52 protein-coding genes (2 of these 52 only partly in view) are annotated in these 56415 nt (G+C 70.7%); 17 read left to right on the forward strand and 35 right to left on the reverse strand.

Annotated features, from left to right (window positions below; all coding sequences use genetic code 11):
- The 3 genes in view from ada to glcF are tightly spaced (at most 56 nt apart) and all read right to left on the reverse strand, a layout consistent with a single transcriptional unit that may run on beyond the window.
- Positions 1-708 carry the 5' portion of a bifunctional DNA-binding transcriptional regulator/O6-methylguanine-DNA methyltransferase Ada gene (gene ada, locus GWK16_RS20925; RefSeq protein WP_170055917.1) on the reverse strand. 369 nt of this gene lie to the left of the window's left edge, so the window shows 708 of its 1077 coding nt (coding positions 1-708); it begins with the start codon at positions 706-708; its stop codon lies off the left edge, out of view.
- A 56-nt stretch (positions 709-764) separates the two neighbouring features.
- A complete protein-coding gene (locus GWK16_RS20930) occupies positions 765-1343 on the reverse strand; it encodes a tetratricopeptide repeat protein (protein ID WP_170055918.1) in 579 nt (192 codons plus the stop codon).
- 47 nt (positions 1344-1390) lie between these two features.
- Positions 1391-2707, reverse strand: coding sequence for a glycolate oxidase subunit GlcF (gene glcF, locus GWK16_RS20935; protein WP_170055919.1), 1317 nt, complete (start codon positions 2705-2707; stop codon positions 1391-1393).
- A gap of 108 nt (positions 2708-2815) precedes the next feature.
- Here glcF and GWK16_RS20940 point away from each other — a divergent pair, with 108 nt between their 5' ends.
- Both GWK16_RS20940 and GWK16_RS20945 read left to right on the forward strand, forming a co-directional pair.
- Positions 2816-3634, forward strand: a complete 819-nt coding sequence (locus GWK16_RS20940) for a bestrophin-like domain (protein ID WP_170055920.1) — start codon at positions 2816-2818, stop codon at positions 3632-3634.
- 46 nt (positions 3635-3680) lie between these two features.
- Complete coding sequence (locus GWK16_RS20945; protein WP_170055921.1) at positions 3681-5357, forward strand: ABC transporter permease; 1677 nt, start codon at positions 3681-3683, stop codon at positions 5355-5357.
- Between the two features lie 16 nt (positions 5358-5373).
- On the opposite strand, the gene bfr is transcribed toward GWK16_RS20945, so the two are convergent.
- The 7 genes from bfr to GWK16_RS20980 all read right to left on the reverse strand — a co-directional run bounded on the left by bfr (position 5374) and on the right by GWK16_RS20980 (position 11767).
- A complete protein-coding gene (gene bfr / locus GWK16_RS20950; RefSeq protein WP_170055922.1) occupies positions 5374-5862 on the reverse strand; it encodes a bacterioferritin in 489 nt (162 codons plus the stop codon).
- Positions 5863-5949: 87 nt separating this feature from the next.
- Positions 5950-6129, reverse strand: a complete 180-nt coding sequence (locus tag GWK16_RS20955) for a (2Fe-2S)-binding protein (protein ID WP_170055923.1) — start codon at positions 6127-6129, stop codon at positions 5950-5952.
- Positions 6130-6139: 10 nt separating this feature from the next.
- Positions 6140-7168, reverse strand: a complete 1029-nt coding sequence (locus GWK16_RS20960) for an extracellular solute-binding protein (protein WP_170055924.1) — start codon at positions 7166-7168, stop codon at positions 6140-6142.
- 118 nt (positions 7169-7286) lie between these two features.
- Positions 7287-8072, reverse strand: coding sequence for an HpcH/HpaI aldolase family protein (locus GWK16_RS20965; RefSeq protein WP_170055925.1), 786 nt, complete (start codon positions 8070-8072; stop codon positions 7287-7289).
- 56 nt (positions 8073-8128) lie between these two features.
- A complete protein-coding gene (locus tag GWK16_RS20970) occupies positions 8129-9037 on the reverse strand; it encodes a PHB depolymerase family esterase (protein WP_170055926.1) in 909 nt (302 codons plus the stop codon).
- 85 nt (positions 9038-9122) lie between these two features.
- Entirely contained in the window at positions 9123-10712 is a 1590-nt protein-coding gene (locus GWK16_RS20975) for a cisplatin damage response ATP-dependent DNA ligase (protein WP_170055927.1), read from the reverse strand.
- The gene (locus GWK16_RS20980; RefSeq protein WP_170055928.1) at positions 10709-11767 is read right to left on the reverse strand and encodes a ligase-associated DNA damage response exonuclease; all 1059 of its coding nucleotides are present in this window, start codon (positions 11765-11767) and stop codon (positions 10709-10711) included. Before GWK16_RS20980 ends, GWK16_RS20975 begins: the two co-directional genes overlap by 4 nt.
- A gap of 47 nt (positions 11768-11814) precedes the next feature.
- Here GWK16_RS20980 and GWK16_RS20985 point away from each other — a divergent pair, with 47 nt between their 5' ends.
- Genes GWK16_RS20985 through GWK16_RS20995 form a run of 3 tightly spaced genes read left to right on the forward strand, consistent with a single transcriptional unit; the run spans position 11815 to position 15480 of the window.
- Complete coding sequence (locus GWK16_RS20985; protein ID WP_170055929.1) at positions 11815-14361, forward strand: ligase-associated DNA damage response DEXH box helicase; 2547 nt, start codon at positions 11815-11817, stop codon at positions 14359-14361.
- Positions 14358-15113, forward strand: a complete 756-nt coding sequence (pdeM, locus tag GWK16_RS20990; RefSeq protein WP_170055930.1) for a ligase-associated DNA damage response endonuclease PdeM — start codon at positions 14358-14360, stop codon at positions 15111-15113. Before GWK16_RS20985 ends, pdeM begins: the two co-directional genes overlap by 4 nt.
- A 19-nt stretch (positions 15114-15132) precedes the next feature.
- A complete protein-coding gene (locus tag GWK16_RS20995) occupies positions 15133-15480 on the forward strand; it encodes a GFA family protein (RefSeq protein WP_170055931.1) in 348 nt (115 codons plus the stop codon).
- A gap of 31 nt (positions 15481-15511) precedes the next feature.
- On the opposite strand, the gene GWK16_RS21000 is transcribed toward GWK16_RS20995, so the two are convergent.
- From GWK16_RS21000 to GWK16_RS21015, 4 genes are all read right to left on the reverse strand, one after another.
- Positions 15512-16495 carry a Bug family tripartite tricarboxylate transporter substrate binding protein gene (locus tag GWK16_RS21000; protein WP_170055932.1) on the reverse strand — a complete coding sequence of 328 codons (984 nt, stop codon included), beginning with the start codon at positions 16493-16495 and terminating at the stop codon, positions 15512-15514.
- A 24-nt stretch (positions 16496-16519) separates the two neighbouring features.
- Positions 16520-17074, reverse strand: a complete 555-nt coding sequence (locus GWK16_RS21005) for a carboxymuconolactone decarboxylase family protein (protein WP_170055933.1) — start codon at positions 17072-17074, stop codon at positions 16520-16522.
- Entirely contained in the window at positions 17071-17883 is an 813-nt protein-coding gene (locus GWK16_RS21010) for an SDR family oxidoreductase (RefSeq protein WP_170055934.1), read from the reverse strand. Before GWK16_RS21010 ends, GWK16_RS21005 begins: the two co-directional genes overlap by 4 nt.
- Positions 17884-18018: 135 nt before the next feature.
- Entirely contained in the window at positions 18019-18213 is a 195-nt protein-coding gene (locus tag GWK16_RS21015) for a hypothetical protein (RefSeq protein WP_170055935.1), read from the reverse strand.
- Between the two features lie 631 nt (positions 18214-18844).
- Here GWK16_RS21015 and GWK16_RS21020 point away from each other — a divergent pair.
- Positions 18845-20440: an AMP-binding protein gene (locus GWK16_RS21020; RefSeq protein WP_170055936.1), complete on the forward strand. Its 1596-nt coding sequence runs from the start codon at positions 18845-18847 to the stop codon at positions 20438-20440.
- A 6-nt stretch (positions 20441-20446) separates the two neighbouring features.
- Here the strand turns inward: GWK16_RS21020 and GWK16_RS21025 are convergent, their stop codons facing one another.
- Positions 20447-21649 (reverse strand): Zn-dependent hydrolase, encoded by a 1203-nt coding sequence (locus GWK16_RS21025; protein ID WP_211187624.1) that lies wholly within the window; start codon positions 21647-21649, stop codon positions 20447-20449.
- A 139-nt stretch (positions 21650-21788) separates the two neighbouring features.
- Here GWK16_RS21025 and GWK16_RS21030 point away from each other — a divergent pair, with 139 nt between their 5' ends.
- On the forward strand, positions 21789-21998 hold the full coding sequence (locus GWK16_RS21030) for a hypothetical protein (protein ID WP_170055937.1): 210 nt from the start codon (positions 21789-21791) through the stop codon (positions 21996-21998).
- Here GWK16_RS21030 and GWK16_RS21035 read toward each other — a convergent pair whose 3' ends face one another.
- From GWK16_RS21035 to GWK16_RS21045, 3 genes are read right to left on the reverse strand one after another with little or no spacing between them, the layout of a single operon-like run.
- Positions 21999-22769, reverse strand: a complete 771-nt coding sequence (locus GWK16_RS21035; protein ID WP_170055938.1) for an SDR family NAD(P)-dependent oxidoreductase — start codon at positions 22767-22769, stop codon at positions 21999-22001.
- On the reverse strand, positions 22766-23728 hold the full coding sequence (locus GWK16_RS21040) for a 3-hydroxyacyl-CoA dehydrogenase family protein (protein ID WP_170055939.1): 963 nt from the start codon (positions 23726-23728) through the stop codon (positions 22766-22768). The genes GWK16_RS21035 and GWK16_RS21040 overlap by 4 nt, the downstream gene beginning before the upstream one ends.
- Positions 23729-23730: 2 nt before the next feature.
- Complete coding sequence (locus tag GWK16_RS21045; RefSeq protein WP_170055940.1) at positions 23731-25410, reverse strand: thiamine pyrophosphate-binding protein; 1680 nt, start codon at positions 25408-25410, stop codon at positions 23731-23733.
- Positions 25411-25487: 77 nt separating this feature from the next.
- Here GWK16_RS21045 and GWK16_RS21050 point away from each other — a divergent pair, with 77 nt between their 5' ends.
- Both GWK16_RS21050 and GWK16_RS21055 read left to right on the forward strand, forming a co-directional pair.
- Positions 25488-26420 carry a Bug family tripartite tricarboxylate transporter substrate binding protein gene (locus GWK16_RS21050; RefSeq protein ID WP_170055941.1) on the forward strand — a complete coding sequence of 311 codons (933 nt, stop codon included), beginning with the start codon at positions 25488-25490 and terminating at the stop codon, positions 26418-26420.
- A gap of 72 nt (positions 26421-26492) precedes the next feature.
- The gene (locus GWK16_RS21055) at positions 26493-27944 is read left to right on the forward strand and encodes an N-acyl-D-amino-acid deacylase family protein (protein ID WP_170055942.1); all 1452 of its coding nucleotides are present in this window, start codon (positions 26493-26495) and stop codon (positions 27942-27944) included.
- A 3-nt stretch (positions 27945-27947) separates the two neighbouring features.
- Here GWK16_RS21055 and GWK16_RS21060 read toward each other — a convergent pair whose 3' ends face one another.
- The 7 genes from GWK16_RS21060 to GWK16_RS21090 are packed head-to-tail and all read right to left on the reverse strand — an operon-like array spanning position 27948 to position 35792.
- Positions 27948-28481 carry a carboxymuconolactone decarboxylase family protein gene (locus tag GWK16_RS21060; protein WP_168042691.1) on the reverse strand — a complete coding sequence of 178 codons (534 nt, stop codon included), beginning with the start codon at positions 28479-28481 and terminating at the stop codon, positions 27948-27950.
- A 49-nt stretch (positions 28482-28530) separates the two neighbouring features.
- Positions 28531-29007, reverse strand: a complete 477-nt coding sequence (locus GWK16_RS21065) for a MaoC family dehydratase (RefSeq protein ID WP_338144528.1) — start codon at positions 29005-29007, stop codon at positions 28531-28533.
- Positions 29004-30632, reverse strand: a complete 1629-nt coding sequence (locus tag GWK16_RS21070; RefSeq protein ID WP_170055943.1) for a hydantoinase B/oxoprolinase family protein — start codon at positions 30630-30632, stop codon at positions 29004-29006. Before GWK16_RS21070 ends, GWK16_RS21065 begins: the two co-directional genes overlap by 4 nt.
- Positions 30629-32698 carry a hydantoinase/oxoprolinase family protein gene (locus GWK16_RS21075; RefSeq protein WP_170055944.1) on the reverse strand — a complete coding sequence of 690 codons (2070 nt, stop codon included), beginning with the start codon at positions 32696-32698 and terminating at the stop codon, positions 30629-30631. The genes GWK16_RS21070 and GWK16_RS21075 overlap by 4 nt, the downstream gene beginning before the upstream one ends.
- A gap of 21 nt (positions 32699-32719) precedes the next feature.
- The gene (locus GWK16_RS21080) at positions 32720-34084 is read right to left on the reverse strand and encodes a TRAP transporter large permease subunit (RefSeq protein WP_170055945.1); all 1365 of its coding nucleotides are present in this window, start codon (positions 34082-34084) and stop codon (positions 32720-32722) included.
- Complete coding sequence (locus tag GWK16_RS21085) at positions 34081-34725, reverse strand: TRAP transporter small permease subunit (protein WP_170055946.1); 645 nt, start codon at positions 34723-34725, stop codon at positions 34081-34083. The genes GWK16_RS21080 and GWK16_RS21085 overlap by 4 nt, the downstream gene beginning before the upstream one ends.
- A complete protein-coding gene (locus GWK16_RS21090) occupies positions 34722-35792 on the reverse strand; it encodes a TRAP transporter substrate-binding protein (protein ID WP_170055947.1) in 1071 nt (356 codons plus the stop codon). The genes GWK16_RS21085 and GWK16_RS21090 overlap by 4 nt, the downstream gene beginning before the upstream one ends.
- Before the next feature lie 232 nt (positions 35793-36024).
- On the opposite strand from GWK16_RS21090, the gene GWK16_RS21095 reads away from it, so the two are divergent.
- Genes GWK16_RS21095 through GWK16_RS21105 form a run of 3 tightly spaced genes read left to right on the forward strand, consistent with a single transcriptional unit; the run spans position 36025 to position 40656 of the window.
- On the forward strand, positions 36025-36984 hold the full coding sequence (locus GWK16_RS21095; protein ID WP_170055948.1) for a Bug family tripartite tricarboxylate transporter substrate binding protein: 960 nt from the start codon (positions 36025-36027) through the stop codon (positions 36982-36984).
- Entirely contained in the window at positions 36977-39049 is a 2073-nt protein-coding gene (locus GWK16_RS21100) for a hydantoinase/oxoprolinase family protein (protein ID WP_170055949.1), read from the forward strand. The genes GWK16_RS21095 and GWK16_RS21100 overlap by 8 nt, the downstream gene beginning before the upstream one ends.
- A complete protein-coding gene (locus GWK16_RS21105) occupies positions 39046-40656 on the forward strand; it encodes a hydantoinase B/oxoprolinase family protein (RefSeq protein ID WP_170055950.1) in 1611 nt (536 codons plus the stop codon). Before GWK16_RS21100 ends, GWK16_RS21105 begins: the two co-directional genes overlap by 4 nt.
- Before the next feature lie 13 nt (positions 40657-40669).
- Here the strand turns inward: GWK16_RS21105 and GWK16_RS25385 are convergent, their stop codons facing one another.
- Complete coding sequence (locus GWK16_RS25385) at positions 40670-41680, reverse strand: hypothetical protein (RefSeq protein WP_170055951.1); 1011 nt, start codon at positions 41678-41680, stop codon at positions 40670-40672.
- Positions 41681-41761: 81 nt separating this feature from the next.
- Between GWK16_RS25385 and queA the strand changes: the two genes are divergently transcribed.
- The 4 genes from queA to GWK16_RS21130 are packed head-to-tail and all read left to right on the forward strand — an operon-like array spanning position 41762 to position 44972.
- Complete coding sequence (gene queA, locus GWK16_RS25390; RefSeq protein WP_170055952.1) at positions 41762-42823, forward strand: tRNA preQ1(34) S-adenosylmethionine ribosyltransferase-isomerase QueA; 1062 nt, start codon at positions 41762-41764, stop codon at positions 42821-42823.
- Positions 42820-43947 (forward strand): tRNA guanosine(34) transglycosylase Tgt, encoded by a 1128-nt coding sequence (gene tgt / locus GWK16_RS21120; protein ID WP_170055953.1) that lies wholly within the window; start codon positions 42820-42822, stop codon positions 43945-43947. The genes queA and tgt overlap by 4 nt, the downstream gene beginning before the upstream one ends.
- Complete coding sequence (gene queF / locus GWK16_RS21125) at positions 43944-44417, forward strand: preQ(1) synthase (protein WP_170055954.1); 474 nt, start codon at positions 43944-43946, stop codon at positions 44415-44417. Before tgt ends, queF begins: the two co-directional genes overlap by 4 nt.
- Positions 44418-44468: 51 nt before the next feature.
- Positions 44469-44972, forward strand: a complete 504-nt coding sequence (locus tag GWK16_RS21130; protein ID WP_170055955.1) for an SH3 domain-containing protein — start codon at positions 44469-44471, stop codon at positions 44970-44972.
- A 21-nt stretch (positions 44973-44993) separates the two neighbouring features.
- Here GWK16_RS21130 and GWK16_RS21135 read toward each other — a convergent pair whose 3' ends face one another.
- Genes GWK16_RS21135 through GWK16_RS21155 form a run of 5 tightly spaced genes read right to left on the reverse strand, consistent with a single transcriptional unit; the run spans position 44994 to position 51123 of the window.
- Positions 44994-47024: an ABC transporter substrate-binding protein gene (locus GWK16_RS21135; RefSeq protein WP_170055956.1), complete on the reverse strand. Its 2031-nt coding sequence runs from the start codon at positions 47022-47024 to the stop codon at positions 44994-44996.
- A gap of 20 nt (positions 47025-47044) precedes the next feature.
- Complete coding sequence (locus GWK16_RS21140; protein ID WP_170055957.1) at positions 47045-48043, reverse strand: ABC transporter ATP-binding protein; 999 nt, start codon at positions 48041-48043, stop codon at positions 47045-47047.
- Positions 48040-49038 carry an ABC transporter ATP-binding protein gene (locus GWK16_RS21145; protein WP_170055958.1) on the reverse strand — a complete coding sequence of 333 codons (999 nt, stop codon included), beginning with the start codon at positions 49036-49038 and terminating at the stop codon, positions 48040-48042. Before GWK16_RS21145 ends, GWK16_RS21140 begins: the two co-directional genes overlap by 4 nt.
- A complete protein-coding gene (locus tag GWK16_RS21150) occupies positions 49031-50134 on the reverse strand; it encodes an ABC transporter permease (RefSeq protein ID WP_170055959.1) in 1104 nt (367 codons plus the stop codon). Before GWK16_RS21150 ends, GWK16_RS21145 begins: the two co-directional genes overlap by 8 nt.
- On the reverse strand, positions 50131-51123 hold the full coding sequence (locus tag GWK16_RS21155; RefSeq protein ID WP_170055960.1) for an ABC transporter permease: 993 nt from the start codon (positions 51121-51123) through the stop codon (positions 50131-50133). Before GWK16_RS21155 ends, GWK16_RS21150 begins: the two co-directional genes overlap by 4 nt.
- 203 nt (positions 51124-51326) lie before the next feature.
- Here GWK16_RS21155 and GWK16_RS21160 point away from each other — a divergent pair, with 203 nt between their 5' ends.
- On the forward strand, positions 51327-52607 hold the full coding sequence (locus GWK16_RS21160) for a solute carrier family 23 protein (protein WP_170055961.1): 1281 nt from the start codon (positions 51327-51329) through the stop codon (positions 52605-52607).
- A 21-nt stretch (positions 52608-52628) separates the two neighbouring features.
- On the opposite strand, the gene GWK16_RS21165 is transcribed toward GWK16_RS21160, so the two are convergent.
- The 4 genes in view from GWK16_RS21165 to GWK16_RS21180 are tightly spaced (at most 27 nt apart) and all read right to left on the reverse strand, a layout consistent with a single transcriptional unit that may run on beyond the window.
- Positions 52629-53024, reverse strand: a complete 396-nt coding sequence (locus GWK16_RS21165; protein ID WP_170055962.1) for a DUF4150 domain-containing protein — start codon at positions 53022-53024, stop codon at positions 52629-52631.
- A gap of 10 nt (positions 53025-53034) precedes the next feature.
- A complete protein-coding gene (locus tag GWK16_RS21170) occupies positions 53035-53622 on the reverse strand; it encodes a DUF3540 domain-containing protein (RefSeq protein ID WP_170055963.1) in 588 nt (195 codons plus the stop codon).
- Between the two features lie 27 nt (positions 53623-53649).
- Positions 53650-54684 carry a pentapeptide repeat-containing protein gene (locus GWK16_RS21175; protein ID WP_170055964.1) on the reverse strand — a complete coding sequence of 345 codons (1035 nt, stop codon included), beginning with the start codon at positions 54682-54684 and terminating at the stop codon, positions 53650-53652.
- A gap of 23 nt (positions 54685-54707) precedes the next feature.
- Positions 54708-56415, reverse strand: the 3' portion of a protein-coding gene (locus GWK16_RS21180; RefSeq protein ID WP_170055965.1) for a DUF2169 family type VI secretion system accessory protein. It continues 899 nt past the right edge of the window; the window shows 1708 of its 2607 coding nt (coding positions 900-2607); its start codon lies off the right edge, out of view; the stop codon is at positions 54708-54710.

Genomic DNA, 56415 nt, shown 5'->3' on the forward strand with positions numbered 1-56415 from the left:
CGCCTTGGGGAAGCGCTGCATGACGTCGCCGCGCAGGCCGGCCTCGTCCTCGCCGAAGCCGATGAAGCAGACGCCCTTGTCCGTCGCGCCCACCATCAGCGGACCGAGCGCGCTGTCGGTCAGCGCGACGCGGATCACCTCGCCGGCCCCACCGCGCCGCGCGGCACCCGGCGTCATGCCGAGGGTGCGCGCGGTGTCCTCATAGACCCGGCTCTCGCTGCCGAAGCCGGCCTCGGCGACCGCATCGGCGACCCGCGCGCCGGAAGCGAGCGCGGCCGACAGCCGCCGCGCGCGGACGCTCTCGGCATAGGACCGCGGCGTGACGCCGACAATCTCGCGGAACAGCCGCAGGAAATGGTGCCGCGCATACCCTGCACGGTCGGCGAGCGTCGCCAGCGAGGGGATCGTCTCGCTCTGCTCGATCAGGTCGCAGGCGGCGCGGATCGCCGCGGCATGGATGCCGGCGCGCTCGCCCTTGGGGTCGCAGCGCTTGCAGGCGCGGAAGCCCGCGCCCTCGGCGGCGCCGACATCGGCGAAGAAGCGGGTGTTCCGTCGCAGCGGCGGTCGGGAGGGACAGCCAGGCCGGCAGAACACCCCCTGCGTCGTGACCGCGTAGAGGAACGGCCCGCAGCCCGGCTTCGGGTCGCGGGCAAGGACGGCGGCCCAGCGGGCAGCGTCGGGATCGGCGGGGAGAAGGGCGTCGGGCATGGCTCCTCCTCCCATATGGGGCGCCGGGCAGCCATCCGCCCGTTGCGCCGGAGCACTCAGGTGGCGTCGCCCTCGGCCTTGCGGCGGAGTTCGCGCAAGCGCTGCTCACTGCCGGGCAGGCGGGGGTAGAGCGAAATCGCGGCTTCCAGGCTGCGCAGCGCCGCACGGGCGTCGCCGCGGTCCTCCTGCAGGATCGACAGGGTCATCAGCGCGCCGAAATGCCGGGGCTCGAGGCGCAGCGCCTCCTGCAAGTCGCGCGCGGCGGCCGTAGCGTCGCCGAGCGCCGCATAGGCCTGGGCGCGCTGGTGCCAGGCCTCGGCGGAGGTGGGGGAGAGGATGATGGCCGCGTCGAAATCCTCGAGCGCCTCATCATTCGTTCGCGCGGCCAGGTTGCGTGCGCCGCGGCGCAGCAGCAGCACCGCCGCCGGGGAGGCCTGCGCCACCCAGGCGGCGCGGATGCGCGATTCCACCATGGCGGCGGAGGCCTCGTCCGGAGCGGCCTTCAGCGCCTCGAACAGCGTGTCGAGGTCGGGGCGTGCGGCTTCCGCCCCGCGGCCGCCTGCCGGCCGCTGCTGCTGCGCCGGCGCGAGGCCGGGAGCGGTCAGCAGGACCAGGAGGACAAGGACGGCGCGCATGGCCCCATGGTCCCTCCGGCGGGGGCAGCGGGGCAAGTGCCGCGTGATCACGCCGCCGCGCGGGCGCGCGCCACGGCCGCCGGTTCCGGCCCGCCCGCCATCCAATCCAGCAGTTCGACGGTATGCACCGCCGGCAGCGCCCCGTCCCCGAGCTGCGTCAGGCAGCCGATATTGCCCGAGGCGATCAGCGCCGCGCCGGTGCGCGCGATGTTGTCCTGCTTGCGCGCCTTCAGCCGCCCGGCGATCTCGGGCTGCAGCAGGTTGTAGGTGCCGGCCGAACCGCAGCAGATGTGGCTTTCCGCCGGTTCCTTCACCGCGAAGCCGGCCGTCTTGAGCAGCGCCTTCGGCTCCGCGGTGATCTTCTGGCCATGCTGCAGCGAACAGGCGGCGTGATAGGCGACGGTCAGGCCCGGCGCCTCGCGCGTCGGCGCGTAGCCGAAGCGGGTCAGCACCTCGCTGATGTCGGCGGCGAGGGCGGCGACTTTCGCGGCCTGCGCCGCCTCGGGCTCGCCGCGGAACATGAAGCCGTAATCCTTCACCGTCGTCCCGCAGCCCGAGGCGTTGATGACGATGGCATCGAGCCCCTCGCCCTCGATCTCCCGCGTCCAGGCGGCGATGTTGGCGCGCGCGAGGCGCATCGCCGGATCGTGGTGACCCATGTGGTGGTCCAGCGCGCCGCAGCAGCCCTGGTCCTTCGTCACCACCACCTCGATGCCCATGCGGGTCAGCAGGCGGATCGTCGCCTCGTTGATCGAAGGGGCGAGCACTTGCTGCGCGCAGCCCGTCAGGATGCCGACGCGCCCGCGCCGCGGGCCGATCGCCGGATGCACGCGCGGCCGCTCCACATCCGACGGCGAGGGCACCGAGGCCGGCGCCATGCGCAGCATCGCCCGCAGCCGCTGGGCCGTCGGCGAGGCCCCCGGCACCAGCCCGGCAAAGGGCCGCGCGAACCAGGCGCCGAGCAGCGCCAGGCGGAACCGCGCCGGGTGCGGCAGCAGGAAGGAGAGCAGCCGGCGCAGCATCCGTTCGGCGCGCGGGCGTTCGTAGGTCCGGTCGATATAGGCCCGCGCATGGTCGACCAGGTGCATGTAGTTCACGCCCGAAGGGCAGGTCGTCATGCAGGACAGGCAGGACAGGCAGCGGTCGACATGGCGGACCACCTGCTCGGTCGCGGGCTTGCCGCCTTCGAGCATGTCCTTGATCAGGTAGATGCGCCCGCGCGGGGAATCGAGCTCGTCGCCCAGCAGCAGGAAGGTCGGGCAGGTCGCCGTGCACATGCCGCAATGGACGCAGGTGCGCAGGATGCGGTTGCTCTCGGCGGTATCCGGATCGGCAAGCTGCGCGGGCGAGAAATTCGTCTGCATGCGCCATTTCTAGGCGAGGCCGGCCCCCTTCGCCAGCAGCGCGGCCGGTGGACGCGACCGCGGGCCGGCGCCTATCGTCCGGCGCATCATCCCAGGGGACTCCGCTGCATGGTGTCGAACGCGGTCGTCGAACTCGCTGCCTACAGCGTCTTTGCCTTCGCGGGCATCCTCCTGCTCCTCCAAGGACTGGCGAAGGAGGTCGGCTACTACTTCGGCCACCGCATCGCCCTGCGGAAGGAAAACCCCGGCGAGGGCGTGGCGGTCGTGGTGGGCGGCATGCTCGGCCTGCTCGCCTTCGTGCTGGCGCTGACCCTGTCCTTCTCCAGCGCCCGGTTCCAGGAACGACGCGAAGGCACGCTGGCCGAGGCGAACGCGATCGGGACCGCCTGGCTGCAGGCCCAGGCGATCGGGCATCCGAGGGCGGCCGAGATCGCCCGGCTCCTCGAGCCCTACGCGTCGGCGCGGCGGGATTTCGTGGTGGCCGACCGGCTGTCCCCGCAGCTCGATGCGACGACACGGCGCAGCAACGCCCTGCAATCCGAGATCTGGGGCCACCTCTCGGCCCTCGTGCGCGAACGGCAGGACCCGCTCGTCTCCTCCCTGATGAACGCGCTGAACACGACCTTCGACCTGGCGACCGCGGAACGCTTCGCCTTCGCGTTGACCTTCCCCCCGCAGCTCTTCTGGCTGCTGATCGGCATGTCGATGGTGTCCATGTCGGCCCTCGGCTTCCAATTGGGGCTGCGACAGAGGCCCCTGCGCCTGCTGACCTTCCTGCTCCTGGGCATGTGGACGGCGACCATGACCGTCATCCTCGACATGGGATCGGCCCGGGTGGGGTCGATCCGCGTCGGGGGCCAGGCCTATGACTGGACGATCCAAGGGTTCCAGGGGGGCGTGACGGTGCCGCCGCTGCCGGCGCGCTGAGGCACCCTCCCGCCCGCCGGCGGGCCGTGCTATCGCGCCGCTGAGAATGGCTCGCAACATCACCCTGGACGCCGCCACCGTGGCGCCCCCCGCCCCGCAGCGCCGCCGGGCCCCGGCCTGGGCCTGGGGTTCGCTACTGATCGCGGCCGCCATCACGGCGCCGCTGGTCGCCGTGATCCTGACCGCGGCGACGGTGCCCGGCGCCAGCTTCGTCCATATCGCGACCAACACCCTGCCGGAGATGCTGCGCAACTCGGCGCTGCTCGCCCTGCTGGTCGCACTGATGGCGGGTTCGGCGGGGGCGATCTCGGCCTGGATCGTCTCGACCTGCGAGTTCCGCGGGCGCCGGATGCTCGAGGTCGCGCTGCTGCTGCCCATGGCCATGCCGGCCTATCTCTGCGGCTACGTCTACACGTGGCTCTTCGACGTGGCGGGGCCGGCGCAGGAGGCGTTCCGCAGCCTGACCGGGCTCCGCTACGGCCAGTACTGGCTGCCCGAGATCCGGTCCCTGCCCGGCGCGGCGCTGATGCTCGCGATGGTGCTCTACCCCTACGTCTACCTGCTCTGCCGGGCGGCCTTCCTGCAGCAGAGCGTCTGCCTCCTCGAAGCCTCCCGCACGCTCGGGCACGGGCTGCCGCGCACCTTCCTCCATGTCGCGCTGCCGCTGGCGCGTCCCGCGCTGGCGGCCGGCGTCGCGCTGGCGCTGATGGAGACCCTGGCCGATTTCGGCACCGTGCAGCATTTCGGCGTCCGCACCTTCACCACAGGCATCTACGAAGCCTGGTTCGGCATGGATGACCGCGGGGCGGCAGCGCAATTGTCGGTCGCCCTGCTCGGCTGCGTGTTCCTCCTGCTGGGGCTCGAGCGTCTCTCCCGCGGCGGGCGCCGCTTCCACCCCACCACGACCCGTCATCCGCCGCTGCGCCCGGTCCCGCTGCACGGTTGGAAGGAAGCCGCGGCCATCGTCGCCTGCGGCATGCCCGTGCTCCTCGGCTTCGGCGTGCCGGCCGGGGCGCTGGCCTGGCTCGCCGCGACCACCGGCGACCCGTTGGCCGCGGAGCGCTTCCTGCCCTTCGCCGTCAATTCCCTGCTCCTGTCCGGCGTGACGGCGGCGATCGCGGTGCTGCTCGCGGCCACCATGGCCTGGGCGGCGCGGATGCATCCCTCCCCGCTGCGGCGGGCCGCGAACCGGGTGGCGGCCCTGGGCTATGCCCTGCCCGGTTCGGTCATCGCGGTCGGGACGCTGGTGCCCTTCGGGCTGTTCGACAATGCGCTCGATGCCTGGATGCGCGCGCGGTTCGGAATCTCGACGGGGTTGCTGCTGTCGGGGACCATGGCGGCACTGGTCTTCGCCTATCTGGTCCGCTTCCTAGCCGTTGCGCTGTCGGCGGTGGAATCGGGGCTGGCGCGGCTCAAGCCGTCCTTCTTCGCGGCCGCCCGCGTCCTCGGCCGCACGCCGGGCCAGGCGGTGCGGGAAGTCGAGCTGCCGCTCGCGCGGGGCGCGCTCATCACCGCCGCGGTGCTGGTGTTCGTCGACACCATGAAGGAACTCCCGGCGACGCTGATCGTCCGGCCCTTCGACTTCGATACCCTCGCGGTGCGGATCTACAACCTGGCGTCGGACGAACGCCTGGCGGAGGCCTCCACGGCCTCCCTGCTGATCGTGCTCGTGGGCCTGCTGCCAGTGATCGCGCTGACCCGGGCGATGCGCGCGGCGGAGTGAGGGCCGTGCCGGCCGCTCAGTGCTCCTGCTCCGGCGCCGCCGCCGAGTTGAGCATCGTGTAGCGCTCGATCCCGATGCGCTGGATCAGGTCGAACTGGGTGTCGACGAAGTCGGCGTGCTTCTCCTCGTCGCGCAGGATCTCGGCGAAGAGGTCGCGGGAGACGAAGTCGCGCACGGACTCGCAATGGGCAATCGCCTCGCGCAGGTCGGCGATGGCCTTCTCCTCGAGCTTCTGGTCGCATTGCAGGACCTCGAGCACGGACTGGCCGATCAGCACCGGGTTCAGCCGCTGCACGTTCGGATGGCCGCCGAGGAACAGGATGCGCTCGATCAGCGCATCCGCATGCTTCATCTCCTCGATCGATTCCTCGTATTCATGCTTGCCGAGCTTCGTCACGCCCCAGTGGCGCAGCATCCGCGCGTGCAGGAAGTACTGGTTGATCGCCGTGAGCTCGTTGGTGAGCTGGGTGTTCAGGTGCTCGATGACCTTCGGGTCGCGCAGCATGGCGTCTCCTCCATCGGGTAGCCGGAACGCACGACGACGCCCCGCGCGCCACGGTGTCGGGGCGCACGGGGCGAAGTCAACAAACGATCAGGAGCGGGCGACGGTCCCGGGCGCGCTGCGCAGCAGCTCCACGATGGTCTTGCAGCAGCAGCCGCATTGGGCGCCGCAGCCGCAGCCTTCGTAGACCTCGGCCGGGCGGCTCGCCCCGGCCGCGATGGCCGCGGCGATCTGCGCGTCGGTCAGCCGGTTGCAGTGGCAGACGACCATGGGCGGGGCCTCAGCGCCAGCCGGACCGCTGCATGATCTGCAGCGCCTGGGCGGCGCGCGCCGGGTCGCGCAGCGGCTCGATGCCCTCGGCGCGGAACTCGCCCATGGACCGCAGCAGCGGGTGCATCGGCGCGCCCGGCACCGCCGGATATTCCATGTTGCCCTGGGCGAGGATCTCCTGCGCCTGGTCGGAGACCAGGAATTCCAGGAAGCGGCGCGCGGCCTCGGGGTGCGGGGAGGTCTTCACCAGCCCGGCGCCCGAGACGTTCACATGGGTGCCACGGTCGCCCGGCGCCTGGTTCGGGAAGATCACGCCGATCCGGGCGAACAGCGCTTGGTCCTCCGGCCGCTCGGACTTGCCGACATGGCCGAGGTAGTAGGTGTTCGAGATCGCGATGCGGCACTGGCCCGAGGGCAGCGCGCGGAACTGGTCGCGGTCCCCGCCCTGCGGCGGGCGGGCCAGGTTGGCCGCGACGCCACGCGCCCAGGCCTCGGTCGCCGCCTCGCCATCCGCGGCGAGCATGCTGGTCGCCAGCGCGATGTTGTAGGGGTGGTTCGAGGCGCGGACGCAGATCTGCCCGCGGAAGCGCGGATCGGCGAGGTCCTCGTACCGGTTCAGCCCTTCCGGGCGACCCGCCTGCTTGTCGTACATGATGACGCGGCCGCGCATGGCGATGGCGAACCATTCGCCGTTCGGGTCTCGCAGCCCGGCCGGCACGCGCTGGTCGATCACCTGGCTGTTGTAGCGCTGCAGGACGCCGGCCTGCTCGGCGCGGGCGAGGCGCGTTGCGTCCACGGTGATGAAGACGTCGGCGGGGCTGTTCGCGCCCTCGGCGCGGATACGGGCCACCAGTTGGTCGGCATCGGCCTGTATGGTGCGGACGCGGATGCCGGTCGCACGGGTGAAGGCCTCGTACAGGGCCGCGTCGGTGTCGTAGTGCCGCGCCGTGTAGACGTTGATTTCCGGCTGCTGCTGCTGCGCCTCGGCAAAGGCGGGCACGGCGACGGCAACGAGCGCGAGCAGGTGGCGACGGAACATCGGGAACCTCGTCCTGGTATGGGACGGGGCTTATGCCAGTTGCGATCCGCTCGCAAGTCCAAATGCGATTAATTCGCAAAATCTGATGAGAGGGGCGGCGGACCGCCCCTCCCCGCCGCTATTTCTGCAAGGCGCGCAGGAACTTCGCCCGCGCCCCGCCGCCGGCCATCAGGAAGGCGTGGTCCGAACCGCTCAGCAGGAAGCGCGCGCCGAGCGCGATGTAGTCGGGCGCCACCTTCTCGTCGTAGACACCGCCCATGCCCATGTGCTTGCCCGATGCCTTGCAGGCGGCGGCGACCTTGGCATAGGCGGCCCGCACGTCCGGATGGCCGATCTGCCCCGCGATTCCCATCGAGGCCGTGAGATCCGAGGTCCCGATCATCAGCGCATCGATCCCTGGCACCGCGGCGATGGCCGCGGCGTTCTCGACGGCCTGCGGTGTCTCGATCATCACCGTGATCAGGATCTCGTCGTTCAGTTCGCGCTGCGCTGCGGCGGTGTCGGCCACCACGAAGCCGTACTGCGCCGGCGGGCCGCCCCAGGAGCGTTCACCGACCGGCGGGTAGCGGAAGGCGCGCACGACGGCCTCGGCTTCCTCCTTGGTGTCGATATGCGGCACCACCACGCCCATGGCGCCATTGTCCAGGCAACGCGTGCCCTCGAACAGCGCGTCCTTGCAGCAGCGCACGATCGGCGTGACGCCCTGACTCAGCGCGGCCATGCACATGCGCGTGGCGTCGTCGACGCTCATCGCGCCGTGTTCCATGTCGATGAACAGCCAGTCGAAGCCCGAGGCCGCGGCGATCATGCCGACGGCGGGCGTGCGGAGGTGATGCACGCCGAAGCCGAGGGCGAGTTCCCCCTTCTCGAGGCGGCGGCGGGCAAGGTTGGGCGCGAGCGGCATGGGCGTTCCCCGGTGTTTCGTTGGCCGGCCGAGCGCACCACGCGCCGCCGGGCCGGTCAATTCGGGGCCAGGCCGAAAAAGGCGAGGATCTCCGTGCTCGCATGGATGGCCTGCGTCGGCGGGCCGACGATGCGCTCCGGCAGGCGGGAGGTGCTGCCAGGCCAGGCATGGCCACCGCCACGCACCTCGATGAAGGCGACGCGCGCGCCGGCGCGGCAGGGCGCGTAGTCGGTGCGCCAGGCGCTGGTGCCGTCGGCCGGGCCGGGATGCAGCAGCGGGCGCGGCGCGCCGGCCGCGGCGCAGCCTTCATGCGTGGCCCAGAAGCGGGCGGCTTCCGCGGCGCCCATGATGCGTCCGACCGCACGCGGCGCCGTGCCGTCGGCGCCGACCAGGCGATCCTCGGTGCCATGGATCAGCAGCACGGCGATCGGCCGTCCCGGACGGCATTGCGGCGCGAGCCCTTCCCCCGTCGTCGCACCGACGATGGCGATGCCGGCAACGAGGTCGGGCGCATCGCAGGCCAGCCGCGCAGCCATGAAGCCGCCATTCGACATGCCCGCGACGAAGACGCGCGCCGGATCCGCGCCGTGGCGCGAAGCCATCGTCGCCACCAGCGACCGCAGGAAGGCGACGTCGTCCACCCCGTCGCGATCCGCCGGCGTCATGCCCCGCCCCGAGGCCCAGGACCGCCGATGCCCGTCCGGCGCGGCGACGATGAATCCGCCTGGGTGGATGCCCGCTTCGCGCAGGATCTGCGCGCCCGTCCCGAACCGGCCATGCAGCAGGATCAGCAGGGGCAGCGGGCGGTCGGCGCGCGGCGCGAGGATCTCGACGTTGCGCACCTCGGCCCCGGCGCGGAGCGTGATGGTCTCGGCTCGCGCGGCGACGGCAGCCAGCAGCACCGACAGCACGGCGAGGAGGCGAAGGGGCACCATGCGATCGAGCGTAACGAGAGGGCGCGTCACGCGGCGTCTCGAAGGGTAACGGAAGACGGAGGGGCGCCGCCCCTCCGCACCACCCCGCCAAAGGCCGAAAGGCCTTTGGAAACCATCACCGGGGGCGGTTCTCGACCAGGGCGAGAACCGCTTCCAACCGGTCGGCCTCCTCCACCGGCTTGTCCCGGCGGATGCGCGCGATGCGCGGGAAGCGCAGCGCCACGCCGGATTTGTGCCGAGACGACAATTGCGCGGCATCGAAGGCGACCTCGAACACGACGCCGCGCTCCACCTCCCGCACCGGGCCGAAGCGGTTGACCGTGTTGTTGCGGACCCAGCGATCCAGCCAGGCCAACTCCTCGTCGGTGTAGCCGGAATAGGCCTTGCCGATCGGCACCAGCTCGCCGTCCTCCCGCCACACGCCGAAGGTGTAGTCGGAATAGAAGGAGGACCGCTTCCCATGCCCGCGCTGCGCATACATCAGCACGGCATCGACGGTGAGCGGATCGCGCTTCCACTTCCACCACAGCCCCTTCACGCGCCCCGCCACATAGGGCGCATCGCCGCGCTTGAGCATCAGCCCCTCGATCGACGCCGCCCGCGCGCCGTCCCGCAGCCGCGCCAGCGCATCGAGGCTGTCGAAGGCGACCAGCGGCGAGACATCCATCCGCGCCGGCGCCACCCGCCCGTGCCAGGCCTCGAGCCGCGCGCGCCGCGCATCGAAGGGCAACGGGCGCAGGTCCTCCTCCCCGTCGATCAGGATGTCGTAGAGCCGCACCGACGCCGGATGCTCCTTCAGCATCCGCGCCGTCACGCTCTTGCGGTTCAGCCGCTGCTGCAGGTCGGCGAAGGGCGCGACCTCCTCCCCGCGCATCACCAGCAACTCGCCGTCCAGCACGGCGTGGAACTCCATCGCCGCGAGGATCTCCGGAAAGGCCGCCGAGATGTCCTCCCCGCCGCGCGAGAAGAGTTTGCGCCCGCCCGGCCCGGCGGTGAGCTGCACGCGGATGCCGTCCCACTTCCACTCGGCGCGCCAATCCTCCGCGCGCAAGGCGGCGATGTCCGCCTCCTCGAGCGGATGGGCCAGCATCAGCGGGCGGAAGACCGGCGCCTCGCGCGGGTCGGGCCGGGGCGCCTGGCCCGACAGCCACTGGAACAGCGTCGTGTAGGGCGGTTCGACGCCGTGCCAGACCTCCTCGATCTCCTCCACCGCAACGTCCGACCATTCGGCCAGCGCGACGCGCGCGAGCCGCGCCGAAACGCCCACACGAAGGCCGCCCGTGACCAGCTTGATCAGCGCCAGCCGTGCCCCCGCATCGAGCGTGTCGAGCCAGCCGGCGAGCAGCGCGGGGATCTCGGCCTTCGGCGTGGTCTCGAGCGCCTCCACCACCTCCGACAGCAGGGGTGGTGGCGCGTTCACCCCGGCGCGCGGCTGCCAGATGAGCGCGACGGTCTCCGCCAGGTCGCCGACATAGTCGTAGGACATCCGCCACAGCTCGGGATCGGTGCGCGCGGCGACGATCTCGCGGATCATCGCCGGCTTGGCGGCTGAGAAGGTCAGCTCCTCGGTCAGCGCCGCGAGGCCGATGCCGCGTTCCGGGTCCGGCTGGTCCGCGAACCATTGCCGCAGCAGCGCCAGCTTCGCATTGCGCCCCGGCGTGAAGACCAGTCGTTCGAGGAGTTCGGCGAAGGCCGGAAGGCTCATGCCGCGGGGTCCTCGGTGACGACCTCGACCTCGTCCTCCTCCTCACCCAGCCCGACGAGGTGCAGCGCCCGGCCCTTGATGCCGCGCAGGCCAAGGGCGTGGATCAGCGCATCCTCCCGCCCATGCGTCACCCACACCTCCGGCGCCTGCACCTCGGTGCAGGTGGCGAGCAACTCGTCCCAATCCGCGTGGTCCGAGATGACCAGCGGCAGTTCCACGCCGCTCTGCTTCGCGCGCTGCCGTACCCGCATCCAGCCCGACGCGACCGCAACGACGGGTTCGGCAAGCCGTCGTGCCCAGCGATCCGCGACCGCGCCGGGCGGGGCCAGCACGATCGCCCCCTTGAGGTCCTCCTTCCTGGCCACCGTCGCCGCACGCAACGTGCCAAGCCGCACGCCAAGCTCCTCATAGGTCCGGCAGAGCGCCTGGTGCGCGCCATGCAGGTGGATCGGCCGGTCCCAGCCGGCCTGGCGCAGCATGGCGATCAGCCGCTGGCATTTCCCGAGCGAATAGCAACCGACGACATGCGTCCGTTCCGGGAACAGCGCGACCGAGCGCAGCAGCCGCGCGATCTCTGTCTCCGGCGGCGGGTGGCGGAACACCGGCAGGGCGAAGGTCGCCTCGGTGACGAACAGGTCGCAGGGCTCGACCTCGAAGCCCGCCGCGGTCGGGTCGGCCTGGCGCTTGTAGTCGCCCGACACCACCGCCCGCGACCCGCGCCATTCCATGCAGACCTGCGCGGACCCCAGCACATGTCCCGCCGGCCGCAGCCAGAGCCGCACGCCATTGATCTCCAGCGTTTCCCCGCAGCGCAGCGCTTGCTGGGCGGTGCCCGCCCGCCCCTCCCCCATCCGCGCGGTCATGATGGCGAGCGTCTCGCGCGTCGCGAGCACATGGGCGTGGCCTGGGCGCGCATGGTCGGAATGGCCGTGGCTGATCACGGCGCGGTCGACGGCGCGGGTCGGGTCGATGAAGAAGCCGCCGGGCTCGCAGAACAGGCCGGACGGCGTGACCTTCAGCCAGGTTTCGGGATGGGGGGTGTTCACAGGGCGCATATGGGCGGCTTCCCGCCGGGGGAAACCGCCGCCATATTGGCCCGCGAATGAGAACATTGCCAGAACCTTTCGCCGGCTGGTTCGCCGGGCGCGGCTGGACGCCGCGGCCCCACCAGCTCGCGTTGCTGGATGCCGCGGCGCGGGGCGAGCACGTCCTGCTGCTCGCGCCGACCGGCGGCGGCAAGACGCTGGCCGGGTTCCTGCCGTCGCTCGTCGACCTCGCGGGCACGCCGCGGGACGGGCTGCACACGCTCTACATCTCCCCGCTCAAGGCGCTGGCGGTCGACATCGCGCGCAACCTGACCGCGCCGGTGGCCGAGATGGGCCTGCCCATCACCATCGAGACCCGCACCGGCGACACGCCGGTCAACCGCCGCCAGCGCCAGCGCGAACGCCCGCCCAACCTGCTGCTGACGACGCCCGAGAGCCTGACCCTGCTGCTCTCCCTGCCCGATGCGCCCGAGATGTTCGCGGGGCTGTCGGCCGTCGTGGTGGACGAGGCGCATGCGCTGGCCGGCACCAAGCGCGGCGACCAGCTCGCCCTGTGCATGAGCCGCCTCGGGACGCTGGCGCCAGGCGCCAGGCGCATCGGGCTGTCGGCGACCGTCGCGCATCCGACGGAACTGCGCGCCTGGCTGTCCCCGACGGCACGCGCCGCGGATGTCCGCCTCGTCGAGACCCGCGGCGGCGCGGCGCCCGTCTTCGACCTTCAATTGCCCGAGGGGCGCCTGCCCTGGGGCGGCCATATCGGCCTCGCTTCGGCGCCCGAGATCTATCGGCGGATCGAGGGCGCGCGCCTGACCATCGTCTTCGTGAACACGCGTGCGCAGGCGGAGCTGGTCTTCGCAGCGCTGTGGCGTCTGAACGAGGCGGCGCTGCCGATCGCCATGCACCATGGCAGCCTCGAGATCGGCCTGCGCCGCAAGGTGGAAGCCGCCATGGCGGAAGGCCGGCTGCGCGCCGTGGTGGCGACCGCCTCGCTCGATCTCGGCATCGACTGGGGCGACGTCGATCAGGTCATCCAGGTCGGCGCGCCGAAGGGTGTCTCGCGCCTGCTGCAGCGCGTCGGTCGCGCGAACCACCGCATGGACGAGCCGTCCCGCGCCGTGCTGGTGCCGGCCAACCGGTTCGAGGTCGTGGAATGCGTCGCCGCGACGGAGGCCGTGGCAGCCGGAGAACTGGACGGCGAGCCGCCGCGGCCCGGCGGGCTCGACGTTCTCGCGCAGCACGTTCTGGCCATGGCCTGTTCCGCGCCCTTTCGTCCTGAGGAACTGTACGCCGAGGTCACGCGGTCCGGTCCCTATGCCGCGCTCACGCGGCAGGATTTCGACGACGTCGTGCGCTTCGTGGAGGACGGCGGCTACGCGCTGCAGGCCTATGACCGCTTCCGCAAGCTGTTCCGCGATGCCGAGGGGCTGGTCCACATCCGCGGCAAGGCGGCGGCGCGCCAGTTGCGGATGAACCTCGGCACCATCGTCGAGACGCCGCTGCTCAAGGTGCGCATCCGTGGCGGCGGCGTGGTGGGCGAGGTCGAGGAGTGGTTCGTCTCCACGCTCGAGCCCGGCGATTGCTTCCTCTTCGGCGGCCAGGTGCTGCGCTACGAGAGGCTGGAGCCGGGCGCCGTCATCACTTCCCGCGGCGGCGAGGGCGAACCGCGGGTGCCCGTCTACGCCGGGGCGCGGATGCCGCTGACGACGCATCTCGCGGCGCGCGTCCGCACCATCCTGTCCGATCCGCGCCGCTGGCGGCACCTGCCGGAGCCGGTGAAGGAATGGCTGCGGCTCCAACGGCTGAAGTCCGAACTGCCGCCGCGCGAGGGGCTGCTGGTCGAAACCTTCCCCCGCGGCGGCAAGTGGTTCCTCGTCGCCTACACCTTCGAGGGGCGGCTTGCGCACCAGACGCTTGGGATGCTGGTGACGAAGCGGATGGAGAAGTTCGGCCTCGGCCCGCTGGGCTATGTGGGCACCGACTACATCCTCGCGATCTGGTCGGCCTTCGAACCGACCGACGTCGCCCCCCTGTTCACCGAGGACATCCTGGGCGACGAGATGGAGGAATGGCTGGCCGAGTCCTCCATGCTGCGGCGGACCTTCCGCAACATCGCGACGATCGCCGGCCTGATCGAGAAGACCCACCCCGGAGCCGAGAAATCCGGCCGCCAGATGACGATGAATTCGGACCTGATCTACGACGTGCTCCGCCGCCACCAGCCCGACCACATCCTGCTCCGCGCGACGCGCGCCGAAGCCGCGCAGGGCCTGACCGATGTCGGACGCATCGCGACGCTCCTGGCCCGCGTGCAGGGGCGCATCCGCCACCGCGTGCTCGAGCAGGTGTCGCCGCTGGCCGTCCCGGCGCTGATCGAGGAAGGCCGCGAATGGGTCGCGGGCGGAGCCGAGGACGCGCTACTCGCCGAGGCCGCGGCGCTGGTCGAGGACGCTACGGACGGCGCGGAGCATTTCGTCGAGACCCTCGCCGAGGTCACCGACGCCATCCCGGTGCGCGGCGGGACCTCGATCTCGCGCGCCAAGTCCCGCGACAAGCGGCGGTCGCGCTACATCCGCGAGGCGCCGAAGATGGTGACCGGCCGATGAGCGCTGCACCGATCCACATCGCGGGCGAACGCCTGATGCTCGACCCCGCCGGCGTGCTGCACTGGCCGGCGCGCCGGTTGCTCTGCGTCGCCGACCTGCATTTCGAGAAGGGCAGTGCCTTCGCCGCGCGCGGGCGCCTCCTGCCCCCGTACGACACGCGGGAGACGATCGCCCGGCTGGTCCCGCTGCTGCGACGATATGGCCCGCAGCGCATGGTCTTCCTGGGCGATTCCTTTCATGACGCGGATGGTTGCGCACGCATGGCGGAGGCCGACCGCGCGGCGCTGATCGCGGCCTTTGCCGGCATCGAGATCACCTGGGTCGCCGGCAACCACGACCCTGCCCCGCCCGTCGGGCTGCCCGGCCGCGCGGTCGAGGACCTGCACGAAGGGCCGCTGGTGTTCCGGCACATCCCGCAGCCCCGGGCGACCGGGGAGATCGCTGGCCACCTGCACCCGCGTGCCACCGCGCCGACGCGGGCCGGCGGCGTTGCGCGGGCCTGTTTCGTCAGCGACGGTCGCCGCGTGCTGATGCCCGCCTTCGGCGCCTTCACGGGCGGTCTCGATGCCGGTGATCCGGCCGTCGCCGCGCTGTTTCCCCGCGGGGGGCGGGCCTTCCTGATCGGCAGCGAGCGGCTGTACTCTTTTCCCCTGGCGCCCCGGCAGACCGGCCTGCCGAAGGACCTCACGAGCTTCGGCAATGGCCAGGCGGAACTGCCGCTGTCGGTGACCGCCAGGCTGCGCAGCGGCTGACACCAGCGGAGGATGCGACATGGCCTATGACGGAAGCTGCCATTGCGGTGCGGTCACCTTCTCCGTGGAAGGCGACGCACCGACGCAGGCGCTGTCCTGCAACTGCTCGATCTGCCGCCGCAAGGGCATGCTGCTGGCCTTCGCGCCGCGCAGCAGCCTGACGCTGCGCGGGGAGGAATCGTTGGCGTCCTACCTCTTCAACACCCACCGGATCGAGCATCGCTTCTGCACGACCTGCGGCGTGGAGCCCTTCGCCTTGGCGACGGCGCCGGACGGCACGCCGTCGGTCGCGATCAACCTCCGCTGCGTGCCGGCGATCGATCTCGAAGCGCTGGAGATCCAGCGCTTCGACGGCGCCAGCCGCTAGGACGATCGCCACCGGCGCCGCCTTGCGCCGGTCACCCGGCGGTGATGTTCGCCTGTTGGGCGATGCGCCGCCAGTTCTCGGTCTCGCGCGCCACGCGCTCGGCGAGCGCCTCGGCGCTGCTCGGGGCGACGAGCGCGCCGGCCTGGAACGCGCGGTCCCGCAGGCCCTGGTCGGCCAGCACCTCCCGCAGCTTCTCGGACAGCATGGCGACCATCGGCGCCGGGACGCCGCGGGGTGCGAAGACCGCGAACCAGACATTGAGGTTGAGGTCCGGCATCCCCTGCTCGGCGGCCGAGGGAATGTCCGGCAATCCCGGATGGCGTTCGTTCGAGGAGACGCACAGCGCGCGCAGCTTCCCGTCGCGCACCAGCGGCGTCAGCGGCGGCGGTGAATTCATGTAGAACTGGATGCGGCCCGCGATCAGGTCGCGGATGGTCTCGCCGGTGCCGCGATACGGCACGTGCACCAGGTCGATGCCCGCGCGGTGCTTGAGATACTCGGTGCCCATGTGGTGCATCGACCCGTTCCCGGCCGAGGCATAGTTGAACTCGCCGGGCTTCTGCTTCGCCAGCGCGATGAAGTCCTGCAGCGTGGCCGCGGGCACGGTCGGATGCGTGACGAAGAGCTGCGGCGTGTCGGTGATCTGCCCCACCGCCTGGAAGTCGCGCATCGGCTGGATGTCACCGAGCCCGTTGATGGCCGCGCGCCCCGTCATGGTGGCGCAGTATCCGCAGAGCAGCGTCGTGCCGTCCTGTGGCGCGCGGATCACCGAGGTGAGCCCCACCACGTCGTTCCCGCCCGGCCGGTTCTCCACCACCATGGTCGCGCCGAGGGACCGGCCGAAGGAGTCCGCGACCAGGCGCGCGGAGAAGTCGGTGCCACCGCCGGCGGGCGACGGCACGACCAGGGTGATGGTGCGGCCGGCGAGGCTGCCTTGCGTCCAGGCGTGGCGCGGCGCGGCCAGCGTCGCGAGGCCGGCGCCGAGCAGCGCCCGGCGGGCTGCGGTGATGGTCATGTCTTGGCGTCTCCCGGTCTTGGTTCAGCGCGCGTCGGGGAAGGGCTTCGGTTCCGGCACCGGGACCTCTCCGACATTCAGGATGAAGGACAACAACGTGTAGTAGCCGAGCACCGCGAGCAGCTCGACGAGACGCGGTTCGCCGAGCGCATCGCGTCCGGCGGCGAAGTCCGCGTCGTCGAGCCGGCCGCGCTCCAGCACCGTGTTGGACAGGCGCCAGACCAATTGCTCCGCCGGGTCGGCGAAGCGCGGGTCCTCGCCGTTGCGCAGGCGCTCGAGCGCCGCCGGATCGACGCCCGCCGTCACCGCGATGGGATGATGCGCGAACCATTCGAACTGCGCCTGCCAGCGGCGCGAGACGGTCAGGATCGCGATCTCCCGCAGCCGATCGTCCAGCATGCCGGAAAAGCGCAGCCCCGCGCCGAGCCGCTGCACCGCATCCGCCACGGCAGGCGCGCGCAGCAGGACCGTGAAGGGGCCGATCACGCCGCCGCGCGGACCCGCGGTCATGGCGGCGACGACGGCGCGCTGCGCCTCGTCGAGCGCCTCGGCCGGCAGTTCGGGGAAGCGCGCGCTCATGCGCCGGCCCCCGGCATCATGGCGGACATGCCGCCATCCACGACGATCTCCGTGCCGGTGATGTACCGCGCCTCGTCCGAGGCGAGGAACAGCACCGCATGCGCCACGTCCCAGCCGGTGCCCATCTTGCCGGTCGGCACCTGCGCGTCGCGCTTGGCGATCAGCGTCGCGGCGTCGTTGGCGCCGAGCTGGCGCAGCAGGCGGTTCTCGACCAGCGGCGTGTGCATCAGGCCGGGGATGACGACGTTGCAGCGCACCCCCTTGCGCGCCTGGTCCATCGCGACCGACTTGGTCAGGCCGATCACGCCCATCTTCGACGCGGAATAGGCGATGTGCGGGCGGTCGCCGCTCATGCGCAGCGCGGCGATGGAGGCGATGTTCACGATCGCCGCCGTCTCGCGTTCGCGCAGATAGGGCAGCGCGTGCTTGCAGCCGAGGAAGGCGCTGCGGAGGTTGATGTCGAACTGGCGGTCCCAGGCCTCCTCCGACATCGTCTCCGCGCTGCCGGGGGCCGAGCCGCCGACATTGTTCACCAGGATGTCGAGCCGCCCGAAGGCGCTGATCGCGGCCTCGACCGCGGCCTTCACGGTTTCGGACCGGGTCGCGTCGGCAACATGCGCTGCGGCGCAGCCGCCTTCCTTCTCGATGATGCCGACCGTCTCGGCGACCGCCTCGGGGTTGTTGTCGATGCAGAAGACCGCGGCCCCCTGGCGCGCGAAGAGCACCGCCGTCGCCTTGCCATTGCCCCAGCCCGGGCCAACCGAACCGGCGCCGGTGACGATGGCGACCTTGCCTGTGAGATCGAGCACGCTTCCTCCGATGCCGTTGTGCTTACGGCGTTCCTAACGGTGGGACCAGGACGCAGCAAGGCAGCCCACCGCGCTGATCCGCGGCCGGCGATCGGAGAGCATGATGCTGCCGGGGCGACGTGCCCCGGCCGGCGTTCACCTGCGCGGCGGCTCAGCGAGCAGCGCGAGCACGGCGTGCAGCAGCCGCACCTGATCGGCCCGCCCCTGTTCGTGCGCCAGGGCGAGGTTGAGTTCGACCGCGGCCGCGGCGTTGCGGAGCGGATCTGCGCCCTGGTCCGCCGGGTCGAGCGGCGCGGCCCAACGGAGGCTGCGATCGGCGACGTGGTTCATCGGTGTCCCCCACCATCCAATGTCCAAGGGACAGACCGGCATCCCCCTGCCGACCCGTCCCGCAGGGCGCGAGGATGCGCATCGCGTTGCGTATTGCACACCATCCCGTGAGCAGCCGACGCCAAAGGCGCGAGTTTCGCGCCGCGTGTTGCACCAAAGACTCACCATTGCGTGAACGTCGCAACCAACGCGGCGATCCGAACGCGCGCGGACGCACGCGACGCGTGCAAATTGCACGTTAATCTTTTTCCAATCCGGTTGGCTCTCATCCAATGGTTGCCGCCATCCTGGCCGCCATCCGCCTTGGCGAGCGATATACACAACGCACCACTTGAAGTAACCAATACTTTGTCTCGGCCCGCCTTAACGCGACATCAAGGATCGATCATCACTATAAGCGAGCATGGCATCTTCCCATTCCGGTCCGCAATGCATCTTGTTGTTGCGGAAGAATATTATTTGTTCTTCTTTTGAATCGCATTCGGCGCCCACGTGGCGCGGACCAACAGATCGCCCGGACCGGATCGCCCCCGCGACCCGGTCGGATGGCAAGGACAGGTGGAATGGATGAGACGCGCTCCCCCCGGCGCGATGTCCATGGCGACCCGGCCCCTCGATGCCGGACCGTGACATGAGCGCCAAGTCACAGCGCATGCCGCCGCTCGCGCACGGCGCCGGCATTGCCGAGACCAGCTGCGATCGCTGGGCGGATGGCGCGGGCCGACTTGCGGTGTTGCATCGCCGCGCCGACGGCTCCGAGGAACGCGTCTCCTTCGACGCCTTGCGCTCGACCTCGGCCCGCCTCGCCGAAGTGCTGCGCGGCCATGGCGTGAAGCGCGGCGACCGCGTCGCCACGCTGCTGAAGCCCGGCCCGGATGCGGTGGTCTCGCTGCTCGCCGTGCTCCGCGCCGGCGCGGTCGCGGTGCCCATGGGGCATGCCCTTCGTCATGCCGCGCTCGCCTACCGGCTGCGGGATTGCGGGGCGGTGGCGGTGATCACCGACGATGGCGGCCTCGGCGACATGGAGGGGATCGCCCCCGGGCTGCCCTCTCTGCGCTTCGTCGTCTCGGCCGGCGCTCCAGCGGCGCATGTCGTCTCACTCTGGACCGAGGCGCAGCGCGCCGCCGCCGATGCGCCGGCCGAACCCGTGACGGCCGACGACCCCGCGCTGATCCTGTACGGCACGGACCAGGCCGGACGGCCACGCGGCGTGCTGCACGCCCATCGGGCGCTCGCGGCGCAGCTCGGCGCCTTCGCGCTCCTGCACGAGGGCCTGCCGGCCCAGGGCGACCTGCTCTGGACGGAATGCGATTGGGCCGCGGGCGCGACCTGGCTCGATACCGTGCTGCCTGCCCTGAGCCTCGGCGTCCCGGTGCTTGCGCACAGCGTTCCTGTGACCGAACCCGTGCGCATCCTGGCCATGCTGGCGGAAGACGGCGTGCGCAACGCGGTGCTCTCGCCGGCCACGCTGCGACGGCTGATGGAAGCCGGGACCGGGGCCATGCCATCCGGCCTGCAGCTGCGCAGCCTCGCGACCTGGGGCGGCGCGCTGGGCCAGGACGTCATCGACTGGGCCTCCGCAACCTTCCGCGTGCCGCTCAACGACTGCCTGACACGGCCGGAGTTCGGCATCCTGCTCTGCACCTCGTCGCGGCTCGCGCCGGCACGTGCCGGTCGGCTCGGGGGCGCGGCACCAGGCCGCAGCGTCGCGATCGTCGACGCCGAGGGACGCGAGGTGCCGATGGGCCAGCGCGGCGAGATCGCGCTGCGCCGACCGGATGCGGGACTCTTCCTCGGCTATTGGAAGGATGCAGGCGTCGCCCCCACGGCCGACCATGGCGGCGCGTGGGTGCTGACGGGCGAAAGCGGCTTCGTCGATGCCGACGGATGCGTCTCCGCCCTGCCGCCGCCGGTTGCCGCGTCGCGCCATGCGGAGGTCGAGACCTTCCTGCTCGCGCATCCGGCCGTGGCGCGGGCCACGGTCATCGGGCCGGGCGGTCTGCCCTTCGGTCCGGAGGCCACGGCCATCGTGGTGCCACGCCAAGGGACGGTGCCTGGCCCCGACCTCGCCGACGAGCTCCGCGGCTTCCTTCGCGCCCGGCTGTCGAGCGATGTCTGCCCGCGCCGCGTCGCCTTCGCGCTGGACCTGCCTCCGCCGGAACTCGGGCTGATGCCCGCGGCCCTCGGCAAGGCCGTCGGGCTCGGTGGCGGCCCGGCGGAAGGGTAGGTCCCTTCACGCGGAGAGGAACCTCTCCGCCGCGCTGCCCAGGACCTCGCAGCACAGCGCCAGGTCTTCTTCCTTCGTGTCCTCCGCCCAGTGGTGGCTGATGCCGCCGATGGAAGGCGTGAACAGCATCGCCGCGGGCATCCGCTTCGCGATGTACTGCGCGTCGTGGCCGGCGCCCGAGGGCATGCGCGTCCAGGCGCCCGGCGCGAGATCCTGCGCCGCGGCCTCGAGCGCGGCCATCATCGCCGGATCGCAGATCGCCGGCGTGGCGCGCGACTTCTGGGTCAACGTCGCCGGGCACTTCTCGCGCCGGTTGCTCTCCTGCACAAGGCGACGGAGCGTCTGCTCCATCCGTTCCAGCACAGGCACGGCGACGTCGCGGAACTGGAACAGCACCTCGGCCGAGCCGGGAATGATCGATGGCGCGCCGGGTTCGAGCGCGATGCGCCCCGTGGTCCAGGTCGAGCGCTCGCCGCAGACGCGGGGGAATTCCTGATCGATCGCCGCGAGGAGACGCACGGCGGACAAGCCGGCGTCCTTGCGCTCCGCCATGGTGGTGCCGCCGGCGTGGTCCTGCTGGCCCTCGAAGCGGATCAGCCACTGCCAGATGGCGACGATGCCGGTGACGACGCCGACGCGCAGGCCCTGGGATTCCAGGTTCGTCCCCTGCTCGATGTGCATCTCGAAGAAGCCCTTGTGCCGGCCGGGTTCGAGTTGCATGCGCGGCTTGCCGGCGAGACCCGCGGCGGCGAGCGCCTCGCGCAGCGGCTGGCCGTCGTTGCGGCTGCGGCTGCGGTCCATCTCCTCCTCGGACAACTCGCCGATGATGGAGCGGGAGCCGAGGAAGCCCCCCTCGAAATGGCCTTCCTCGTCGGCGAAGGCGCAGACATCGACCGGCAGTCCTGCGCGCGCCAGCGCCACGCCCGCGACGACGCCAAGCGCGCCGTCGAGCCATCCGGCCTGGTTCTGGCTCTCGATATGGCTACCCACCAGCAGGTGCGGGCCCGGCCCCTTGTGGCGGCCATAGACATTGCCGATGCCGTCGATCGAGGCCTCGAGCCCGCAGGCGGTAAGCTTCTCCACCAGCCAGCGGCGGCTTTCCATGTCCTGCGGCGAATAGGTCGGCCGGTGCACGCCGGTCCTGTAGGCCCCGATCCTGCGGAGGTCGTTCAGGTCCTTGAGGAACTGCTCGGTATCGATACGCGCCATGATGGGGTCCCTTCGAACTCCGTCCCATGCTGCGGCGCGAAATCCATCGCGGCAAGCCGGGCCTTAACCGGATCGCAACACCACCCACGCTTTTGTTGGGGCGCCGCAAATCGCGGCTTTGGTGTCGGAGAGGCCGAAAATGACCGACTTGGCTTATGCCCCCCGCCAGCCCGAGCGCGTCGATTCCGTCGCTTTGCTGCAGTCCAATCAGGGCGCGGAACTGCACCTGCGCAGCCAGACGGGCGCGCTGCTGCGCGTGCCGCTCGCCGACGCGGACCACCTCAAGGGTCTCGCGGCGCTCGCGACGATGGCGGGCGCCCTCGGCAACCTGACGGCGAAGCCGGGCTGATCAGCGGCTTTCGAGCGTCAGCCCGCCATCCACCACGATGGTCTGGCCGGTGACCATGGCGGCGCCGGCGAGGAGGAAGACCATCACCTCCGCAAGGTCGGCGGGCTGGCAGCGGCGCTTCAGCAGGGCCTTCTCGGCGCTGGCCTGCCGGCGCTCCTCGGTCCATTCCACCATCCAGGTGGAATCCACCGCACCCGGAGCGATCGCATTGACCCGCACCTCGGGCGACAGGGATCGAGCGAGGTTCTTCGTCAGGCTGATGACGCCGGCCTTGGTCGCGCCGTAGGCCATCGACGACCCCGGGCTGTCGAGGCCGGCGATGGAGGCGACGCTGACCACCGCGCCGCCGGCGGCCTTGAGCGCCGGCGCGGCCGCCTTCGTACAGCGGAACACGCCGAGCAGGTTCACCTGTAGCACCGTGTCCCACAGATCCTCGGTCAGGCGATCGAGCTGCTTCGGCTGGATGATGGTCCGGGTCCCCGGTGTGCCCGCGTTGTTCACCAGGTAGTCGAGCCGGCCGAGATCGGCGACGGCGCGGTTCACCATGCGCACGCCATCCTCGGCCTCGCCCACGTTGCCGGGAGCGGAGATCGCGTCATGCCCGTTGGCGCGCAGCTTCGCCACCACCTCCGGCCCGCGCGGATCGTCGGCCAGGTGATTGATGGCGACCTTCGCGCCGGATTCCAGGAGCATCACCGCGGTGGCGAGGCCGATGCCCGAGGCGCCGCCGGTGACGAGCGCCGTCTTGCCCTTGAGGTCGTAGCGGATCATGCGTCGCGCTCCAGTCCTGCCATGGTGCCGATGTCGCGCAGCGCCTTGCGCAGCGCCAGCAGGCGGCGGTCGCGCTCCTCGAACAATGTCGCCGGATCCTTTCCGCCCCAGTCGTAGAAGCCGCCGCCGGACATCACGCCGGTCTTCCCGGCGGCGACCAGCTTGTCGAGGCTTTCGCTGTGCCCGCGCACCTCGGGCGGCGTGTACATCCTGTTGCGCAGCGCGTGCTGCATCATCGGCAGGCCGGTGAAGTCGGCCTTGGCGAGGACGCCCAGGATCGGCAGCCGCAGCGCGATGCCGTGGATGATGGCGGCGTCGATCTCCTCCGGCGTCGCGACGCCGTCGTCGAGCAGCTGCTGCACCTCGAGCCCGATCGCCGATTGCAGGCGGTTGGCGATGTAGCCGGGGACGAACTTCCGCATGACGATGGGCTGCTTGCCCATGGCGGCGCACATGGCGCGCACGGTCTCGATGCAGGCGGGATCGGTCTCCGGCCCGCCGACGATGTCCACCAGGTCGACCAGGTAGGGCGGCGTGTACCAATGCGCGATCAGCGTGCGCCGCTGTCGCGCCGCCGGCATCAGCGGGAAGATGTCGAGGTAGGAGGTGTTGGAGGCGATGATCGCATCCTTCGGCGCAACCGCGTCGAGCTGCGCGTAGAGGGTGCGCTTGGCGTCCGGGTTCTCGACGATCGCCTCGACGATCAGTTCCGCGCCCTCGACGCAGTCGGCGAGGCTTTCATGCCGGGTCACCGCCTGGGCCAGATGCGCCGACGTCCAGCCTTCGGGCGCCTCGCCCGCCGCGGCGAGTGTGGCGAGCGCCTTCTCCATCAACCCCTGCGCCTTGGCGAGAGTCGCGGGGCTGCTGTCGGTCAGGCGCACCGAATGCCCGCCAAGGGCGAAGACCAGCGCGAGGGCATGGCCCATCGTGCCGGCACCGAGAACTGCGACGCGGGACATGCTCAAGCTCCTTCAGGGGCCCAGGGCGCGGGGGCGCGGGCCTCGATGTCGGTGGCGACGTCCACCACCATGGTGTGGTCGGCAGCCATGGCGCGTTGCAGCGCCGGGCCGATGTCGTCCGGCCGCTCGACGCGAATGCCGTCGAGGCCGAAGGACCGTGCGACCTCGGTGAAGTCGGTCGGGCCGAAGCGCAGCAGTTCGGCCGCGGCATCCGGACGGTTGCCGGCCTGGCGCACCAGGTTCGGCCAGCCCTGGCCGAATCCCGAATTGTTGTTCACCACCAGCGTCACGGCGATGCCGCGCCGGCGCGCCGTCTCGAGTTCCGCGAGGTGGTAGTAGAACGCGCCGTCCCCCGTCCAGCACACCACCTTGCGATGCGACGCGGCGCATTTCGCGCCCAGCGCTGCCGGGAAGGACCAGCCGAGCGACCCGGCCGCCCGCAGGTAGGTCTGCGTCGGTTCGAGGTCGACCAGCGTACCGGTCCAGATGCCGGAATAGCCTGTATCCGCGACCAGGATACCGTCGGAGGGCAGTGCGGCGGTGATCTCGGCAGCCAGCCGCGCGGGGTCGATCGGCGTCGCTCCGCTGCCGAGGCGTGGCGCGATCTCAGTCCGCCATTCCGCCATGCGCGCCCGGGCTGAAGCCAGATACGCCCCATCGCGCGACGGCTTGCCCAACGCCGCCGCCAGTGCCCGCAGACCCGCGCGCGGATCGGCCTGCACGGCGACGACGGCCGGGTAGGATCGGTCGAACTCCAGCGGGTCCGCGTCGATCTGCACCACCACCGCCCCGGCCTTGGGCGTACGCCAGTAATTGGTCAGCATGTCCCCGGTGTCGGCGCCGACCATCAGGATCAGATCGGCCTCCTGCAAGATTCGGTTGGCCGGCGGTGCGGCGTAGGCCCCGGCGACGCCGATATGCAGCGGATGGCGCGTGGAGACGATGCCGCGCGCCCCGAGCGCTGTCGCGATGGGCGCGGCCAGTGCCTCGGCGACCGCGATCAGTTCCGCTCCGCAGCCCGACAGCGCGGCGCCGTCGCCGGCCACGATGGCGACGCGCGGCGCGGCGATCAGCGCCTTCGCCGCGGCTGCGATGCTGGCCGCGTCGGGCTCCGGCCGGTGCAGCGGCGTGCGGAAGGCCGAGAGATCCAGCGGCGGCGTCGCGACCGTCCCCGTCTCGACCACCTCTCCCATCAGGCCGAACAGGTCGAGATGGACGGGCCGGGGCGGCATGGCGGTCGCGGCTGCGAAGGCCTGGCGCAGCGCGCGCGGCAGGTCGGCCGCATCAGCGATATCGGCGCCGTACTTGGTGACCGGCGCGAAGAGCGGCCCGTGGTCGAGTTCCTGATAGGCGTTGCGGTGCTGGTGGGCCGGCACCTTGCGGCCCGTCATCGCGACGATCGGCGTGCGTGCGAGCCAGGCATCCTGCAGCCCGGCCGCGAGGTTCGCCGCGCCGACCGACTGCGCCGCCACCACGCCCGGCCGGCCCGAGACGCGCGCATAACCATCGGCCATGTAGACCGCCGCCTTCTCGGTATGCGCGAGCACCGGCGCGACGCCGGCCTCTGACAGCGCCAGCAGCGTGCGCCTCAGTACCGCGTCGACGAAGAAGACGTGGGTCTGGCCGGACGCCGCGAGGCTCGCCGCCAACCAGGCGCCGCCGCCCATCGTTCCGCTGCTCATGTCGCTTTCGCTTCCTCCTCGCTTGCCGGTAGCCTGCCGCCAGAGGCCTGCGCCGACAAGCAGGCAGGAGGGAACGCATGAGGAAGATGCTGGCCGCGCTCGTCGCGGCATGGGTGCTGCCTGCCCTGCCCGCGACCGCGCAGGTGCAGATGATCGTGAACTTCGCGGCCGGCGGCCCGACCGACATCGTCGGACGGCTGATGCAGAACGAAATGGCCGCCGCCCTCGGCCAGCCCGTGGTGGTGCGCAACGTCACCGGCGCCGGCGGCACGATCGGCACGGCGGAAGCCGCCCGCGCCAGGCCGGACGGGCAGACCATCCTGTTCTCTCCGGTCGGTCCGATGGCGATCCAGCCGCATTTCCGGCGCGGACTGTCCTACGGCCTCGAGAACTTCGCCGCGATCTGCCAGGTCGCCGACAGCCCCGTGGTGATGATGACGCCCAAGACCTCCGGGCTGCGCACGGTCGCCGATGTGGTCGCGCGGGCTCGGGCGCAGGGCACGGGATTTCCCTTCGCCTCGACCGGGGCGGGCAGCATCCCGCACATCTCGAACGTCGCGCTCATGCGGCTTGCGAACATCGAGATGAACCACATCCCCTATCGCGGCTCGGGCGAGGTGATGCTCGCCTTCCAGCAGGGCCAGGTGCAGCTATTCACCGACCAGACGCTGCTGATCCGGCAATACGACCTGCACCCGATCGCCTTCCTGACCGAGCGCCGCAACCCCGAATTCCCCAACGTGCCGACCATGCGCGAACAGGGCTACGACCTGGTCTACACGATCTGGTCCGGACTCTACGCGCCCGCCGGCACGCCGGAACCGGTCATGGCGCGGCTGGAAGCGGCCTGCGACCGCACCATGCGCAACGCCGAGGTCGTCGCGGGCATGAACCGCGTGGCGCAACCGATCCTGTATCGGAATCGCGCCGACTTCGCGGCCTTCTCGAATGCCGAGAGCGAGAAGTTCCGCGCGCTGATTGAGGCCGCCGGACTGCGCTCGGCCGAGTAGCCACCGGGGCGCGCTTCCCGCCCCCCAAGCGCTGCTGCATGCTGCGCGCCGACCGTGACAGGAGATCGGCGCATGGCGCTCCGCTGCGACCTCATCATCCGTGATGCGACGATCGTCGACGGCTCCGGCCGACCGGGGTTCCGCGGGGATGTCGCGGTCGAGGGCGAGCGCATCGCCGCAGTCGGTGACCTCGGCGGCGCGAGCGGCGCACGGGAGGTGATGGCCGGCGGACGTGTCCTCGCCCCCGGCTTCATCGACGCGCACACGCATGACGACCAGATCGTCCTGCAGGGCGCGGAATGCATGTGCTGCAAGCTGTCGCAGGGCGTCACCAGCGTCGTGGTGGGCAATTGCGGCATCAGCCTCTCGCCCATGCGCATGGCGTCGCGCCCGCCGGCGCCGCTCGACCAGGTCTGCGCCCCGGAATGGTGGACGTTCGGATCCTTCGGGGAATACGCCGACCACCTGCGGCGCGAACCGCCGGCCGTGAACGCGCTGGCGCTGATCGGCCACATGTCGCTGCGCGTCGGCGTCATGGAGGGCGATACCCAGCGCGCCGCGACCGATGGTGAGGCGGAGCGGATGCGCGCCCTGCTCGCCGAGAGCCTGGCCGAGGGTGCGGCCGGCTTCTCGACCGGCCTGTTCTATCCCCCATCGAAGCACGCGCCGACCGAGGAAGTCATCGCCATCGCAGAGGCGCTGCGCGCCCAGCGCGGCCTCTACGTCACGCATATGCGCGACGAGGCGAATGGCGTGCTCGACAGCATCGCCGAGACGCTGCGCATCGGCGAGACGGTCGGCGCCCCCGTCGTCATCAGCCACCACAAATGCGCCCAGCCCGAGAACCACGGCCGGTCGCGCGAGACGCTGCCGATGATCGCGCAGGCCGCCACGCGCCATCCCGTCGCCTTCGACGTCTATCCCTACACGGCGAGTTCCACCTCCCTCGCTGCGCGCGATCCGCGACCGGACGTCCCGGTGCAGGTGACGAACTCCCTGCCCCATCCGGAGATGACCGGGCGGATGCTCGCCGACATCGCCGCGGAATGGGATGTCAGCCTGATCGAGGCCCGCGACCGGCTGCTGCCAGCCTCCGGCGTCTTCCACAACATGAGCGAGGCGGATGTCCGCCGCATCATGGCGCATCCGCTGTCGATGATCGGCAGCGATGGCGGGCCGCTCGCGAAGAAGCCGCACCCCCGGCTGTGGGGGACCTTCCCGCGCGTGCTCGGGCACTACGTACGCAAAATCGGCCTGATGGATCTCGAGACCGCGATCCACAAGATGACGGGACGCACGGCGATGGTCTTCGGCATCGCCGATCGCGGCACCATCGCGCCCGGCGCCTTCGCCGACCTCGTGCTGCTGGATGCCGCCACGGTGAAGGACCGCTCCACCTGGGAGGATCCCGTCCAGCCCGCGGACGGGATCCTCGAAACCTGGGTGAACGGGCAGAGCGCATATGTCCACGGCGCCGGCGTGACCGGCGCGCGGGCGGGGCGGCTGCTGCGCCGCGCGGCCTGAGGCTCAGGCGTCGGGCAGCGGGTCGCTGCCCTTGATCTCCAGCGCCTCCAGCACGCGGGAGACGCAGTTGTAGCCGGCGATCGTCACGGTCAGCTCGACCAGCTGGCGCGGCGGGAACAGGTCGCGCACCGCGCGGGCGACGTCGTCCGGCACATGGACCTTCCGCGTCATCGCGTCGCAATAGGCGAGCGCGGCGCGTTCGGCCGCGTCGAACACGTCGCTGCCTTCCCAGTCGCGCAGCGCATCGAGCTGCGCCTGGGTCGCGCCTTCCTGCAGGGCGAGCGGCGCATGCGCCTCCCACTCATAGGGCGCGTCGTTGATCGCCGCGACGCGACACATGACGAGTTCGCGGATCTTGCCCGGCAGCGTCGACTTCCAGCGAACGGCGTCGAACATGGTGATCCAACCCTGCGCGATCGGCGGGGCGTGCAGCAGCATGCGGTGCAGGTGGCCGATCTTCTTGCGCGAGGCGCGGATCGTCTCCGCCGCCTCCCGGTGCTCGGGCAGGGCGGGATCGGCGTAGGGAATGCGGGCCATGGTTTCCTCCGTCGCGCCGAGTGTGGCGCGAGGGTCTCGCCCCGTGAAGTCAGGCCGGACGGCGGCGCAGCAGGTAGCGTTGGCGGCCTTCCATCACCAGCACGCCCTTCTGGTTGTGTACCGTGCTGCGCAGGCCGAGGACGCCCGTGGTCCGCTGCGGCGTGACCTCATCCACCTCGAGCGCCGCATAAAGCGTGTCGCCGACGAAGACCGGATGGAGGAAGCGGGAGGACTGCTCGAGGAAGCCCTTGAGGCTCTCCTCCACCATATGCGGGAACATGCCCGCCCCGGCCGCGGTCTGGATCACGACCTGGTAGCCATGGGCGAGCATGTGCGGCATGCCCCGCGCCCGGCAGTACTCCACGTCGTAATGAACCGGGTGGTTGTCGCCCGAGGCCGCCTGGAAGGCGAGGAAGATCGCCTCCGTCATCGTCCGGCTGGGCAGGACGAAGCGCTCGCCGAGGGCGAAATCCTCGAACCAGCGCTGCTGCGGCACCATGCGGTGTGCGGCCGGGTCGAAGGTCACGACACGTAGCCGAGTGTGCGGTCGTGGGCGACCTCGGCCGGGTCGCGCGCTGCCGGATCGCCGAAGCCGCCGCCGCCCGAGGTCTCGAGGCGCACGATGTCGCCCTTCAGCAGGCGGACGCCGTCCGATTTCGGCGCGATGGGCGTCTCCGCGCCGTCGCGGATCCGCACCAGCCGCCCGAGACTGCCCGGCCTGCCGCCCGCGAGGCCGTAGGGCGGGAAGCGGAAGCGATCCATGTTGGCGGTGAAGACGCCGGCGGGGCTGTCGAGCCGCCATTCGCGGAACAGCCCGAGGCCGCCCCGATGCTTCCCCGCCCCGCCCGAGCCCGGCAGCAAGCCGTAGCGCGTGATGGTGAGCGGCATCTGGCTCTCGATCATCTCGACCGGGATGTTGGCATTGTTGTGCATGCCGAAGGACCACGCATTGACGCCGTCCTTCGCGGGATTGGCGCCGGTGCCACCGATCTCGATCTCGACCAGCACCTCGCGCCCGCCATCCTCGGCTTCGGTCTGGAAGGTCGCGACGTAGGAGCCGCCGTAATAGGCCGCGGGCATGCGGTCGGGCAGCGCCTGGTGCAGGCAGCCGAACATGACGTTCGCCAGCCGGTGCGACACCGCCACGCGATGCGCGACCGAAGCGGGCGCGCGGCAGGAGGTCACGCTGCCGTCCCGATGGATGATCCGGATCGGCCGGTAGCAGCCGGCATTGGCCGGCATGGCGCCATCGGTCGCGGCGATGATCGAATAGTAGACCGCGCAGTTCGACATGGCCGGCGTGCAGTTGATCGGCCCGCGCTGCTGGTCGGCGCAGCCGGTGAGGTCGACCTCGATCTCCTCGCCCGTCACGGTCAGCACGGCGTGCAGTCGCACGGGCTCGCCGGTGACACCGTCCTCGTCGAGGAAGTCCTCGAACGCGTAGCGACCATCGGGCATCGCACGGATGGCGGCGCGCATCGCCGCTTCGCTCATGTCGAGGATGCGGGCGGTTGCCTCCAGCAGCCCCTCGGCGCCGTAGCGCTGCGCGAGACGGCGGATCGAGGCCGCGCCGACCTCGAGGCTCGCCAACTGCGACTGCAGGTCGCCCAGCATCAGCGCAGGCTTGCGCACGTTCTGGCCGATCATCTCCCAGACCGCGCGGTTGAGCCGCCCTTCCTCGATCAGCTTCAGCGGCGGGATGCGGATGCCTTCCTGGAAGACCTCGGTCGCCGTGGCGGCGTAGGAGCCCGGCGCCATGCCGCCCATGTCGATGTGATGGCACAACGCGCCGACATAGGCGACGCGCTTGCCTTCATGCATCACCGGCTTGAAGACCAGCACGTCGTTCAGGTGCTGCGCGCCGCAATAGGGATCGTTGGTCGCGACGACGTCGTTCTCGCCCCATTCCTCGGCGTTGACGAAGCGGTCGAGCAGGGTCCGTAGCGCGGCACCCATCGAATTGAGGTGCTGCGGGATGCGCGCCGACTGCGCGACGTTGTTGCCCTCGGCGTCGAAGACGGCGGTGGAGTAGTCGAGCAGTTCCCGCACGATGGTGGAACGGCTGGTGCGCCAGATGGTGATGTCCATCTCGGCGGCCGCGGCGGTCAGCGCGTTGCGGATGACCTCGATCTCGATCGGGCCGAGCGTCATGGCGTGTCCCTCCGCGCGATCAACGTGCCCGCGGCGCCAAGTTCCGCCGTCCAGCCGCGCGCGATCCAGTGGGTGGCGAAGGCTTCCTCGACCACCGCGGGGCCCTCGATCGTGTCGGTGAAGGTGAGCGCCTCGCGGTCCCAGACCGGGATGTCGCGCCAGGCGCCGCCTTCGAAGGCGCGGCGCATGCCCTTGCGCGCAGGCCGCTCGGCGGGTGGCGGGTCGCCTGGTTCGGGCTTGTCCAGCAGGCCGGTCGCGATGGCGCGGATTGTCACGATCTCCACCGGATCGCCGGGGTTGGCGTAGGAGAAGCGCTGGCGGTGCGTGGCGTGGAAGGCCTCCACCAGCGCGGCGAGGTCGCCGGCGTCGGGGGTTGCGACCTCGCCCCAGGGGATCAGCAGTTCGAAGGCCTGGCCGTGGTAGCGCATGTCCGCCGCGATCGAGACGCGGCGGCGTTCCGGCGGGATACCGTCCGCAGCGAGGCGCGCATCGGCTTCGGCCCGGAGCGCAGCGATCACCTCGATGACCTGCGGCAGGTTCGCCGGTTCGGCGCGCATCACGCGCGACCGTGCGATGTCCTGCGTCAGGTCCGAAAACAGGATGCCATAGGCCGAGAGCGTTCCAGGCTCGCGCGGGAAGGCGACCTCCTTCATCCCGAGCTCGGCGGCCACGTCCGTCGCATGAAGTCCACCGGCACCGCCGAAGGAGAGCAGGCAGAAGTCGCGCGGATCGAGGCCCTTCTCGAACAGCGACAGGCGGATCGCGGCGCCGAGATTGGCGTTGACGACCGTCAGGATGCCTTCAGCCGCTTCCTCCACGCCGAGGCGCAGCGGGCCCCCCACCTTCGCCTCCAGCGCCGCGCGCGTCGCCGGCATGTCGAGCTTCATCATGCCGCCGAGGAAGAAGTCCGGATCGAGGCGCCCTAGCGCCAGGTTGGCGTCGGTCACCGTCGGTTCCGTGCCGCCGCGGCCATAGGCAACGGGTCCGGGCCGGGCGCCGGCGCTGCGCGGGCCGACCGTGAGCCGCCCGCCGGCATCGACCGCGGCGATGGATCCGCCGCCAGCGCCGATGGTGCGCATCTCGACCATCGGCAGGCGCACGGGCAGCCGGTCGATCTCGCCCTGGGTGATGACAGAGACGCGCCCGTCCTGCACCACCGAGACGTCGTAGGAGGTCCCGCCCATGTCGACAGCGACCAGGTTCGGCCGCGACAGCAGCGCCGAGAGCCGCCCTGCCGCGAGCGTCCCGCCGGACGGCCCGGACAGCAGCAGCCGCGCCGGCTGTTCCGCAGCGACGCGCAGGCTGCACACCCCGCCATTCGACTGCACGAGGAAGACGAGGGGATGGAAGCCCCCCTCCCCCAGCCGCGCCTCGAGCCGGTCGAGATAGGCCTTCACCACCGGCACGAGCAGGGTGTTCAGGACGGTGGTCGAGGTGCGCTCGTACTCGCGGATCTCGGGCGAGATGTCCGAGGAGAGCGACACCGGCAGGTCCGGCCGCGCCGCACGGAGCATCGCGGCGAGGCGCTGCTCATGCGCCGGATTGGCATAGGCATGCAGCAGCGAGACTGCGACGCAATCCGCCCCGAGCGCCGCGATGCGGTCCAGCAGCGCCGGCACCGCGGATTCATCCAGCGCGATCTCTGCCGTGCCGTCCGCGCGCATCCGTTCCGTCACCCCGAGGCGCCGGTCGCGCGGGATCAGCGTCGGGAAGGGTTCCGGCGCCAGGCCGTAGATGTCGCGGCGGACGTGGCGGTTGATCTCGAGCACGTCCTCGAAGCCCGCCGTGGTCAGCAGCACGCCCTTGGCGAGCTTGCGCTCCAGCACCGCATTCGTCGCGATGGTCGTGCCGTGCAGCAGCAGCCCGACATCGGCAAGCGCGAAGCCGAAGCGTTCCGCGGCCTCGGTCACGCCGCGCATCAGGCCGATGGACGGATCCTCCGGCGTCGTCGGCGTCTTCCACGCGTGCGCGATGCCACTGCGGGCATCGAGGATCTGCAGGTCGGTGAAGGTGCCGCCGATATCGACCGCGATGCGGACGGGGCGGACATTGTCGGTGCTGGTCACGCGGGACGTTCCTGGATTCGTTCAGCCCATCACGGCAGGCAGCCAGAGAGCAAGGCCGGGGAAGATCATGAGGATGGCGACGGCCAGAAGATAGACCGCCAGGAAGGGCATCACGCCGATGAAGACGTCGGTGATGGGTCCTGGTCGGGACCGCATGCCTTGCAGCACGTACATCACCGTCCCGTCCGGCGGGCTGATCTGGGCGATCTCGACCAGCATGGTCACGATCACGCCGAACCAGATCGGATCGTAGCCGAGCGCCACGACGATCGGAAACACGACCGGGACGGTGGTGATGATCATGGAGAAGCCCTCCATGAAGGTCCCGAGCGCGACATACAGCGCAATGATGCAGAGCATGATGCCCCAGGGCGGGATCGGCAGCCCGGCGATCAGCCCGGCCAGCGCCTGCGGCACGTTGATGATGGTGAGGATGTAGTTGAGCAGGTAGGCCCCGAACAGGATCAGCCCGAGCAGCGCCGTGTTGCGCGCCGTCGCCTCGGCCGAGGCGTTCAGCATGCGGAAGGTCAGCTTGCGCTCGATGGCGGCGAAGCCCGCCGCCCCCACCACGCCGAGCGCGGCCGCCTCGGTCGGTGTCGCGAAGCCGCCATAGATCGACCCGAGCACCAGCAGGATCAGCAGCAGCGTCGGCACCAGGTCAGCCAGCGCACGGATCTTCACCCCCAGTGGCAGGCGCTCGGGCTTCTCCATCGGGTTGCGGATGCCATGCCAGAGGATGACGATGGTGAAGAGCCCCGTCACGAGCACCGAGGGAACGATCGCCGCGATATAGAGCGCGCCGACCGAGGTCTCGGTGATCAGCCCATAGATGATGAAGGTGATCCCCGGCGGGATCAGGTTGCCGAGCGCCCCGCCGGCGGCGAGCGAGCCGAGCACCATCCGCTGGCTGTACTTGGTGTCCTGGAAATAGGGCAGCGCGACCGAGCCCATGGTCGCGGCCGTCGCCACCGAGGAGCCCGAGATCGCCGAGAACACCGCGCAGGAGACGATGTTGGTGTGCAGCAATCCACCCGGCATCCGGTTCAGCCAGACGTTCAGCGCGCGATACAGCCGATCCGACAACCCGGCCCGCAACAGGATCTCGCCCATCAGCAGGAAGAGCGGCACGGCGACGAGCACGAAGTTAGACGACGGCGCCCAGAGCGTCTGTCCCAGGAAGGCCCACCACGGCCGATCGGAGAACAACAACCCCGTCAGCACGCCGAGGACACCGAGCACGGCGGCGATGTAGACGCCCGATCCGAAGAAGACGACGAAGACGCCGGTCAGCATCAGGATCTCGGCGACCGGCAGTGCCTGGCCGGTGGTCGCCGCAGCGAAGATGGTGATGGCGAGCAGCGCCAGCAGGAAGACGATGGCGATCACGGGTGCGGAGGCTCCTCGCCCTCATGTGCCATGGCCACAGCCTCGAGCGCTTCCTCCGTCTCGTCCTCGAGCGTGCGGGAGCCGAGCAGGGCGTCAAGCGACGCCCCCTCCCCGCAGGCCAGCGCAAGGGCGGCCTCCAGCATCAGCACCAGGCAGGACATCACGAAGGCCGAGATGCCGAAGGCCCAGATGCCCTGCGGCCAGACCATGGCGATCCGCAGCGCGGAGTTGTCATGCGCGTCGAACAGCGCGCTTTCGTCCACCAGTTCCCAGGCCGACCAGACGATCAGGACCGACAGCGCCGTCAGCAGGCCAAGCGCGAAGAGATGTAACGGCGCGCGTATCCTGACCGGCAACCGGTTCACGAAGACGTCGACGCGGATATGCGCCCGGCGGAACAGCGTGTGGCCGAGCGACCAGGCGATACCGCCGGCCAGGATGTAGCCCGTGACCTCGACCGTCGCCTGGGATGAGAAGCCGAGGAAGTAGCGTGCAACGATATCGAAGGTGATGAAGAGCGCGCAGACGACGTACGCCCACCCCGCGATGTAGGCCATCAGCAGCGCCGCCGCGGCGACCGCGCGCCGCAGCGCGCGGACCGCCTGCAGCGGCGCCGGGGACGGGGTGACGGTGCCGCTCACCCGCCGAAACGCACGCCGGAGATGGGCGCGATCACCTCGTTGTAGGTCTCGCCGCAGCGCGCGCCGCAGCGGCGCACCCAGCCGGGGAGCACCACCTCGCGAAAGATCCGCTGCGTCTCCGCCTTGTCGGCGTCGGTGGCGACGACCTCGGTCATCGGGCGGGCGGCGATGTTGTGGATACGGCATTCCGCGGCACGGCCGATGTTGCAGTCGATCCCGTCCCGCGTCGCCGCGGCGCCGAGCGCCCATTGCGCATCCGAGACTTCCTTCATGGTCGCTTCCATGAAGGCCCGCACCTGCGGATCGAGGCGGTTCCACCAGGCGAGGTTCACGAGATAGCCCGCGACGGCCCAGGACACCGGCAGGTTTGAGATATGCGTCGTCACTTCCGGCCAGCGCGCCGCGGCGCCCGAACCCGACCCGGTGATCGCGCAGTCCACGACCCCGCGCTCGAGGGCGGAATAGACCTCGGGGAAGCCGATGCTGACGGGCTGTGCGCCGAGCGCGGTGAAGTAGTCCACCAGCGAATTGCCGAAGGTGCGGATGCGCCGGCCGCGCAGGTCCGACAGGCTCGTGAAGGCGGCTCGGCAGAACACGACCTGGGCCGGGAAGGGATAGAGAGCGACGAGCCGCGTGCCGAAGCGCTCGAGGTCGCGGTTCGCGGCCGGGATGATGGCCGCCGCGATGCGCTGCGCATCGCGGATGTCGGGCGCGAGGCCCGCGAGATCAACGCCGTCCAGGATCGGCACGTCACCCGACAGCGTCGTCAGCGTGCCTGCGCCGATCTCGACCTGACCCGAGCGCACGAGGCGCACGATCTCGTTGCCGGCGAGGTTGCGCTCGGCATGGGTGGACAGCGTCACCTGGATGCGGCCGTTGCTGCGTTGCGCCGTCGCGTCGCGCAGGATGGGTTGGTCGACGCGCGTGTATTGCGGCTGCGTCGGCAGGGGCTGGGTCACCGCGGCGATGCGAACCTGCGGGCCGGCCGGCAGGCTCGGCGCCTGCGCCATGGCGGGGAGAGTCACAGCAGCCGAGGCGACAAGCCCGGCGATCATCCGTCGCAGCATCGCGACCTCCTCCTGTTGACGGGGGCCGGATCTCGTGTCCGCCACCCGAGCACATCCGAACACGGGTCGATCGGTGCGTCGAGGGGGCATGCCACGGGAATCAGCGCACGACGGCGAACAATGCGTCCGCGCGCAGCAGCTGCGCGATGCGCTGCACGCACGGAAAGCATGTCGGGGGTTTCGCCGCGACCGGTGCTGGACCATGCTCGCCATCGAGACAACGGAGCGCGCCATGATCATTCGCCGCCGCGGAGTGCTCGCTGCTGGGCTGGGATTGCCATTCGCCGCGCGGGCGCAGGGGCCGGGCGGATTTCCCAACCGGCCGCTGCGGCTCATCGTCCCCTTTCCGCCGGGCGGCGGTGTGGACCTGACGGCGCGGCTGCTGGCCGATCCGCTGTCGCGCGAACTCGGCCAGACGGTCGTCGTCGAGAATCGCGGCGGCGCCGGCGGCGTGATCGGCGTCGAGGCGATGAGCCGCGCCGCGCCCGATGGCTACACGCTCTCGCTCGATGGCGCCGGCACCATCACCGCCGGTCCGCATCTGCGCCGCCTGCCGTACGAGGCGATGCAGCTATCCCACATCACCCGCCTGGTCCGCATGCCCTTCATCGTGGCCGTGCGCACCGACCTTCCGGCGAACACGCTGCAGGAGTTCCTCGACCTCGCAAAGCGGCAGGAGCTGCGCTACGCCTCGGGCGGGCTCGGCACCAGCCAGCACCTGACCGGCGAGTTGTTCAACCAGATGGCGGGGATCAACATGATCCACGTGCCCTATCGCGGCACGGGCCCGGCGCTGAACGACCTCGCAGCCAAGGTGGTCGATGTCTATTTCGGCGATCCGGCGACGCTGTCCATCGTGAATGGCGGCGGCGCGCGGGCGATCGCCGTGACCTCCCCGCAGCGCTGGCCGCTGCTGCCGAACGTCCCGGCGGTCGCCGAGGGCGTGCCGGGCTATGAGAGCGAGAACTGGTACGGCCTCGCAGGACCACCCGGCATGCCGGCCGAGATCGTACGATTCCTGCACGCCGCGGTGGTGAAGGTGATGCGCGACCAGGGGAATGTCGCGCGCTTCGACGATGCCGGGCTGCACCCGGCCGTCATGGAACTCGCAGACTACGATGCCTTCCTGCGCGCCGATTCCGCGCGATGGGAACGCGTGGCGAAAACAGGGAATATCCGTATCGATGGGTGAGTCACGCCTGGCCGTCGACATTGGCGGCACCTTCACCGACCTGGTGCTGCAGACGCCGCGCGGCACGCATGAAATGAAACTGCTCACCACGCCCGAGGCGCCGGAACGCGCCGTGCTCGACGGGGCGAAGGCCATCCTCGCCGCCGCAGGCTGCGCGCCGGGCGAAATCGGCCTGGTGGTGCATGGCACCACGCTCGCGACCAATGCGCTGATCGAACGCAAGGGCGCGCCGACCGCGCTGCTGACGACGGAAGGTTTCCGCGATTCCGTCGAGATGGCCTACGAGCATCGCTTCGAGCAGTACGATCTCTCGATGCAACGACCCGAGCCCCTGGTGCCGCGCGACCTGCGCCTCGGCGTGAAGGAACGCATTGCCGCGGATGGATCGCTGCTGCTGCCGCTGGACGAGGCTTCACTGCGCGCTACGGCGCGTTCGCTGACGGCTCGCGGCATCCAGGCCGTGGCGATCTGCTTCCTGCATTCCTTTACCAACCCCGTGCATGAACGCCGCGCCGCGGCGATCGTGGCGGAGGAGATGCCGGACGCGGCGATCACCATCTCCTGCGAGGTCGCACCCGAGATCCGCGAATACGAGCGCGCCTCGACCACCATCGCCAATGCCTATGTCCTGCCGCTGATGGGCCGGTATCTCGCCGCGCTCGAAGGCGGGCTGAAGGATGCGGGACTCGATTGCCCGCTCCTGCTGATGATGTCCTCGGGCGGCGTCACCACGGTCGATACGGCGAAGCGCTTCCCGGTGCGCCTGGTGGAAAGCGGCCCGGCGGGCGGCGCCATCCTCGCCCAGGCGGTCGCGGCGGAAAACGGGCTGAAGCAGGTGCTCGCCTTCGACATGGGCGGCACCACGGCGAAGCTGACGCTGATCGACGATCTCGACTTCCAGCGCAGCCGCTCCTTCGAGGTCGCGCGCGCCTATCGCTTCATCCAGGGCAGCGGCCTGCCGGTGCGCATCCCGGTGATCGAGTTGGTCGAGATCGGCGCCGGCGGCGGGTCCATCGCGCGCGTCGATGCGTTGGGCCGCATCCTGGTCGGGCCGGACAGCGCGGGCAGCGTGCCCGGGCCGGCGTGCTACGGGCGCGGGGGCGCCGAACCGACCGTGACCGACGCCGACGCGACGCTCGGGCGGCTCGATCCGTCCCGCTTCGCGGGCGGGTCCATCGGCCTCGATGCCGCGAAGGCGGCAGCCGCCGTCGCCGGCCGCGTCGCCACACCGCTCGGCATGGCGCCGCTGCAAGGTGCCGTCGGCATCGCCGAGATCGTCGACGAGACCATGGCGAACGCCGCCCGCGTCCATGCCGTCGAGAATGGCAAGGACACCGCCGGCCGCGCCATGATCGCCTTCGGCGGCGCGGCGCCGCTGCATGCCGCGCGGCTCGCGCAGAAGCTCGGCATCGATCGCGTGGTGGTGCCGGTCGGCGCCGGCGTCGGCTCGGCGCACGGCTTCCTGCGGGCGCCCATCGCCTATGAAGTCGTGCGCAGCCGTCACATGCGCCTCGACGCCTTCGATCCGGAGGCGTTGAACGCCCACTTCGCCGAGATGCGCGCCGAGGCCGAGGCGGTCGTCCGCATGGGCGCGCCGAGCGAGGCCCTGACGGAAACGCGCACCGCCTTCATGCGCTACCGCGGCCAGGGGCACGAGATCGCCGTCGCCCTGCCCGCCCGCGCCTACACTCCGTCCGACACGGCCCTCCTGCGCGCGGGCTTCGAGGCCGCCTACACCGCGCTGTTCGGCCGCGTCATCCCGCGGCTCGAGGTCGAGGCGATGACCTTCGCCCTCTCCCTGTCCGCCGCCCGCCCCCTGCCCGAGGCGGCCCTGCCGCCCCCCGCGCAACAGGCCCCGCCGCCCCGCGGCAGGCGCGACGTCACCGACCCCGCCACCGGCGCGACGGACAGCGCTGCCGTGCATGAACGCGCCGCCCTCGCCCCCGGCATGGCCATCCCCGGCCCCGCCCTGATCGTCGAGGACGGCACCACCACCGTCGTCCCGCGCGGCTTCGCCGCCCGCGTCAACGCGCTCCACCAGCTCGTCCTGGAGGCCCAGGCATGACCACCGACATCCGCTTCCAGGTGATGTGGAACCGCCTGCTGTCCGTGGTGGAGGAACAGGCCCGCACCCTCGTCCGCACCGCCTTCTCCACCTCGGCGCGCGAGGCCGGGGACATCTCCGCCGGCGTCTTCGACCTCGAGGGGCGGATGCTCGCCCAGGCGGTGACGGGCACGCCGGGCCACGTGAATTCCATGGCGCGCAGCGTCGTCCACTTCATCCGGGAATTCCCGGTCGAGACGATGAAGCCCGGCGACCACTACATCACCAACGATCCCTGGAAGGGGACCGGGCATCTCTACGACCTGGTCGTCACCTCGCCGGCCTTCCATAACGGCAAGCTCGTCGCGCTCTTCTCCTCGACCACGCACCTGGTGGACATCGGCGGCGTCGGGCAGTCGGCCGAAGGCAAGCAGGTCTTCCACGAAGGGCTGTTCCTGCCGCTGATCCCCCTCGCCCGCGAAGGCGTGGTGGATGAGACGGTCATGCGCATCGTCCGCGCCAATGTCCGCGAACCGGTGCAGGTCGAAGGCGACGTCTTCGCGCTAATGGCCTGCAACGAGACGGGCGAGCGGCGCCTGTCGGCCATGATGGCCGAGAACGGTCTCGGCGATCTCGATGAGCTCGGCCACTACATCATCAGCCGCTCCCGCGCCGGCATGACCGCGGCGATCCAGAAGCTGCCCAAGGGGACGTGGAAATCCCACATGCGGATCGATGGCGTGAACGAGCCGATCGACCTGCACGCGACGGTCACCATCGCCGACGACCACATCGCAGTGGATTATGATGGCACCTCGGCCGCCGTGCCCTTCGGCATCAACTGCCCGCTCTGCTACACCGAGGCCTACACGGCCTTCGGCGTAAAATGCGTGGTCGGCGCCGAGATCCCGAACAATGCCGGCACGCTGGACGCCGTGATCGTCACGGCCCCCGAGGGCTCGATCGTCAACGCGCCCTTCCCCTTTCCCGTCACCGCGCGGTCGACCATGGGGCACATGCTACCCGACGTGGTCTATGGCGCGCTCGACCAGGCGATCCCGGGGCGCGTGCCGGCGGAGGGCACGTCCAACCTGTGGAACCTGAAGCTCGGCGCGGGCCCCGGATACACGGGACCGAAGGGCCCGGCCTTCATGATCACCTCCTTCCACTCGGGCGGGACAGGGGCGCGGCCGAACCTCGACGGGCTGTCGGCCACGCCCTTCCCCTCGGGCGTCCGCAACGTGCCGGTCGAGGTGACGGAAGCGATCACGCCGCTCGTCTTCTGGAAAAAGGAGTTGCGCGAGGGCTCGGGTGGTGCGGGCCGCCAGCGCGGCGGCCTCGGCCAGGTCATCGAGGTCGGCCGCCGCGACGACGAGGCCTTCGGCATCTTCGCGACCTTCGAACGGGTGAAGCATCCGGCGCGCGGGCGATCGGGCGGGGCGAACGGGGCGCCGGGGCGCCTCTCCCTCGCCTCGGGCAGCGAGCTGAAGCCCAAGGGCTTCCACGTCGTGCCCGCCGGGGACCGCATCGTGGTCGAGATGCCCGGCGGCGGCGGCTATGGCGCCCCGGCCGAGCGCGATCCGGCGGTCGCCGCGCGCGACCGTGCCCTCGGCTACACGCGAGAGTGACGGCGCTCCGTACCTAGGGCGCGACCAGCGAGCTTCGCCAGGGCAGCCGCGCCTCCGGCTGCGCCTCCACCAGCACAGCGCGGATATCGGCATCGCCGGGCACCATCATCCGCGTCGCATAGGGGATCGTTCCGCCCCGTCCGTCGGAAGGCCATGGCTGCACCAGATACCGGTGCCCATCCCCGTGCAGCAGCAGCACCGGACGTCGCAGCGCCGCCGCCCCCGCCGCGAGGCGGTCCAGCACGGCGCCGACATCGTAAGGCAGGTCGCGCACCAGACGCGTCCCGGCCTGTCCGCCCTGGTCGCGCGGGCGCGCACGGCACTCCGTCGCCGCGACCATGTGGCAGGGATGCCAGAGGTCGGCGGTGAAGGCGAAGACGAGGGCGCGGGCGCGCTGCCGCCGCGCCTCCTCGAAACCTGCATCGATCCAGGCGGCGGCGGCCTCGGCGAGGCGCGGCAGGATCGGCAGAACCTCGGGATGGACCTGGCGCGTGCCCGGCACATCGGGCCGCGGCACGGCGGGCAGGTTCAGCGTCACGAAGACCACGCCGGCATGGATCCAGCGGGCGTTCTCGGTCTCCTCCACATGCGGGCCGCGCAGGCCGCCCTGCCGGGCAAGGCGGATTGGGCGCCCGCCGAAGGAGGTCGGGCCGGAGAAGAACGCCTCCCGCAGCCGGCCGAGCGCATCGGCGGGACCGCTCTCGGCCGGGCTGCGCGGGACGCAGTCGGTCCAGTCGTTGTCGCCGGGGATCGAAACCACCGCGCGATCGAACCGCGCGAAGATTCGTTGCGGACGCGCGACGAGCAAATCCTCGGTGCAGGGCTCCCGCGACGCCTTGCCGTTGCCGAGAAAGATCGTGAAGGCCGGCCCCTGCCGGTTGATCGCGGCGGCGAGGGCCAGCACCCGCGCCTCGTCCTCCGCCCGGAACGGCATCCCCCCGAAGACGGCGAAGGCGAAGCCTTGCCCGTGCGCCGGCAGGACGAGCAGCAAGGCGAGGCCGAGGCCGGCGATCCAGGCACGCATCCCGCCATACTGGCCGCCCAGGGGCCGGGCGGGAAGCGCCGCCCGGTTGCGCCTGGCGCGCCCCCGGGCTACCCGCCCGCCGTGCCCGCCGACGCCCCCCCGCTCCGCACCGCGGATTTCGACTTCGACCTGCCCGAGGACCTGATCGCCCAGGCCCCCACGCGGCCGCGCGACGCTGCGCGCATGCTGGTGGTCCGCCAGGACGGCATCGCCGATGCCGGGGTGCGCGACCTGCCCGGCCTGTTGCGGCCCGGCGACGTCATGGTGGTCAACGACACCAAGGTCATTCCCGCCCGGCTGCACGCCCGGCGCGGCGCCGCACGGATCGAGGTCATGCTCAACCGCGCCGAGGGCGGCGGCCTCTGGCACGCCCTGATCCGCAACGCCCGCCGCCTTCGCGACGGCGACACCATCGTCGTCGAGGGCGCCGAGGACTGCACCGCCCGGGTCGTCGGCGCACCGGAAGGCGGGGCGGCGCTGCTCGATTTCGGGCCCGACCAGGCGCTGCTGGCCGCGGCGCTCGAGAAGGCCGGGGAGATCCCCCTGCCCCCCTACATCGCCCGCCCGGCAGGCCCAACGGCCGAGGACGCCGCCGACTACCAGCCCATCTTCGCCGAACGCCCCGGCGCAGTCGCGGCCCCCACCGCCAGCCTGCACTTCACCGAGGCCCTCCTCGACGCCATATCCGCACGAGGCGTGGCGCGGGCGACCGTCACGCTGCATGTCGGGGCCGGAACCTTCCTGCCGCTGCGCAGCGACGACCCGCGGGCGCACAGCCTGCACGCCGAATGGGGCGAGGTGACGGAGGAGGCCGCCGCCACGATCAACGCCGCGCGCGCCGCCGGCGGGCGGATCGTGGCGATCGGCACCACGGCGCTGCGCCTGCTGGAAAGCGCGGCGGGGGAGGACGGCACCGTCCGTCCCTTCCGCGACCTGACCGACCTGTTCCTGTTGCCCGGCCACCGCTTCCGGACCGCCGACCTGCTGATGACCAACTTCCATTTGCCGAAGAGCACGCTGTTCATGCTGGTCTGCGCCTTCTCCGGCACGGAGCGGATGAAGGCGGCCTATGCCCATGCCGTGGCGCAGCGGTATCGCTTCTACTCCTATGGCGATGCCTCGCTTCTGGAGCGTGTGGCATGACTCTGCACTGGACGAAGGCCGCGACGGACGGCGCGGCGCGCGCGGGCGTGCTGCACACCGCCCATGGCGAGGTTCCGACGCCGGTCTTCATGCCCGTCGGCACCGCCGGCACGGTGAAGGCCATGACGGCCGATGCGGTGCGCAGCACGGGCGCGCGGATGGTGCTCGGCAACACCTACCACCTGATGCTGCGGCCCGGGGCGGAGCGCGTCGCGCGGCTCGGCGGGCTGCACCGGATGATGGATTGGCACGGGCCGATCCTGACCGATTCCGGCGGCTTCCAGGTCATGTCGCTGTCCGGCCTGCGGAAGATGGACGAACAGGGCGTCACCTTCCAAAGCCATATCGACGGATCGAAGCACAGGCTGACGCCGGAACGCAGCGTCGAGATCCAGCGCCTGCTCGGCGCCGACGTGACCATGTGCCTCGACGAATGCACGCCCTTCCGCGCGACCGAGAAGCAGGCGGCGGATTCCATGCGCCTGTCGATGCGCTGGGCCGCGCGCTGCCGCGATGCCTTCGTCGAACGCGACGGCCATGGGCTGTTCGGCATCGTCCAGGGCAGCACCTATCCCGACCTGCGCGCCGAGAGCGTCGACGCGCTGACGCGCATCGGCTTCGAGGGTTACGCCGTGGGCGGCCTCGCGGTTGGCGAGGGGCAGGAGATGATGTTCTCCGTCCTCGAGACCACCGTCCCGCTGCTGCCCACCGACAAGGCGCGCTACCTGATGGGCGTCGGCACGCCCTCGGACCTGGTCGGCGCGGTGCGGCGCGGGATCGACATGTTCGACTGCGTCATGCCGACGCGATCGGGCCGGACCGGGCGGGCCTACACGCGGCGCGGCGTGCTCAACATCCGCAACGCCCGGCATGCCGAGGACGACAGTCCGCTCGATCCCGATTGCGGCTGCCCGGCCTGCCGGCGCCATTCCCGCGCCTATCTGCATCACCTGTTCAAGGCGGGGGAGATGCTCGGGCCGATGCTGCTGACCTGGCACAACATCCAGTACTACCAGGACCTGATGGCCGAACTTCGGACCGCCATCCTGGAAGGCCGTTTCGAGGAGACCGCCGCGCGGATCGCCGCCGGCTGGCAGGCAGGCGAAGAGGAGAAGGCGGCATGAGCGGCGTCCCCGACCACGAATACAGCGGCCTGACGCAGCTCGGCCAACCGACGCGCCTGCCATCGAGCCCCGAGGAAGCGGTGCTCGAGCGCGTGCCCGCGCCGCACAAGGACCTGCGCTACTGCGTGCGCTTCACCGCGCCGGAATTCACCTCGCTCTGCCCGCTGACCGGCCAGCCGGATTTCGCGCATCTCGTCATCGACTACGTGCCGCGGAACTGGATCGTCGAGAGCAAGTCGCTGAAGCAGTACCTCGCCGCGTTCCGCAACCACGGGGCGTTCCACGAGGCCTGCACGCTCGACATCGCGCAGCGGCTGGTGGGACTGCTCGATCCGGTGTGGCTGCGCATCGGCGGCTACTGGTACCCGCGCGGGGGCATCCCGATCGACGTGTTCTGGCAGTCGGGCGACCCACCCGCTGGCACATGGATTCCGAACCAGGACGTCCAGCCCTATCGCGGGCGCGGGTGACCCTCGGCGCATCGATGGCGAAGGGCATCGCCGCGGGATAGGTTGCGGTCGATGAATCGAAGCAGCAACACGCTCCGTCGCATGTCGTGCTCGCCGCGGTGGCGCACGCTCCTCGCACTGACCGCCGCGACACTCGTCATCGCCGGGCCGCTCGCCGCGCAACAACCTCCGGATACCGGGCGCGGCCCACCATTGCGCGCAGATCCCGGCGACTGGTGGGGCGACGTCCATCGGTGGACGGGGTCCGACGAGACACGTCCTCGCGGCGGTCGACCCGCAGATGCGCCAGGGTCCGCGACGCCTTCCCCCGGGCAGCGCCGCGCCGCGCCCTCCGCCGAGGGCCGGCGCACGGCCGTCACGAGCGCCAACCGCCGCACCAACGTCCGGCAGGCGCCGTCGCTCGAAGCCCCGGTCGTACGGACGATCGCGCCGAATACGATCGTGAACGTCTTCGAGGACGGCCCCGACGGCTGGTATCAGGTCGGGGAGGACACGCCCCTCGGATGGATGCACCGCTCCACGATGCAGCGGCCGCCTGCGGCCGAGCGCCCCTGAGCGGGGCGCCCGGATCTTCCATCAGGACTTGAAGTACCACTGCTCCGGATGTCCGCCCCAGGGCGTGCGGATATGTTGTGACACGCCGGTGCGCGCGGGCACGTTCTCGAGCCGCTCATTCACCACCCGCACGCCCATGAAGGCCGGGGAGAGGCCGACGAGGCCGATGCCCCATTGCTGCTCGACAGCGAGCTTCCAGATTTCCTTGGCGGTCTGGGTGCGCTCGGCGAGCTTCTGGCCGGCGGCGGCGCGCATCAGTTGGAAGGCGCGCAGCATCTCCGGCTCGGTCGGGGCGGTGCCGCGCTCGCCGTTGGACGCGAACCAGAGAGCATGGGCATTGCCCATGACACCGGCCGTCGGATCCACCGGAAGCGCATAGCGCGGATAGAGGTACAGGCTTTCCGTCCCGTTGTTGGTCCACATCAGGATCTGGTTCTGGTCGTTCAGCGCGCGCGTGGTCGCGAGGCTGCGCTCCATCACCTTCACGTCGCCGGCGATGCCGATCTGGCGCCAGTGCTGGACGATCATCTCCGCCTGTTGCGGCCAGGTCGGGGAGAGCGTCTGCGCCACCGCGATCTCGATGCGCAGGCGTTGGCCGTTGTCGCGCCGCAGGCGATACCCTTCGCGGTCCTTGCGCGTCAGGCCGACCGTGTCGAGCAACTGGTTCGCCTGGCGCGCGTCATGGGTGGACCATTTGGTCCGCCATTCCTCGCCCGGGCTTTCGGGAATGATGCGGTCGGGTATGACCGAACCCGGCGTGCCCAGGCCGAGCCAGAACGCCTCGTTCAACTGCTCACGGTCGATACCGAGCGACAGCGCCCGGCGAAACCGCGCATCCGCGAGCAAGGCGCCGATCTCCCGATCCTCCGTGTAGGTGAGATTCGGGAACAGCACGGAATCCCCGCCGTTGAAGCCGGGATCGAGATGGACCCGGTAACGGCTGCGCTGGCGATTCTCGAGCAGGATCGGCAGCTTGCCGAGGTCGATGAAACGCTCCTGGTAATCGTAGTCCCCGGCGATGGCGCGCAGGTTCACGACCTCCGGATTCTCGGCAAGGGTGAGTTGCACGCGGTCGATGTAGGGCAGCTGATTGCCCTCGGTATCGACGGCGTAGAAGTAAGGATTGCGCTCCAGCACCCATTGCTGGCCGGTGATCGGCTGCGTCATGCGCCAGGCCGCGAGCGTCGGCAGGTCACGGTTCAGCCGCCAGTCCGACCGCGCCCGGAAAAGCTGCACCCAGGTCGTGAAGCCCGCTGCCCGGGCCTGGGTGTTGAGCTCCTCGATCGGCGTGTATTTGGGCAGGAACTGGCTGAGGTAGTGCTTCGGAGCATAGACGCTGTAGGCGCGCCCGTCCGACTGCTGTCGCGTCTGCCCGCCGCCGACCAGCGTGTCGCCGGCCAGCAGGTAGGGAAAGAGGTAGTTCGGATCCTCGAAGACGAAGGCGACGGTATGCGCGTCCACCTTCTCGACACGGCCGGGCTTGCCGTTGACCGCCATCTCGGGCGCCGGCGCCGGGACCAGGTCGCGGTTCTGGTAGAGGTCCTCGAACCAGAACACCCAGTCATCGGCGGTGAAGGGCGTGCCGTCCGACCACCGCATGCCGCGGCGCAGATGGACGGTGGTGCGACGACCATCGTCGCTCAGCTCGTATCCCCGGCACAGGCAGGGCGCGATCTCGGTCCCGGTCTTGTCGAAGAAGAACGGCTTGTCCGCGGACATGATGCGGTTGCCGTTCTCGCTGTCGCCGGGGCCGATGAAGCCGCGGCGCCAGGTGCCGCCATAGCGGCCGACGCTGCGGAGCGGCTGGATCACCATCAGGTCCTGCGGCAGCCGCTGATCGACCGGCGGCAGCCGCCCGGCACGGACCTGCTCGGCCAGCATCGGCGCTTCGCTGAAGCGGGTCGGCCGGCGGGCCGGGTCGTCGATCAGCGTGGGACCTTCGAGTTCGCCGACCAGCCCGGACTCCCGCACCTGCCCCCCCGATTGCGCCAGGGCGGCGGAAGCGAGGCCCGTCGTCGCCATCAGGGCCGCACCGAATTCGCGTCGCTTCATGTCGTCCTCCCTTGGATCATCTAGGCCACGCCGGCGAGTTCGATCTCCTGCGCGCGGTGGCAGCTGGCCCATCGTCCCGGGGCCACTTCGGTCAGTTCGGGGCGCTCCACCCGGCAGCGGTCCTGCGCATAGGGGCACCGCGGATGGAAGGCGCAGCCAGGTGGCGGCTTGGCAGGATCGGCGACGTCGCCGCTCGCCTTCATCTGCCGGCCGCGGCGCATCGGGTCGGGCGCGGGCACCGCGGCCAGCAGCGTCTCGGTGTAGGGATGCCGGGGCGTGCGATACAGCGCGTCGGTCGGCGCCACCTCGACGATGCGCCCGACATACATCACGGCGACGCGGTCGCTGACGTGGCGCACCACGCTCAGGTCGTGCGCGACGAACAGCATCGACAGCTTCAACCGGTCCTGCAGGTCGAGCAGCAGGTTGATGATCTGCGCCTGCACCGAGACGTCCAGCGCGGAGACCGGCTCATCCGCCACCACCAGCCGCGGGTTCAGCGCCAACGCGCGGGCGATGCCGATGCGCTGGCGCTGCCCGCCCGAGAACGCATGCGGGAAGCGGGTGCGCGCCACCGCCGGCATCTGCACCAGGTCCAGCAATTCGAGCACCCGCGCATGGCGCTCGGCCGCCGGAACGCCGTTGACCCTGAGCGGCTCAGCGATGATGTCGCCCACCATCATCCGCGGGTTCAGCGACGAATAGGGGTCCTGGAAGATCATCTGCAGGTGCCGCCGCAGCGGCCGGAGGGCGCGCTTCGGCAGGGTGGCGAGATCGACCGTCTCGCCCTGCCCCGGATCGAAGCGGATGCTGCCCGAGGTCGGCGCGAGCGCCCTCAGGATGCATCGCGAGACGGTCGTCTTGCCGCAGCCGCTCTCGCCCACCAGCGCGAGCGTCTCCCCCTGCGCGATGTGGAAGGAGACACCGTCCACGGCCCGGACGCGCCCGACCTCCCGCCGCAGCAGACCGGCATGGATCGGGTAGTGCTTCTTGAGATCGCTGACCTCGAGGACGTTCATGGCTGGGCCTCGAGGAAGCAGGACGCGCCGGCCTCGCCGGGCCGCAGCGGCGCCGGCGACGCGGCGTCGCAACGCCCCGGCATGAAATCGCTGCAGCGCGGATGGAACGCGCAACCGGATGGCCGCGCCCCGGGGTGCGGCACCGCTCCCCCAATGGTCGCGAGGCGCTGGCGCGGCGTGGCCAGGATCGATGGCACCGCCCGCAGCAGTGCCCGCGTATACGGATGCCGTGACGTGGTGAAGAGATCCGCGACCGGCGCGTACTCGACGACCCGGCCGAGATACATCACCGCCACCTCGTCGCACATCTCCGCGATCACCCCCATGTCGTGGGTGATGAGCATCAATGCGATGTTCTTCTCCCGCTGAAGCCGTCGCAGCAGGTCGAGCACCTGCGCCTGCGTGGTGACGTCGAGCGCGGTGGTGGGCTCGTCTGCGATGACGATGTCCGGATCGCCCGCCAGCGCCATGGCGATTCCGACACGCTGGCGCAACCCGCCGCTGAGCTGGAAGGGATAGGCGTCGATGCGCAGTTCCGGGCGGGGAATCCCAACCTCGCGCAGCAGTTCGATGGCCCGGTCGCGCGCCGCGGCCTTCGACAGGTCATTATGGGCGCGCACGGCCTCGATGATCTGGTTGCCGACCGTGTAGTGCACCGACAGCGCCGTCATCGGTTCCTGGAAAATCAGGCCGATGCGGCCCCCGCGGATGCCGCGCATCCGGCGCGACTCCGGGTCCATCGCGATCAGGTCCGCTTCCTCGGCCGTCCCGGGATCGAGCAGGGCCTGACCGCCGACGATCCGCCCCGGCCGGTCGACGATGCGCAGGATCGACCGTGCGGTGACTGATTTCCCGCAGCCGGATTCCCCCACGATGCCCAGCGTGCGCCCGGCATGGAGATCGAAGGAGACGCCTTCCAGGGCACGCACCGTGCCCTGTTCCATCTCGAAATGGACCGCGAGGTCGCGGACCGCGAGGGATGTACGTTCAACCATAGGGATCCGCCGCGTCACGCAGTCCGTCGCCGAGGAAGTTGAAGGCCAGGATCACCAGGATCACCGGCACTGCCGCCGAGAGCAGCCAGGGTGCATTGGCCAGAACCTGAATGTTCTGCGCGTCCTGCAACAGGATGCCCCAGGAGATCGCCGGCGGCCGCAGCCCGAGGCCCAGGAAGGACAGCGCCGTCTCGCTCACGATCATCGCCGGCAGCGCCAGGCTGACGGCCGCGATGATGTGCGAGGCGAAGGAGGGCAGCATGTGGCGGAAGATGATCCGCCCCTGGCTGGCGCCGGCCAGTTCCGCGGCGACGACGAAATCCTCCTCCCGCAGCGACAGGAACCGTCCGCGCACCACGCGCGCGAGGTCGGTCCAGCCGATCAGCGAGATGATCACCGTGATCGCGAAGTAGACCTGCGTGGTGCTCCAGGTGTTGGGCAGCGCGGCCGCCAGGCCCATCCACAGGGGAATGGTGGGGATCGAGCGCAGGACCTCGATCACCCGCTGGATCAGCGTATCCACCCAGCCGCCGTAGAGGCCCGAGACGCCGCCGAGGATGATGCCGAGCAGCAGGCTCAGGGCGACGCCGGCCAGGCCGATCGAAAGCGACACGCGCGTCGCGACGATCATGCGGGAATAGAGGTCGCGGCCGAGCTGATCCGTCCCGAGGAGGAAGATGCCGTCCGTGCGCTGCCCGCCCTCGATTCCGATCAGGTGGATGTCCGTCTCGAACAGGCCGAGGAGATTGTAGGTGTAGCCGCGGGTGAACAGCCGCACGGGCAGTTTGCGGTTCGGGTCGGGCGTATAGGTGAGCTGGAAGGTCTGCCGGTCCCGCACGCCTCGCAGACCATAGACATGCGGGTTGAACCCATCCTCGTCAAACAGGTGGATGGTCTGCGGCGGTATGAAGGACCGCCGCGCATCCGTCGCATGCGGATCGTTGATCGCGAGAAAGTCCGCGAAGGCGGCAACCAGATAGAACAGCGCGATGATGACGAGACTGACCACCGCCAGCCGATGCCGCCGGAAGCGCCACCAGGTAAGGCGAAGCTGCGTCGCCTCCGCCCAGCGGTCCTGTGCCGCTGTCGCGCTCATGCCCGTCCCTCCAGCCGGATACGGGGGTCGATCCACATCAGCAGGAGGTCCGAGATCAGCGTCCCGATCACGGTCATGACGCCGAGCAACAGCACGATGGCGCCGGCCAGGAACATGTCCTGCGCCACCAGCGCCTGCAGCAGCAAGGGCCCGACGGTCGGCAGCCCCAGCACCAGCGACACCACGATGCTGCCCGACACCAGGTAGGGGAACAGATAGGCGATGGAGCTCGCGAATGGGTTGAGCGCTGCGCGCACCGGATACTTCAGGATCACGCGCCGTTCCGAGATGCCCTTCGCCCGCGCCGTCACGACGTAGGGTCGGCGCAGTTCATCGAGCAGGTTGGCGCGCATGATGCGGATGAGCTGCGCGGTTCCCGCCAGGGCCAGAACCGCCGCAGGCAGCGGCAGGTGCTTCATCAGGTCCCACACACGCGCCCAGGTCCAGGGCGCCTGCACGTATTCCGGCGAGAACAATCCGCCGACGCTGAGACCGAGGTAGCGGAAGCCGAGATACATCAGGATCAGCGCCAGCAGGAAGTTCGGCACCGCCAGCCCGATGAAGCCCAGTGTCGTGAAGATGTAGTCCCCGATCGAGTATTGCCGCACCGCGGAATAGATGCCGATCGGCAGGGCGATCGCCCAGGTGAGGAACAGCGCCGCCAACGACACGACCATGGTCAGCCACAACCGGTCGCCGATCACCTCGTTGACCGGCCGCCGCCACACCATCGACACACCGAAGTCGCCCTGCAGCACGCGCCCCATCCAGCGCGCGTACTGCACGATCACCGGTTGATCGAGGCCGTATTCGATGCGCATCGCCGCTGCCTGCTCGGCCGAGACGGAACTCCCGCTCGCGGTCAGGTTGGCGATGTAGGCATCGACGAAGTCGCCGGGCGGCAGCCGGATGATCAGGAAGGTCAGGGCCGAGATGAAGATGCATGTGACGACCGCAAGGCCGAGGCGCTGCAGCAGATAACTCAGCATGAACGTCGCCGTTCCGCGCGCGCGCAGACCATGGCCTAGCTTCCTCCGTCCGTCCCGGTCGATGCCGACGGTTCGGAGAAACTAAACAACAGGCCCGACTGTCGGACAAGGCACGTGACAGGACTTAACTGCCGGAAGCGAAGCTGCCTCTTGCGCATCTGACGTTGTCGCGTGCAATCACCGCCGGAAGAGGGGAGCCTGTCATGCTGCACTGGACCGAACGGAGGCTCACGCACGGCGTGGCCGTTGCGCCCGATGAGCGCCTGCCCTGGCCGCAGACCTTCGCGATGGGACTGCAGCACGTGGTCGCGATGTTCGGCGCCACCGTGCTCGCACCGCGCCTGATGGGCTTCGACGCGAATATCGCCATCCTGATGAGCGGTGTCGGCACGCTGCTCTTCTTCGTCATCACGCGCGGCAAGGTGCCGAGCTACCTCGGATCTTCCTTCGCCTTCATCGCCGTGGTGCTGGCTGCGACCGGCTTCTCGGGCGGCGGAGCGAATCCGAATCTCGGCGTGGCGCTCGGCGGCATCATCGCCTGCGGTGCGCTCTATGCGGTGATCGGGCTGGTGGTCATGGCCGCCGGCACCGGCTGGATCGAACGCCTGATGCCGCCCGCCGTGACGGGGGCGGTGGTCGCGGTGATCGGCCTGAACCTCGCGGCCATTCCCGTGAAGAACATGGCGCCGACCGCGTTCGACGCCTGGATGCAGGCCATGACCTTCGTGGTGCTGGCGCTGGTCGCGGTGAAGACGCGCGGCATGGTCCAGCGGCTGTTGATCCTGGTCGGGCTCATCCTGGCGACCCTGGTCTATGCGCTGCTGACGAACGGGCTCGGCTTCGGCACGCCGGTCGATCTGACGCCTGTGGCCACGGCGCCGTGGTTCGGGATGCCTGGCTTCGCGGCGCCCGCCTTCTCGGCCCAGGCCGTCCTGCTGATCGCCCCCGTCGCGATCGTGCTGGTGGCGGAGAACCTCGGGCACCTCAAGGCGGTCGCGGCGATGACCGGGCGGGACATGGACCCGCATATGGGGCGCGCCTTCGTCGGCGACGGCGTCGCGACGATGATCGCTGGCGCCTCGGGCGGCACGGGCGTGACGACCTATGCCGAGAATATCGGCGTGATGGCCGCCACCCGCGTCTATTCGACGGCGGTCTTCGTCGTGGCGGCCCTGGTGGCGGTGGTCCTGGGCTTCTCCCCGAAGTTCGGGGCGCTGATCCAGGCGATCCCGCTCGCCGTCATGGGCGGGGTGTCGATCGTGGTGTTCGGGCTGATCACCATCGCCGGTGCGCGAATCTGGGTCGACAACAAGGTCGACTTCGCCGACCCCGCAAACCTGATGACGGTGGCGATCGCGCTGGTTCTGGGCACCGGCGACTTCACGCTGCGCTTCGGCGGTTTCGCCCTGGGCGGAATCGGGACCGCGACCTTCGGCGCCATCCTGCTGCACCTGATGCTCCGCGGGCGGGCAAGGCCCCGCTAGAGAGCCCCCTCGCCCGCGCCGTCAGGGCGCCAGGATCATCACCTTGGTTTGGCTCGGCACGGTGCGCGCGCCGACCATGTTCGTGCTGTTCTGCATCGACATCGAGGTCAGCCGCGTCGCCGGCGACCCCGCCACCAGCACGGTGAAGGCACCGAGGAGATGGCGCGAGGGACCCATCACCGTGCCCGATGCGACGCCCGTCGCCACCCCGGCATTGTCGCCATTGGTCATGGGCGTGACGGTGGCCATGGTGTGCATCGGCCCGACGCCGATGATGGTGGTGAACTGGCTCGGCACCGCCGTCGATCCCTCGGCGATGTTGGGATAGGGGATCGGCAGCGGCGCCGGCACCGCGGGCGTGAGGCAGACATCCGGGAAGGCCATGTCCATCCCGCCCATCTGGCAATTGGCGAACATCGCGCTGTCCTCAGCCCAGGTGGATCTGGTCGGCGCGCAGCTTGACCAGCGCGGTGCCCTGCAGCGTCACGGCGTCCCCGCGCAGGTGCAGGTGGCCGCTGGCGCGCTGGTCGATGTCGCGCGCGCGCACCTGCTCGCTGTCCTCGACGATGCGGAGCGATCGACGGAAGCGGCCGACGATGCGCTGGGCGATGGTCTCGATCGCCTCGGCCAGCAGCGCGACGCGCCCGAGGCTGGCGGCGGTCCGGCCGGCCGTGACATCGAGCGAGCGCGTCGTGACCTCCGTCGCCCCCGCACGCAGGTCCAGCGTGCCGGCATCGAGCGTGAGCCGCCCGTCCGGGGCGGCAATGGTCGCGCCGCCGGGCATGGCAAGGCGCATCGGGGCATCGCCGCGCCGCGCCAGCACCGCGAGGATGTAGGCCTCGCCCTCCGCATCGCCGACCAACACCAGGTCGTCCGGAGCAGGGTCCACGAGGCAGGAGAAGGCCCGCAGCGCCGGCTCCTCGCGGCCGCGGCGCCAGATCGTGAAGGCCGCGCCGGCCTGCGCCACGACGCGCGCGCTTTCGGTGAGCGGCGCGAAGCCGGTCATGGCGTTCATCTCGGGGTCTCCGGTGCTGCGGTCATGTCATATGCCGGCGAAACGCTGCTGCCATTGCTCGGCCTCGAGCCGGTCCTGGTCTGGCGGCAGGGCATGACGACGATCGGGAATGCGTGCGCCGCGGTCGCGGACGGCGTGCAGATTGGCGCGGGCGAGACGCGCGCCCGTCAGGTCGGCGTCGGTCAGGTCGGCATGACTGAGATCGGCATAGGTCATGTCGCAGTCGGCGAACCGCGCCCGCGGCGCCGTCATGCGAACGCACACCGCCTGTGCCAGCCCTGCGCCGGTGGCATCGGCCTCGGTCAGGTCCGCGCCCTGCAGGATGGCATTGGCGAGGTCGGCGCCGCGGAGCACGGCCTTGGCCAGCACGGCATCCAGCAGTACGGCGCGTACCATCCGCGCGCCCTCGAATACGGCGCCGGCCGCCTTGACCTTCGCGAGGCCACCCTGCGTCAGATCCGCGCCCGAGAGGTCGCAGCCGGTCATGTCGCACTCGTTGAAGTGACACACCGGCGCGACGAGGCCGCGCAGGTTCCGGCCCGCGAAGACCACCTTGACGAAGTTCGTGCGCAGGAACCGCACCCCGTCGAGCAGCGCCGTCGTGAGGTCCGCCTCGACCAGTGCCAGCTCCTCGCAATCCGTGCCAGTCAGGTCGATGCCATCGGTGCGGCATTGCACGACATTGGCCCGCGCCAACGACGCGCCGGCGAAGATGGCGCGCGTCAGCCTGCATTTCACGATGTTGGCGTCGGCCAGTCGGGCATTCGCGAAGGAGGCGCCGCGCAGCCCGCTGCCGGTGACATTCCAGCCGGTGCAATCCGCGCCCGAGAGATCGGCCCGCGACATGGCGCAATCATGGAAGCTCGCCTTCGCCAGGGTGGCGCCGGCAAGCTTGGCACCGTCCAGGCGCACGCCGTGCAGCATCGCCTCGCGCAGATCGGCCCCGCTGAGATCGCAGCCGGCCAACCCGGCGCCGTCGAAGATGGCGCCCGACAGGTCGGCACCGGACAGGTCGACGCCTGACAAGGCCCGATCGGCGCCGATGACCTCGCCGTCGCGCACCAGCGCCTCGATCTCGGCACGGCTCATGTCGGCTCCCGGCGCGGATGGATACGCGTCCGCGTGCGCTGGACGCGGTCGATGCGCGTCGCTTCATCGGCATGGATGCGCGCGATGTCGGCCTCGTACAGGCTGGTGTCGCTGAGGTTCGCGGCGCGGACGTCGGCGCGCGCCAGGCTCGCCTGCGCCAGGTCGGCTCGGGTCACCTGCGCGCCGTGCAGATCTGCCGCGGTGAAACGCGCCCCGCGCGCGCGGACCAGGTCGAAGGAAGCGCCGTGCAGGCTGCAATCCGACAGGTCGGCAGCATCCAGCGTCGCGCCGTCGAACACTGCGCCGTCGAGCGTGGTACCGCGGAAGTTCGCGCCACCGCACTGCGCCCGCGCGAAGGACGCGCCGCGCAGCACGCAGTCCTGCACGAACATCGCCTGGCCGAGCCGCGCACCATCGAAGCTGACGCCGTCGCCGGCAACGCCGATGAAGGCCGCGCCGGTCAGTGCCGCACCGCTGAAATCGGCGCCGTCGAGCCCCGCGCGGATGAACACGGCGCCGTCGAGTTGCGCGCCGGCGGCACGCAGTCCCGCCAGCGATCCCTCGTTCACAAACAGGCCTGGCAGGTGCGCCCCACCGATATCGGCGCCTTCGAAAAGCGCGTCGGTCAGGCCGGCGCCTTCCAGTTCCGCGTCGCGCAGCGTGGCGCGGCGCAGATCCGCGTTGCGCAGTACCGCATCACGCAGGTTGGCGCGCGAGAGGTCCGCGCCCTCGAAGCGCGCGCGACCGAGATTGGCCCCTTCCAGCGAAGCCTCCACCAGCTTCGCGCCATCGAGCCGCGCATGCGCGAGCACAGCCTGGTCGAGCACGGCCCCCGTGAGGTCCGCGCCGCCAAGATCCGCGCCGTCCAGCCATGCTTCCGTCAGGTCGAAGCCGGCCAAGTCCATGCCCGTCAGGTCGGCGCCGCACAGATCGAGCCGCGCGCCGTTGCGGGTACCGTCCTGCAGCCGTGCGCGCAGCGCGGCGTTGGCCGTCGCGTCCAGGCGTGGCGCCGGACCTTGCATATCGGCGCCGGTCAGGTAGCTCCGCCGGGCGATGCCCTCGCGGTCTGCGGCCAGTTGCGCGAATTGCGGGTCGTCACGCAGGCGGCGTTCCTGCTCGGTCGGCAGACCCTGCGCCTCCAATCCGGCGATCCGCGCATCAAGCCGCGCGCGCGGGTCCTCCATGTCCAGGCGCGGCGGGCCGGAGGGCCGCGCCGCAAAATCCGGCGGCGTGCCGCCCGCGGCAGCGAAGCGGGCCGCGGCGGCCTGCCTTTCGCGCGCGAGAACCGCCTCGGCTTCGATGCGGCGCTCCTCCGCCTCCTTCGTCCTGGCAGCGATGGCGGCCGGAATATCCTCCAGCGCCGGAGGCGGATCGCGCGGCGGCGGCTGCCCCAGGCCATGGGAGTCAGGGTCGATGCCGCGCTCGATCAGCCGCGCGCGGTGGCGTTCATGCTCGCGATCTGCGCGGGCGCGGGCGCGGCGCTGCGCCACCCCCTCCTCGGCGAGCCGGCGGCGCATCTCCTGGAGCACCGGGTCGGGGCGCAGGAACGCCGCAGGCACCAGCGCAGCTTCATCCAGTGCGGCGATCATGCCCTTCTCGGGGTCGCGCCGCGCGGCGTAGACCGCCTCGAAGGCCGCCACGCTGCGCGGCTCGCCAAGCCGGTCGGCGCCCATCAGCAGGGCGGTGATGTCGCGCCCATCCTCC

Origin of the sequence: Neoroseomonas marina (assembly GCF_012927745.1) — a bacterium.
Classification (GTDB): domain Bacteria; phylum Pseudomonadota; class Alphaproteobacteria; order Acetobacterales; family Acetobacteraceae; genus Neoroseomonas; species Neoroseomonas marina.

Excerpts from the sequence above, each read along its gene's own strand:
- GWK16_RS20930 (WP_170055918.1), bottom strand. The coding sequence starts at position 1,343 with ATGCGCGCCGTCCTTGTCCTCCTGGTCCTGCTGACCGCTCCCGGCCTC.
- glcF (WP_170055919.1), bottom strand. The coding sequence starts at position 2,707 with ATGCAGACGAATTTCTCGCCCGCGCAGCTTGCCGATCCGGATACCGCC.
- GWK16_RS20940 (WP_170055920.1), top strand. The coding sequence starts at position 2,816 with ATGGTGTCGAACGCGGTCGTCGAACTCGCTGCCTACAGCGTCTTTGCC.
- GWK16_RS20945 (WP_170055921.1), top strand. The coding sequence starts at position 3,681 with ATGGCTCGCAACATCACCCTGGACGCCGCCACCGTGGCGCCCCCCGCC.
- bfr (WP_170055922.1), bottom strand. The coding sequence starts at position 5,862 with ATGCTGCGCGACCCGAAGGTCATCGAGCACCTGAACACCCAGCTCACC.
- GWK16_RS20955 (WP_170055923.1), bottom strand. The coding sequence starts at position 6,129 with ATGGTCGTCTGCCACTGCAACCGGCTGACCGACGCGCAGATCGCCGCG.
- GWK16_RS20960 (WP_170055924.1), bottom strand. The coding sequence starts at position 7,168 with ATGTTCCGTCGCCACCTGCTCGCGCTCGTTGCCGTCGCCGTGCCCGCC.
- GWK16_RS20965 (WP_170055925.1), bottom strand. The coding sequence starts at position 8,072 with ATGCCGCTCGCGCCCAACCTTGCCCGCCGCCGCCTCGAGAAGGGGGAA.
- GWK16_RS20975 (WP_170055927.1), bottom strand. The coding sequence starts at position 10,712 with ATGAGCCTTCCGGCCTTCGCCGAACTCCTCGAACGACTGGTCTTCACG.
- GWK16_RS20980 (WP_170055928.1), bottom strand. The coding sequence starts at position 11,767 with ATGCGCCCTGTGAACACCCCCCATCCCGAAACCTGGCTGAAGGTCACG.
- GWK16_RS20985 (WP_170055929.1), top strand. The coding sequence starts at position 11,815 with ATGAGAACATTGCCAGAACCTTTCGCCGGCTGGTTCGCCGGGCGCGGC.
- pdeM (WP_170055930.1), top strand. The coding sequence starts at position 14,358 with ATGAGCGCTGCACCGATCCACATCGCGGGCGAACGCCTGATGCTCGAC.
- GWK16_RS20995 (WP_170055931.1), top strand. The coding sequence starts at position 15,133 with ATGGCCTATGACGGAAGCTGCCATTGCGGTGCGGTCACCTTCTCCGTG.
- GWK16_RS21000 (WP_170055932.1), bottom strand. The coding sequence starts at position 16,495 with ATGACCATCACCGCAGCCCGCCGGGCGCTGCTCGGCGCCGGCCTCGCG.
- GWK16_RS21005 (WP_170055933.1), bottom strand. The coding sequence starts at position 17,074 with ATGAGCGCGCGCTTCCCCGAACTGCCGGCCGAGGCGCTCGACGAGGCG.
- GWK16_RS21015 (WP_170055935.1), bottom strand. The coding sequence starts at position 18,213 with ATGAACCACGTCGCCGATCGCAGCCTCCGTTGGGCCGCGCCGCTCGAC.
- GWK16_RS21020 (WP_170055936.1), top strand. The coding sequence starts at position 18,845 with ATGAGCGCCAAGTCACAGCGCATGCCGCCGCTCGCGCACGGCGCCGGC.
- GWK16_RS21025 (WP_211187624.1), bottom strand. The coding sequence starts at position 21,649 with ATGGCGCGTATCGATACCGAGCAGTTCCTCAAGGACCTGAACGACCTC.
- GWK16_RS21030 (WP_170055937.1), top strand. The coding sequence starts at position 21,789 with ATGACCGACTTGGCTTATGCCCCCCGCCAGCCCGAGCGCGTCGATTCC.
- GWK16_RS21035 (WP_170055938.1), bottom strand. The coding sequence starts at position 22,769 with ATGATCCGCTACGACCTCAAGGGCAAGACGGCGCTCGTCACCGGCGGC.
- GWK16_RS21040 (WP_170055939.1), bottom strand. The coding sequence starts at position 23,728 with ATGTCCCGCGTCGCAGTTCTCGGTGCCGGCACGATGGGCCATGCCCTC.
- GWK16_RS21045 (WP_170055940.1), bottom strand. The coding sequence starts at position 25,410 with ATGAGCAGCGGAACGATGGGCGGCGGCGCCTGGTTGGCGGCGAGCCTC.
- GWK16_RS21050 (WP_170055941.1), top strand. The coding sequence starts at position 25,488 with ATGAGGAAGATGCTGGCCGCGCTCGTCGCGGCATGGGTGCTGCCTGCC.
- GWK16_RS21055 (WP_170055942.1), top strand. The coding sequence starts at position 26,493 with ATGGCGCTCCGCTGCGACCTCATCATCCGTGATGCGACGATCGTCGAC.
- GWK16_RS21060 (WP_168042691.1), bottom strand. The coding sequence starts at position 28,481 with ATGGCCCGCATTCCCTACGCCGATCCCGCCCTGCCCGAGCACCGGGAG.
- GWK16_RS21070 (WP_170055943.1), bottom strand. The coding sequence starts at position 30,632 with ATGACGCTCGGCCCGATCGAGATCGAGGTCATCCGCAACGCGCTGACC.
- GWK16_RS21090 (WP_170055947.1), bottom strand. The coding sequence starts at position 35,792 with ATGCTGCGACGGATGATCGCCGGGCTTGTCGCCTCGGCTGCTGTGACT.
- GWK16_RS21095 (WP_170055948.1), top strand. The coding sequence starts at position 36,025 with ATGATCATTCGCCGCCGCGGAGTGCTCGCTGCTGGGCTGGGATTGCCA.
- GWK16_RS21100 (WP_170055949.1), top strand. The coding sequence starts at position 36,977 with ATGGGTGAGTCACGCCTGGCCGTCGACATTGGCGGCACCTTCACCGAC.
- GWK16_RS21105 (WP_170055950.1), top strand. The coding sequence starts at position 39,046 with ATGACCACCGACATCCGCTTCCAGGTGATGTGGAACCGCCTGCTGTCC.
- GWK16_RS25385 (WP_170055951.1), bottom strand. The coding sequence starts at position 41,680 with ATGCGTGCCTGGATCGCCGGCCTCGGCCTCGCCTTGCTGCTCGTCCTG.
- tgt (WP_170055953.1), top strand. The coding sequence starts at position 42,820 with ATGACTCTGCACTGGACGAAGGCCGCGACGGACGGCGCGGCGCGCGCG.
- queF (WP_170055954.1), top strand. The coding sequence starts at position 43,944 with ATGAGCGGCGTCCCCGACCACGAATACAGCGGCCTGACGCAGCTCGGC.
- GWK16_RS21130 (WP_170055955.1), top strand. The coding sequence starts at position 44,469 with ATGAATCGAAGCAGCAACACGCTCCGTCGCATGTCGTGCTCGCCGCGG.
- GWK16_RS21135 (WP_170055956.1), bottom strand. The coding sequence starts at position 47,024 with ATGAAGCGACGCGAATTCGGTGCGGCCCTGATGGCGACGACGGGCCTC.
- GWK16_RS21140 (WP_170055957.1), bottom strand. The coding sequence starts at position 48,043 with ATGAACGTCCTCGAGGTCAGCGATCTCAAGAAGCACTACCCGATCCAT.
- GWK16_RS21145 (WP_170055958.1), bottom strand. The coding sequence starts at position 49,038 with ATGGTTGAACGTACATCCCTCGCGGTCCGCGACCTCGCGGTCCATTTC.
- GWK16_RS21150 (WP_170055959.1), bottom strand. The coding sequence starts at position 50,134 with ATGAGCGCGACAGCGGCACAGGACCGCTGGGCGGAGGCGACGCAGCTT.
- GWK16_RS21155 (WP_170055960.1), bottom strand. The coding sequence starts at position 51,123 with ATGCTGAGTTATCTGCTGCAGCGCCTCGGCCTTGCGGTCGTCACATGC.
- GWK16_RS21160 (WP_170055961.1), top strand. The coding sequence starts at position 51,327 with ATGCTGCACTGGACCGAACGGAGGCTCACGCACGGCGTGGCCGTTGCG.
- GWK16_RS21165 (WP_170055962.1), bottom strand. The coding sequence starts at position 53,024 with ATGTTCGCCAATTGCCAGATGGGCGGGATGGACATGGCCTTCCCGGAT.
- GWK16_RS21170 (WP_170055963.1), bottom strand. The coding sequence starts at position 53,622 with ATGAACGCCATGACCGGCTTCGCGCCGCTCACCGAAAGCGCGCGCGTC.